This window comes from Bacillus sp. es.036 (genome assembly GCF_002563635.1).
Lineage (GTDB): Bacteria > Bacillota > Bacilli > Bacillales > Guptibacillaceae > Guptibacillus.
The window spans coordinates 1-55,765 of sequence record NZ_PDIZ01000003.1 but is presented as its reverse complement, the minus strand read 5'-3'; the positions used below and the strand labels follow the sequence as shown (position 1 = coordinate 55,765).

Sequence of the window (55,765 nt, the reverse complement as noted above, 5' to 3'; positions counted from 1 at the left end):
TGTACATAGTTAAGAAACTTTTCGCATATGAATGGGACAAAGGGGGTGCATCATGAAGTTTTTTTGGATTTGGAATGGAATTAGAATTAAACAAGGCCTTATTATTGTAGCGGCTGCTTTCTTTGCTGCCATTATTCTTTTTGTCGAAAGTGGAGACCTCGCTGTGTTTACAAATAATGATGTTCCGCTCGCCGTGGATCAGGTAAAGAGCGATGATAAACGCCTTGCCTTAACCTTTGACATTAGTTGGGGTGAAACAAAAGCAATCCCGATACTTGAAGAATTAAAACAACACAATGTTAAAGCTTCTTTTTTTATTTCTGGTGCTTGGGCGGAGCGTCATCCTGAAGTAGTCGAACAAATAGCAAAAGACGGCCACGAAATTGGTAACCTTGGTTATCGGTACGAAAACTACACAAACATGAAAGATGAGGAGATCAAGAAGGATATCATTCGTTCGAGCGAAGCTATAAAAAAAGTAACCGATGAAGAACCACAATTGCTAAGACCACCTAACGGAAACTTTGATAAGCGTGTTCTCACGATTTCAAACAAATTTAACTATACCCTTATTCACTGGAGTCTTGATTCTGAAGATTGGAAAAACCCAGGGGTAGAGAACATTGTGAAAAATGTAACGAAAGAGATCGACCCAGGTGACATTATTCTTATGCATGCATCCGATTCAGCAAAACAGACGGCAGAAGCTCTTCCAGAAGTGATTGCTGCTTTAAAGAAGAAAGGCTATTCTTTCGCAACGGTGAGTGAACTTGTCTCTAACGCCAACATCAATAGTAAAGAAGTAAAATAAGCCGCTTTCCAATTGGAAAGCGGCTTTCGTTTATACGTCTTTTTGAATTAAACGATGAAGTGTTAGCAATTGCCATACATTACTTACTAAGAGAGGGATCAAAATAAGCCAGAGCCACTTTGGATCATTGCTTTGTAGTCCTGGAATCCATTCGAGGATGGTAACAACGACAATAAAGAAAAGAGCTGGAATAAACGCCTGCTTATTCGTTTCTTTTTGCTTCACATATGCCGTAACAAGTCCGACAGCTAAAAGAAATAACGCAATGAGTATGTAGCTAATCACACTTTCTCCCTCTTCTGCAAAGACCTCATAGCGGAAATAGACTAAATCAAATAAAGCTACTGCAATCAACACTACCTGGATTGTATTCCAGAGTTTGACTGATTTGAAAATACCAAGACCAAATCGGTGAATCGTTAAATACGCAAAAAACCCCATCTGACTAATCAAACTAAAGATGCTCGATACTCCTAATAACCAAAGTATGACGATTAGGAACGATAATATTTCTCCATTTTTTAGATCTGCCCAGTACTGTGACCAGTCTAAAACAAGACCTGTAAGCATACCAGCTGTTGATCCAATCAGAAGGGTTGTAAAAAATAAATAAACAAGATTTCTTGTTTTCAAAATCAAACCCCCGTGAACGTTAATGGTGCTTCTATGTTGAATTGTACCAATGCCACTTTTAAATTGCCACCCTTCCTTTATTCACCGGGTATAAATTCACAGTTTCGCCTAATATTAAGAATAAGATTTTGAGAAAGGAGCGCATCTATATGTATCAGCGTTTCAAACTACTCACACTATGCTTCGTTATTCTTCTGATTGCAGGATGTGCCACAGGTTCTGCTGAAGGATCTCAAGCCAATTATGAAGAAACGAAAAAAATGCTTGTCGACCTTCTGAAGTCGGACGAAGGCAAGAAAGCCATTCAAGAAGTACTGTCAGATGCAGAAATAAAGAAACAACTTGTTATGGAACAACCATTTGTGAAAGAAACCATACAAAAGGTGCTTACAACTGAAGAAGGAAAAGCATACTGGCAAGAAATGTTGAAAGACCCTACTTTCGTTGAAAACTTTGCTAAAAACATTCAGGAAGAGAATAAGGAATTGTTCAAATCCCTAATGGATGATCCTGACTTTCAGGAAAAGATGATGGATCTGTTGCAAGATCCAGTCATGGAAAAGCACTATTTACAACTCCTTGAAAGCAACCAGTCTCGCCAACAAATCAAAGACTTGATTTCCGAAACTTTTGAAAGCCCATTATTCCAAGCAAAGATTCAGGAGATGCTTACAGGAATTACGTCAGAGCAACTGAAATCTTCCGGTGGTGGTAAGGAAGAAGGCAATGGTAATTCTGATTCAAAGAATGGAGAAAGCTCAAATTCTGGACAGGAATAGCCAAACGAAAGGAAAGGACATGCCCCAAGGCACGTCCTTTCCTTTTATTCTGCAGTTCTTTTGATAATCTCATTAGCAATTTGGAGGTACTGCATGCCAATCGGATGTTCTTCTTGGTAAACAGAAGGAGCAAATTCAGCTTCATCGAAGTCTGGTTGCCCGAGAGGAAGTCTGCCAAGAATATCAGTAGATAATTCTGAAGCTAACTTATCTCCGCCACCCTGACCAAATACATACTCTCTCTCACCAGTGACTTTACTTTCAAAATAAGACATGTTTTCCACGACGCCAAGGACTTCATGTTTCGTCTTAAGCGCCATTGCACCCGCTCGAGCTGCAACGAAAGCAGCCGTTGCATGCGGTGTCGTTACAATGATCTCTTTTGAAGCAGGAAGCATCGTATGAACATCCAGCGCCACATCACCTGTTCCTGGTGGTAAATCAAGTAGAAGGTAATCTAATTCTCCCCAATCAACTTCACTAAAGAAGTTATTTAGCATTTTCCCAAGCATCGGCCCGCGCCAGATAACAGGAGCATTATCTTCTACAAAGAAGGCCATCGACATGACTTTAACGCCAAAACGCTCAACGGGATAGATTTTTTCATTTTCTACTTTTGGTCTCGTTTCAATCCCCATCATATCTGGAACGCTAAATCCGTAAATATCCGCATCAATAATACCAACTTTTTTTCCGAGACGGGCAAGTGACGTTGCAAGGTTTACTGTAACCGTTGATTTCCCAACTCCACCTTTACCACTTGCTACCGCGATAAATTGTGTTTTACTTTCCGGGGAAAGCAGTGGAGGAAGATCTGGATTAGCTGATGTTCCCTCAGGAAGTTCTTCGTCTGCTAATTGTTCAAATCGTAACCCAACAGATTCCGCTCCAGCATCCTTTAACGTGTTCACAATCTCTTGCTGTACCTTCATTTGCTCAGCCGATTCTGTTTGAGCTAGGGCTACCTTTACACTGACATAGCCTTCCTTCGTTTTCACATCACGAATCGTGATACTTTTATGTAAAATAGGATCTTGCACCTTTTGTAGTAATTCAACGACCTGATCTTTCGTTAACATGGAGGCACCACCTTCTCTGAATTCGATTACATTGCTAGTATAACATATCATTCAGAGAGTTTTGACTACGGTGCTTCACGTGAAATTCATGGACTTTAAATACTAAAACGAGTCAGTGCTTATTCTTCTGGCACTGACTCGTTTGTCGCATAGCGAATAATCCCTTGATAAATTGAAGCGGCTACTTTGTTCTGGTAGGTATCCGTATTCAATAGTTCTCTCTCCGAGGGATTTGAAAGGAATCCTACCTCAACAAGAGATCCTGGAATTTCAGCCTCCCGGAGCAAATAGACACTGTCCATATTCTTCGCTAGTCTATTTGTATTTTCTAAATTCCGCTTAATTTCATCTTGAATAAAACGAGATAATGCCTCGCTTTCTTCATTTACAGGATTATAAAAAGTCTGCGCACCACTCCATTGAGACGATGGAATCGCATTTAAATGAATACTAACAAAAAGATGATGACTTCCTTCGTTAATAAGTTCAACACGTTTTCTTAAATCTTCAGCTTTTCGATTGCTTAGCCCTTTCGTTCCTTCAGATGCTAAATCGGTATCCGTCTCTCTTGTCATAATAACAAGTGCTCCTGCTTCCTGAAGATAATCCCTTAGCTTTAGAGATATTTTAAGTGCAATGTCTTTTTCAACAACATTATCACCTACCGCTCCTCCATCAGCGCCCCCGTGACCTGGATCAATCACAATAACCTGACCTGATAAAGGTAGATGCCAGGCATCCCATGAAGAATCAATCGCAAATTTGTAATTAATAATAAATAGCAGCACGATGATACCAGTGGCAACGCCAAATCGCTTATACCACTTCTTCATTCTTTTCCAACACCGCCCCTTATTTTGTCCTACATTATCTATATGGGACAGGTGAAAGAATTAGTCTTCAAACTTTATGGATTATTGCAAGCGAAGACGACGTCTCATCATTCCTTTTTCACAACCCGCTTTCCACCAATTCGAAACAAATACATCACACGTAATTTGTAAGGACTCTTCATAAACAGCTGACGTTTTCCAAAAAAGCCAATAATCAAAGAGAGCCTCTATAAGCGCTTTCTCCAATTTAAAACAACGCTTATGCACCACTGACATCGGTTCTCCATAATACGAAAATTTACTATACTCTGCGCCAAGTAAATAGGCTTCGATCGCGATATCCATACAAACATTTTCGACATCCCCTTTGTAGAGAATAGCCTCAGAGAAAAATGGAGAAAACATATCTCTAATGTTATCAGATAACTCTTTCAGAGATATTTCGATTAAAACCCTCCGTTCGAATTCAAGGCGCTTATGACGCTGACGTTCTTTAAATACGGTAATCACATTGTCCATCTCACCCATCCTCTCGACTCGTTTTGTTTTTAGTTTCACTCAAGCGTCATGGAGTATGCGATATGTGAACTGGTAATTCCTTCAGTCTTAGGGATGTCGCCAATCTCAATGTATAAAGCAGAACATAAAAAAACCTCTGGCTAGAAGCCAGAGGTTTTGAATAAAACAAATTAACGTTTTGAGAACTGAGGTGCACGACGTGCTGCTTTAAGACCGTATTTTTTACGTTCTTTCATACGAGCATCACGAGTTAGGAAGCCAGCGCTCTTAAGTGTTGCGCGTGATTCCGGATCAGCTTGAAGAAGTGCACGAGCGATACCGTGACGGATCGCGCCTGCTTGTCCAGTGAATCCACCACCGCTAACATTTACGAAAATATCGTAAGTGCCTTCAGTGCCAGTTTCAACTAGTGGTTGCTTAGAGATAAGCTTTAGTGTTTCAAGATCGAAATAGTCGTCGATCTCACGGTTGTTAATAACCATACGTCCGTTACCAGGAAGTAAACGTACGCGTGCTACAGAGTGTTTACGTCGGCCAGTGCCGTTGTATTGTACTTGTGCCAAGTTGATTCCCTCCTTTTAATTAACCTCTTAGTTCGTATTTTTCAGGCTGTTGTGCCTGGTGATTGTGCTCGCTACCAGCGAATACATGAAGCTTTTTAATCATTTGGCGACCAAGGCTGTTCTTTGGAAGCATACCTTTGATTGCAAGTTCAAGCATTTGCTCTGAACGGTTAGTACGCATTTCTAGAGCATTTCTTGATTTTAAACCACCTGGGTGTCCACTATGACGGTAATACATCTTGTCATTAAGTTTGTTACCAGTTAGTTCAATTTTCTCAGCGTTAAGGATGATCACATGATCACCAGTGTCAACGTGAGGTGTGAAAGTTACTTTATTTTTACCGCGTAGGATCGCTGCTACTTCACTAGCAAGACGGCCAAGTGTTTGACCTTCAGCATCAACGATGTACCATTTGCGCTCGACTTCGTGGCCTTTAGCCATAAATGTTGTACGCATGAGTTTCCCTCCTAAAATCAATCCAATTTATTTTAAAAACTACCACAGAATATTCATTGTCAGTTGTCAGTCAGATTTCTAAATCCGGGGCAAGTGGATGTAGAAATACCAAAGAATATCTTATAATATTGGGAGACAAATGTCAAGTGTTTGAGAACTTTCTTTCGTTTTTTAAGAATACGAGACTTTCCATAAATAGAGTCCATGTGGAGGAGCCGTTTTTCCTGCCTTGTTTCGATCCTTTGCTTCTAGGATTATCGGAATGTCATCAGCTGAACGGCGCCCTTTTCCAACCTCAAACAACGTGCCCATTAGTATGCGGACCATATTATATAGAAAGCCGCTCCCTTCGAACGTAAAAACAAGTTCATCTTGCACTTGCTCAATCTCAATTCGATAGATAGTCCTTACTTTATTCTTCACATCTGTCTTACTGGCACAAAAAGATGTGAAGTCATGCTCACCACTAAGATAAGTAGCTGCACGCTTCATTTCCATGATATCAAGCGTCTGTGGCTCATGCACAGCATAGTTTCTTCTAAAAACGTCAACCGCTGCACGATTGTGCACCCGATACTGGTAGGTTTTTCGAACAACGTCATATCTAGCATGAAAATCACTTGATACAGCTTCTGAATGTAAAACCCTCACGTCATCAGGAAGCTGCGCATTTAACGCTTTCGTCCAATTTTCAAGAGGAATCGATAGTGTTGTATCAAAATGGATCACCTGACCAAATGCATGCACCCGTGCGTCTGTTCTTCCAGACCCCGTAACCTGGACAGCTTCACCTTTGTGCATTTGCTTTAAGGCACGCTGCAGTTCCTCCTGCACTGTGCGTCCATTTGGTTGCACCTGATAACCATTAAAAGCCGTCCCATCGTAAGTGAGCGTCATTTTTATACGTTGCATCACACATTCTCCCCTAACTTCTTAGCAGTAGTAAACTAATACAGAGCAGGAGAAGAATCACAAATAGGGTAGTATCTTTTCCAGACCATTTTAGTAAACGTATGCTCGTTCTACCTTCTCCGCCGCGGTAACCTCTCGCTTCCATCGCCATAGCAAGATCTTCTGCTCGTTTAAACGCACTAACAAAGAGTGGTACAAGAAGTGGCACGATGCTTTTCAAACGTTCTTTAATCGGACCGCTTGAGAATTGGGCACCACGGGCAGATTGAGCTTTCATGATTTTCTCTGTCTCTTCCAGAAGGGTAGGTATAAACCTAAGGGCGATCGACATCATCAGCGCAAATTCATGAACTGGTAAGCCCACTTTTTTCATTGGGCCAAGCAACGTTTCAATCCCTACCGTAATATCAATTGGTGTCGTAGTTAGCGTTAAGAGAGAAGTAATCATAATTAAAAACAATAAACGAAGCGAGATAAAAACCCCCTGCTTCACTCCACCTTCATATACTTCAAGAAATCCCCAATCAAACAGCAAGGGCCCTTCCTTCGTTAAAAATACATGTAGGAGAAACGTGAGGATGATAACGAGCAAAATGGGCTTAAGACCATTATAAATATAGCGAAGAGGTAGTCGAGAGACAAAAATCGCCAGTAAGGTAAAAGCACCAAGCAAAGCATAGGTAATCCAATTGTTCGCTAAAAAGACGATAATGACAAAAAGAAACGCAGTTAAAAGCTTAGCTCTCGGATCAAGTTTATGAATAAAGGATTGTCCCGGAACGTATTGTCCAATAATGATATTTTGCATTAGGAATCCTCCTCTCCCTTCTGCAAAATCGATAACGCTGCATCTACCGCTGCATCAAGTGTAAAAACACTGTGAGGAAGATTTTTAGTAAAGCGCTCTTCCAGGCGATGAATGAACTGTACCGTTTCTGGGACATCAAGGCTTAGTTTTTTTAAAGCTTCAGGATTTGAAAAAATTTTCTCTGGCCCACCTTGCAGGGCGATGCCACCCTTTTCCATAATTAAAATGTCATCCGAAAAACGCGCTGCATCTTCCATGCTATGAGTGACAAGAATCGTCGTTAATCCCTCTTCTTCATGTAGACGATAAAAAAGATCCATAATTTCACGTCTACCGCGAGGATCAAGGCCAGCGGTTGGCTCATCCAATATAAGAATGGATGGCTTCATGGCTAGTACCCCAGCGATAGCAACCCGTCTCATTTGCCCCCCACTTAAATCAAAGGGAGAGCGACTAAGATAAGATTCATCAAGTCCCACTTGATGAATTAGTCTTGTTGCACGCTTCTTTGCTTCTTCTTCTGAAACACCAAAGTTAAGCGGCCCAAAAATAATGTCTTTTTCAATGGTTTCTTCAAATAGCTGATGCTCTGGATATTGAAAAACTATCCCTACATGTTTTCTCAGTGCTTTTAACCGTTTCTCTTTTACACCAGCTTGTATGAAAAACTCACCAATTTGAATACTTCCTCGCGTTGGTTTTAGAAGTCCATTTAAATGCTGAATTAACGTCGACTTTCCCGAACCAGTGTGACCAATAATCGTTTGAAACGTGCCTGATGGAATCGATAAATTAATATTTGAAAGAGCTTTTCGTTCAAATGGTGTTCCTTTACTGTACGAATGCTCTAATTCTTTGATTGTAATGTCCATAGCTCGTTCACCAGTTCCTCCTGAGATAAAGTAAGCCTTGAGAAATCGTATCCTTTCTCACTAAGTGCTCGCTGCACCTGTAGTGGAAACGGTAGATCTAAACCGATTTGCTCGAGCATGTCCCCTTTTTTAAAAACTTCCACAGGAAGTCCCTCGTCAATAACTTCACCTGCATTCATTACTACAAGGCGATCGGCCTGTGCCGCTTCTTCAAGATCATGGGTAATTGAGATAACAGTCATGCCTTCTTCTTCTTTCAACTTACGCATCGTCTGCAACACTTCTTTACGTCCAGCTGGATCAAGCATTGATGTTGCCTCATCTAAAATAACAATCGAAGGCCTTAGTGCAATAATGCCAGCAATGGCTACACGCTGTTTTTGTCCACCAGAAAGACGATGTGGCTCCTGGTCAAGGTAATCTTCCATTCGGACCTTCTGAACGCTCTCACTGATGCGCTCTAACATTAGTTCTCTAGCTATCCCACTATTCTCAAGTCCAAATGCAACATCATCCCGAACGGAAGTTCCGACAAACTGATTATCTGGATTCTGAAAAACGATCCCTACTCTTCTTCTAATCTCCCAAATGCTTTCCTCATCTCGGCTATTGTACCCTTCAACGAGAACATCACCTTGCTCAGGAAGTTGCAAACCATTTAAAAGTTTGGCAAGTGTAGACTTCCCTGACCCATTGTGTCCTACAATGGCTAACCATTCACCCTTATAAACGGAGAGAGACACGTTACGCAACACGTGGGGTTGATCTTCGTGATATCGAAAGGATACACCTTGAACGGTGATAAGTTCTTCCATACTCGTTCCTCCTACCTCTGCTAAATTCAAGCGGTCATCGCCTCAGATACATGATACTGGTGCGAAAAAAAGGCGGGCAGCAAAACCGCCACTTTTTCCTATCAGCATATCGATCGTGGCAACGCCTCTAGAAATGCTTAATCCTATAAAAAAAGCCCGGCATCTGCCAGGCTTTCTTTAATGGCTAGCAGCATGCAACCACTTGAAGATGTGCGTTTAAACAAAAAAACGCACGAAAAAAGGGCATAGAATCAGTATCCAATGTCGAGATCCTGTCCCGCCCTTTTAATCAAGTGCGTCTTATACTAGCTCGATGATAACCATTTCAGCACCGTCACCGCGGCGTGGTCCAAGTTTACGGATACGAGAGTAACCGCCTTGACGCTCTGCATAACGAGGAGCGATATCGCTGAATAGCTTTTGAACTGCATCTTGACCGCTTTCTTGATCCGCTACTTCGTTACGGATGAAAGAAGCTGCTTGACGACGTGCGTGAAGATCCCCGCGTTTACCAAGCGTAATCATTTTGTCGATGAAAGAACGAAGCTCTTTCGCCTTCGATTCTGTCGTTTCAATACGTTCATTGATGATCAAATCTGTAACAAGGTCACGGAATAGCGCTTTACGCGTATCACTCGTACGACCTAACTTTTGGTATGCCATGAAGTATTCCCTCCTTTGTTGTTTATAAAATCAACAACTTAAATATCTATTCTTCGTTACGAAGTCCAAGTCCAAGCTCTTCAAGCTTCTCTTGTACCTCTTCAAGTGATTTACGTCCAAGGTTACGAACTTTCATCATGTCTTCTTCAGACTTCTGAGTTAGTTCTTGAACAGTATTAATGCCAGCACGCTTCAGGCAGTTATATGAACGAACTGAGAGATCGAGCTCTTCGATAGTCATCTCAAGCACTTTCTCTTTTTGATCCTCTTCTTTTTCGACCATGATTTCAGCATTTTGTGCCTGATCTGTTAAGCCCACAAAGATGTTTAAATGCTCATTTAAAATCTTTGCACCTAGCGAAACAGCTTCTTCAGGACGAATGCTTCCATCTGTCCAAACATCAAGGGTTAGTTTGTCATAATTAGTTACCTGGCCAACGCGAGTGTTTTCAACCTGGTAGTTAACACGAGAAACAGGAGTGAAGATCGAGTCAACCGGAATCACACCGATTGGCTGTTCATCATTTTTGTTTCCTTCCGCTTGTACATAGCCTCTTCCGCGAATTGCAGTAACTCGCATTTGGAAACGTGCATTTGCAGAAAGGGTAGCAATATGAAGGTCAGGGTTTAAGATCTCCACGTCGCTGTCATGAGTAATATCTCCAGCTGTTACCGTACCTGGGCCTTGCACATCAACTACTAATGTTTTCTCTTCTTCAGAGTAAACTTTCATAGCCAATTTCTTAAGATTAAGAATGACAGTTGTTACATCTTCATGTACGCCTTCAATCGTAGAGAACTCGTGGAGTACTCCTTCAATTTGTACAGATGTAACAGCAGCACCAGGTAGTGAAGATAACAGGATACGACGAAGGGAATTACCCAGGGTAGTTCCATAACCACGCTCTAATGGTTCTACAACAAACTTTCCGTATTTAGCATCCTCGTTGATAGCTACCGCTTCAATTTTTGGCTTTTCGATTTCGATCATCCAACAAACCCTCCTTCAAAACGTCGAACTTCGGTTAGACATGCTGTCTAACCGAATAATCCCCTTAGGCGGTCAAAATACCAACAACCTAATTATGATTCGTCAACCGTCAACAATTTATACATTATCATTATTGACATGTTCATCAATTGTATACCGATAGATTGAATCTTTCCATAAGAGATTGTTCAAAACCAGGCATTCTCCCGAAGGGGAATATCTACGTTTTTGAACTCTCTACTACCTTAGACTCTACGACGTTTTGGTGGACGGCAGCCGTTATGAGGTACTGGAGTTACGTCACGGATCGCAGTAACTTCTAGACCTACAGCTTGAAGTGCACGGATAGCAGCTTCACGACCAGCTCCAGGGCCTTTAACAGAAACTTCTACAGTTTTCATGCCATGCTCCTGTGCAGTTTTACCTGCAGTTTCAGCAGCCATTTGAGCAGCGAATGGAGTTGACTTACGAGAACCTTTGAAGCCCATGTTACCGGAAGTTGCCCAAGAAATCGCATTTCCGTGAGTGTCAGTAATCGTAATAATAGTGTTGTTAAAAGTAGAACGGATATGAGCTACTCCACTCTCAACATTCTTTTTCACGCGCTTTTTGCGCGTATTTGCTTTACGTTGTTTAGCCATTTGTTAATTACCTCCCTTACTTCTTCTTGTTAGCTACTGTACGGCGAGGGCCTTTACGAGTACGAGAGTTGTTCTTCGTATGTTGACCTCGGACAGGAAGACCACGACGGTGGCGGATACCACGATAAGAACCGATTTCGATTAGACGTTTAATGTTAAGTGAGATTTCACGACGAAGATCACCCTCAACTTTAATTTTGTCTACTACTTCACGGATTTTTCCGAGCTCTTCTTCAGTTAAGTCGCGTACACGAGTGTCTTCAGAAACACCAGCGTCAACTAGAACTTGTTTCGCAGTTGTTTTACCGATTCCATAAACGTAAGTTAACGCGATTACGATGCGCTTTTCGCGTGGAACATCAATACCAGCAATACGTGCCATTACGTTGCACCTCCTTATATATTAGCCTTGTTTTTGCTTATGCTTTGGATTTTCACAGATAACCATAACTTTACCTTTACGGCGAATAACTTTACATTTTTCACACATTGGTTTTACTGACGGTCTTACTTTCATTATTTTAACCCTCCTTGTATTCGGAGATTAATTTCTTATTTATAACGATACGTGATACGTCCACGTGATAGGTCGTATGGAGAAAGCTCAACAGTTACTTTGTCACCTGGTAAAATACGAATGTAATGCATGCGTATCTTTCCGGATACGTGAGCAAGAATCTTATGACCGTTTTCGAGTTCTACTCGAAACATTGCATTCGGTAGAGGTTCGATAACCGTGCCTTCCATTTCAATTACTTCTTCTTTAGCCATCTACTTGCTCTCCCTCCTTTAAATCAATGACGTGTTCACTCAAATACTTTGAGATCGCGAAACGTAGCTTGCCATTTGTGACACGGCCCGTTTCTTCAAGACTTCGCTTTACCTCAGGAGATATATACTCTACCAGCTCAAGGTGTGCGAGGTTCTTCCGCTTAGGACGATCAAACTTTCGTTTATCCCCGTCCGCTAAGAAAACATAACGTTCATCTACAATCCCTACAATCACGCTATATTGATCAGCGTCTCTTCCCCGTTTATTCCGAGCGATCTGACCGATCTCGGGAACGGTATCCGACTCTTTCACGAACCATCACCTTCACTTAGGCCTTTGTTAGTATTTCATATCCTTCTTCCGTAACGGCAATCGTGTGCTCGAAATGAGCGCAGTTCTTACCGTCAGTTGTTACTACAGTCCAATTATCCGAAAGTGTTCGAACGTAGCGAGAGCCCATATTCACCATTGGCTCTACCGCAAGGACCATCCCCTGCTTAAGCCGCGGCCCTTTTCCTGGAGGACCGTAATGGGGAATTTGAGGATCTTCATGAAGGTCCTGACCTACACCATGACCAACATATTCTCGTACAATCGAAAAACCCTCAGCTTCGGCATATGCTTGGATCGCATGAGAGATATCTGAAAGCCTCCTACCAGCTTTCGCCTCATCCAACCCTTTATATAACGATTCCTCGGTAACTTTTAACAACCGTTCGTCTTGTTCTGAGATAGTGCCAACAGGATAGGTCCATGCTGAATCTCCATGATAACCGTTATACTTAGCACCAATATCAATGCTAATTATATCTCCTTCCGCCAACACGCGATCCCCTGGAATACCATGTACTAGCTCTTCATTAACTGAAGCGCATATACTTCCAGTAAATCCATTGTAACCCTTAAAGGAAGGAATTGCATCAAGCTGACGAATAAACCGATCGGCAATCGTATCCAGCTCTTTTGTCGTAACTCCAGGCTTGATGTGCTTCTGTAGTTCTTGATGTGTTAACGCGACAATTCTGCCTGCCTCTCGCATAATATCAAGTTCACGAGGAGTCTTGCAAATAATCATTACGACAACCCTTTGAGAAGTTGATCGACATCTTCAAAAACTTCGTTGATGTCTCTATTGCCATCAATCGTTTTAAGATAGCCTTTGCCTTCATAAAAGGTCAACAATGGCTGCTGTTGCTGCTTGTTGACTTCGAGGCGAGTGCGTACAGTTTCTTCTTTATCATCATCACGTTGATAAAGTTCTCCACCGCACTTATCACAAACTCCTTCTTCCTTAGGAGGATTGAATACTGCGTGATAGGTTGCTCCACAATTTCGGCAAACGCGACGTCCAGTCAAACGCTGCATGAGCTGATCTTCCTCAACTGAAATGTTAATAACATAGTTAAGTTTCTTTCCGAGATCGGATAAGATCGTTTCAAGTGCATCAGCCTGTGCGACAGTTCTTGGAAATCCATCGAGTAGAAAACCTTTTTCGCAATCATCTTTTCCTAAACGCTCCCGTACTATACCGATTGTTACTTCGTCAGGTACGAGGTTTCCAGAATCCATGTACTCTTTCGCTTTTAGACCAAGAGGCGTTCCTTCTTTGATCGCTGCTCGGAACATATCTCCAGTAGAGATATGAGGGATGCCATACTTTTCGACAATCTTTTCTGCCTGGGTTCCTTTTCCGACACCCGGAAGCCCCATTAATACTAGATTCATCTAATCCCTCCGCACGTCACCCAATCGAGGATGAAGGAGGGGAAGAAAGTTCTTCCCAATTTATCCTCAAGATTTAATAAAGCCTTTATAATGACGTTTAATTAATTGACTTTCAATTTGCTTCATCGTATCAAGCGCTACCCCAACAACGATCAGCAAGCTTGTTCCGCCGATTTGCAGCGTCTGCGGCAGTCCTGCTACGGTTGTGAAAAATACCGGAATAATCGATATAACAGCAAGGAAAAGTGCTCCTACAAACGTTAAACGGTAGAGAATACGAGTAATGTACGTTTCCGTTGCATTACCCGGACGAATACCAGGAATGTATCCACCCTGTTTCTTCAGATTCTCAGCCATCTTCTCCGGATTAACCTGGACGAACGTATAGAAATACGTAAATCCAATGATGAGTAACGCATACACGACCATACCAATAGGTTGTGTATAGTCAAACACCCTAATGATCCATTCCGTTACCGTATTATCTCCGAACAACCTGGCGATCGTTGGTGGAGTAATGATCAGTGATATCGCAAAGATAACTGGAATAACACCTGCTGCATTAACTTTAATCGGTAAGTGAGTGGATTCACCACCTACTTGTCTGCGGTTAACAGTTCGTTTTGCATATTGAATTGGAATTTTGCGAAGACCTTGTTGAACAAAGATAACAGCGACAACAATTGCAAGTGCTGCAAGTGCAATAATCGCAAGAGTGACGATGTTAATGAACAACTCATCCTGAGAACCCTCAAACATCTGAGCGTAAAGCTGATTAAGCCCTGGAGGAATTGCAGCTACAATCCCAGCAAAGATTATTATTGAGATTCCATTTCCAACACCTTTTGCTGTGATCTGTTCGCCTAACCACATCAAAAAAGCCGTTCCGGCTGTTAAAACTAGAGAAATATTTAGATACGTTAGTACACCGGGATTACTAATCAACTGACCACCAACAATATTGTTAAACCCGATGGAAAGACCAATACCCTGGACAAGTCCAAGCGCAATCGTTCCATAACGAGTAACTTGTGTTAGCTTTTTACGTCCGGCTTCCCCTTGTTTAGACCATTCGGTAAACTTCGGAACAACGTCCATTTGTAAAAGCTGCACAATGATAGAAGCAGTGATATAAGGCATAATTCCCATGGCAAAGATGGAGAAGTTTTGCAACGCTCCACCGCCAAAGGTGTTGAGAACTCCGAAGAGACTCATTTGATCTTGGAATTGTAATACATCTCTGTTCACACCAGGAACCGGTATGAATGTTCCGATTCGGAACACGACAAGCATGAGTAGGGTGAAGATAATCTTGTTTCTAATATCACCTACGCGCATAATGTTGGAGATTGCTTGGAACATTAGATCACCTCAGTATTTCCGCCTGCCGCTTCAATCGCCTCTTTTGCAGAAGCAGAGAACTTGTGGGCTTTCACGGTAAGCTTTTTCTCAAGCTTACCATTACCTAGAATCTTAATTCCAGCTTTTTCTTTGCTAACTACGCCAGATTCTAAAAGAAGTTCTGGAGAAACTTCAGTTCCATCTTCAAAACGGTTCAACGAATCAAGATTAACAATCGCGAACTCTTTACGGTTCATGTTTGTAAATCCACGTTTCGGTAGACGTTTGAAGATTGGAAGTTGTCCTCCTTCGAAACCGACGCGTACACCGCCGCCAGAACGAGCTTTTTGACCTTTTTGACCACGGCCAGATGTCTTACCGTTACCAGTAGCAATACCGCGACCAAGTCTGTTGCGTTCTTTACGAGAACCTTCAGATGGTTTTAGTTCGTGTAGTTTCATTGTGGGCACCTCCTCAATGTATAGATTTTTTATGCATCAATTTCGTTAACAGTTACAAGGTGAGATACCTTGTTGATCATACCGCGAATCGCAGGATTGTCGTTATGAACAACCGTGTGATGCATTTTCTTAAGTCCAAGTGTTTTTACCGTCACGCGTTGGTCTTGAGGGCGACCAATCACACTACGTGTGAGGGTGATTTCTAATTGCTTAGCCATCTAATTTCCCTCCCTTAACCTAGTAGCTCTTCTACAGATTTTCCACGAAGCTTCGCAACGTCTTCAGCGCGCTTAAGGTTTTCAAGGCCATTAAGAGTTGCACGCACCATGTTAATCGGATTGTTAGATCCAAGAGACTTCGATAGAATGTCACCTACACCAGCAAGTTCAAGTACCGCACGAACGGGTCCGCCAGCGATAACTCCAGTACCTTCAGAAGCAGGCTTCAATAGTACGTTACCAGCTCCGAAATGACCTGTGATTTGGTGAGGGATTGTAGTTCCTACAACAGGAACAGTAATTAAGTTCTTTTTCGCATCTTCAATAGCTTTGCGAATAGCTTCAGGAACTTCCTGTGCTTTACCAGTTCCGAATCCAACGTGACCGTTTTTATCTCCGACAACTACGATAGCTGCGAAGCGGAAACGACGTCCACCTTTAACAACTTTCGCTACGCGGTTAACGGTAACTACGCGTTCTTCAAGTTCTAGTTTGTTAGCATCAATGCTAGGCATGAGTTAACCTCCTTTTTATTAAAATTTCAGTCCTGCTTCACGCGCTGCGTCTGCAAGAGCTTTTACACGTCCGTGATAGAGGTATCCTCCGCGGTCGAAAACCACTTCTGAATAACCTGCTTCAACAGCACGCTTTGCGATAGCTTCTCCGACTGTCACAGCTGCTTCTGTGTTACCGCCGTGTTCAACGTCAATTCCTTGTTCCATACTTGAAGCTCCAACGATTGTAACACCTTTAGTGTCATCGATAAGCTGAGCATAGATGTTCTTGTTAGAACGGAATACGTTTAGACGCGGACGTTCAGTAGTGCCGGTAACTGTGCGGCGTACGCGAGCGTGTCTTTTTTGACGCGCTTTGTTTTTATCGGCCTTAGTGATCATTAAACGTCACTCCTTTCCGCTAGGTTTTTACCTATTTACCTGTTTTACCTTCTTTACGACGTACATATTCGCCTTCGTAACGAATTCCTTTACCTTTGTAAGGTTCTGGAGTACGTACTGAACGGATGTTTGCTGCAACAGCTCCAACGCGTTCTTTATCGATACCTTTAACAACAACTTTTGTGTTAGAAGGTACTTCAATTTCAATGCCTTCTTCAGGTACCATCTCAACTGGGTGAGAGTACCCTACGTTAAGGATTAATTTTTGACCAGATTTACTTGCACGGTAACCAACACCGATGATTTCAAGACCTTTTTCAAAGCCTTTAGTCACACCTTCAACCATGTTAGCGATCAGGCTGCGAGTTGTTCCGTGAAGTGCACGGTGCTCTTTATGATCAGAAGGACGAGCTACTGTTAGCACGTTCTCTTCAATGTTTACTTTGATATCTGGGCTGAATGTACGAGAAAGTTCCCCTTTAGGTCCTTTGATCGTTACAACGTCTCCTTTGATATCGATTGTTACATCACTTGGGATTTCAATCGGTTTAAGTCCGACACGTGACATATTGACACCTCCATTCTGCTTTAAGAATTACCAAACGTACGCTAGAACTTCTCCGCCTACTTGCTGTTGACGAGCTTCTTTGTCCGTCATAATTCCTTTAGAAGTAGAAACAAGAGCGATTCCTAAGCCGCCAAGTACGCGAGGTACTTCGTCTGCTTTAGCGTATACGCGAAGTCCAGGTTTACTGATTCGCTTTAATCCAGTGATAACGCGTTCGTTATTTGAACCGTACTTTAAGAAGATACGGATGATTCCTTGTTTGTTGTCTTCGATCATTTCAACATCACGTACAAAACCTTCACGTTTGAGGATTTCAGCGATGTTTCTTTTCGAATTCGATGCAGGCAACTCTAGTTTTTCGTGGCGAACTGTGTTCGCATTACGAATTCTTGTAAGCATATCTGCAATTGGATCAGTCATGACCATTAGTAATTACCTCCTTCCCTATTTCGGGTTTACCAGCTAGCCTTTTTAACGCCTGGGATTTGACCTTTGTGTGCAAGTTCCCGGAAACAAATACGGCATAGTTTAAATTTACGAATAACTGAATGAGGACGTCCGCAACGTTCACAACGAGTATATTCTTGAACTTTAAACTTAGCTTGACGCTGTTGTTTCGCGATCATTGATTTTTTCGCCACAATTTTCCCTCCTTACTTACTTTTGAAATGGCATACCTAGGTTAGTCAACATTTCACGGCTCTCTTCGTCCGTATTAGCTGTTGTTACGATAACGATGTCCATTCCGCGTACTTTATTTACTTTATCGTAATCAATTTCAGGGAAAATCAACTGTTCTTTAATACCAAGTGTGTAGTTACCACGACCGTCGAATGATTTCTTAGACACACCTCTGAAGTCACGTACACGTGGAAGTGAAACAGAAATTAGTTTGTCTAGGAATTCAAACATACGAGTACCGCGCAAAGTAACTTTTGCACCGATTGGCATATCTTCACGAAGCTTAAAGCCTGCGATAGACTTCTTAGCACGTGTGATTAGTGGTTTTTGACCTGAGATTAACTCAAGTTCCTCAACAGCTGTATCAAGAGCTTTCGGGTTCTGTACAGCGTCACCAACACCCATGTTGATTACGATTTTATCAAGTTTTGGAACTTCCATAACAGAGGAATAATTAAATTTCTCCATCAATGCAGGTTTAGTTTCATTTTGATACTTTTCTTGGAAACGATTCATCGGATTGACCTCCTTTCGCTACGAACTACTTATCGAGTACTTCACCGGATTTTTTTGAGATACGAACTTTTTTCCCGTTGTCTACTTTGTAACCAACGCGAGTAGGTTCACCAGACTTCGGATCAAGCGCCATTACGTTAGAAACGTGAATCGCTGCTTCCTGCTCAATAATTCCACCTTGAGGATTAGCCTGGGATGGTTTTGAGTGTTTCTTAACAAGGTTTACACCTTCAACGATAACTCTATCTTTTTTCGGGTAAGCTTCAAGGATCACACCTTGTTTACCTTTATCCTTACCAGAAATAACTTTTACTTTATCTCCCTTTTTTACGTGCATAAGGTCGCGCACCTCCTTACAAGGCATCTATTTTCAAATGATTAAAGAACTTCTGGAGCTAGAGAAACGATTTTCATAAACTGGTTGTCGCGTAGTTCGCGTGCAACTGGTCCGAAAATACGTGTTCCGCGCGGTCCTTTGTCATCACGGATAACAACCGCTGCGTTTTCGTCAAATTTGATGTATGAACCATCTTGACGACGAACGCCAGATTTACTGCGTACAATAACAGCTCTTACGACTTCACCCTTCTTAACAACGCCACCAGGTGTTGCTTGTTTCACCGAACATACAATTACGTCACCAATGTTAGCTGTTTTGCGACCAGAGCCACCAAGTACTTTAATACAAAGCAATTCACGAGCACCAGAGTTGTCAGCTGATTTCAAACGAGATTCCTGTTGAATCATCTAGAAAGACCTCCCTTCGGACATTATTCAATGATCCGAGTTCATTTAGATAATAACTGCTTCTACAACAACTTCCATAAGACGGAAACGCTTATCTTTAGAAAGTGGACGAGTTTCCATAATAGTTACCACGTCGTTGATTTTTGCAGTGTTGTTTTCGTCATGTGCTTTTAGCTTTTTAGAATACTTAACACGTTTACCGTATAAAGGGTGCATTTTGTAAGTCTCAACTAAAACAGTAATTGTCTTATCCATTTTGTCAGAGACAACACGCCCAGTGTATTCTTTGCGATTATTGCGTTCGCTCATTTCGCAAACCTCCCCTCATATTAACCGTTTGTGATTCCTAACTCTCTTTCACGCAAAACAGTGTTTGCGCGAGCGATTGATTTACGGACTTCACGAATGCGGGCTGGGTTTTCCAGTTGACCTGTAGCAAGTTGAAAGCGAAGATTAAAAAGTTCTTCTTTAAAAGATTTCGCTTTCTGCTCGATTTCGGCAGTGGTCAAGTTACGAATTTCCTCAGCTTTCATTTGTGTCACCACCCACTTCTTCGCGTTTTACGAACTTAGTTTTAATAGGCAATTTGTGAGAAGCAAGGCGAAGTGCTTCGCGCGCTACTTCTTCAGATACGCCTGCAATTTCAAAACAGATTTTCCCTGGCTTTACTACAGCTACCCAGCCTTCAGGAGCACCTTTACCGGAACCCATTCGTACTTCAAGTGGTTTAGCAGTGTAAGGCTTTGATGGGAAAATTTTAATCCAAACTTTACCGCCACGTTTCATGTAACGAGTCATAGCAATACGAGCTGCCTCGATTTGACGGTTAGTGATCCAGCTAGCTTCAAGAGCTTGTAGACCGTATTCGCCGAATGCTACTTCAGTGCCACCTTTAGCACGTCCGCGCATTTTTCCGCGATGTTCTCTGCGGTATTTAACACGTTTAGGTAACAACATGATTTATTTTCCCCCTTCCTCTTTTTGCGTTCCTTTCGTTGGAAGGACTTCACCACGATAGATCCAAATCTTCACACCAAGCTTACCGTAAGTAGTATCTGCTTCTGCAGTACCATAATCGATGTCAGCACGAAGTGTGTGAAGAGGTACAGTACCTTCACTGTATGATTCAGAACGAGCAATATCAGCACCGTTTAGACGGCCAGATACTTGCGTTTTAATACCTTTAGCTCCAGATCTCATAGCGCGTTGAATTGTTTGCTTCATAGCGCGACGGAATGAAACTCGGTTTTCAAGTTGACGAGCGATGTTATCAGCAACTAGAGTTGCGTCGATGTCAGCTTGTTTGATTTCGAAAATGTTAACGTGAACTTTCTTACCTGTTAGTTCCGCGAGAGACTTACGAAGAGACTCAACTTCAGAACCACCTTTACCGATTACCATACCAGGCTTAGCAGTTTTCACTGTTACATTCACTCGGTTTGCTGCACGTTCGATTTCAACAGCTGAAACAGATGCATCCTTCAAACGTTTTTCAATATATTCACGAATTTTAATATCTTCGTGTAAAAGGTTAGCGTAATCTTTGTCTGCGTACCATTTAGACTCCCAATCACGAATGACACCAATTCGAAGTCCTACCGGATTAATTTTCTGACCCACTCGTTATCCCTCCTTCTTTTCTGATACCACGACTGTGATGTGGCTAGTGCGCTTGTTGATGCGGCTAGCTCTACCCATAGCACGTGGGCGGAAACGTTTCATTGTTACTCCTTCGTCCACAAACACTTGAGAAACCGTAAGATTGTTCGGCTCTAGCTCAAGATTGTGCTCTGCATTAGCGATCGCAGAGTTAAGCACTTTCTCAACTACTGGAGAAGCAGCTTTGTTTGTGTTGCGCAAAATCGCAATAGCTTCACCGACTTGCTTTCCTCGAATGAGATCTACGACTAAGCGTGCTTTACGAGGAGCAATACGCACGTGTTTTGCAACAGCTTTAGCTTGCATTCGTTGTACCTCCCCTCAAATTAACGTCTAGTTTTTTTGTCATCTGCAGCGTGCCCGCGATATGTGCGAGTTGGAGCAAATTCACCAAGCTTATGGCCGACCATGTCTTCTGTAACATAAACCGGTACGTGCTTGCGTCCATCATATACTGCAAAAGTGTGTCCAATAAATTCTGGGAATACTGTCGAACGACGAGACCAAGTTTTGATAACTTTTTTGTCGCTCTTTTCATTTAAGTCTTCGACCTTTTTCATTAAATGATCGTCGACAAAAGGTCCTTTTTTCAAACTACGACCCATTTGTGAACCTCCCTTTTGAGATTATGCTACGGCTCCGCGGAACCGTAGGTAAATCCCGTTATTTTTTGCGACGGCGTACGATGTACTTGTCGGATTCTTTATTTTTCTTACGAGTCTTAAATCCAAGGGTTGGTTTGCCCCAAGGTGACATTGGTGATTTACGTCCGATAGGTGCACGACCTTCACCACCACCGTGTGGGTGATCAACAGGGTTCATTACAGAACCACGAACTGTAGGACGAATGCCCAACCAGCGAGAACGACCAGCTTTACCAATATTGATAAGCTCATGTTCAAGGTTTCCAACCTGACCGATTGTAGCGCGGCAAGTAGAAAGAATCATACGAGTTTCTCCAGAACGAAGACGTACTAGTACGTATCTACCTTCTTTACCAAGAAGCTGAGCTTCTGCACCAGCAGAACGAACAAGCTGTCCGCCACGGCCTGGCTTAAGTTCAATATTATGAATTGTTGTACCAACTGGAATGTTGATTAGTGGAAGAGTGTTTCCTACTTTAATGTCAGCTTCTACGCCAGACATAATTTCAGTTCCTACTTTAATTCCTTTTGGAGCAAGAATGTAACGCTTCTCTCCATCAGCATAGTTGATAAGAGCGATGTTTGCAGAACGGTTCGGATCGTATTCGATCGTAGCAACGCGGCCTGGTATTCCATCTTTATCTCGTTTAAAGTCGATAATACGATATTTACGCTTATGGCCGCCACCTTGGTGACGAACTGTCAAGCGACCCTGGTTGTTACGACCGCCTTTTCTATGAATCGGTGCAAGCAACGATTTTTCAGGCTGGTCTGTTGTGATTTCAGCAAAGTCAGATACTGACATACCACGACGACCGTTTGTGGTCGGTTTATACTTTTTAATCGCCATTCTTATTTCCCTCCTTCTCTATTATTTTTAGACGCCTTCAAAGAAGTCCAATTCTTTGCTTTCTGGTGTAAGCGTCACGATAGCTTTTTTGCGACGTGGTGTAAATCCGCTGTGGCGGCCAACACGTTTCTTTTTACCCATATAGTTCTGAGTATTTACTCCAGCAACTTTAACTCCGAAAATTTCTTCAAGAGCACTCTTGATTTGAGTTTTGTTAGCACGAGTATCTACTTCGAAAGTATACTTTTTGTCTGCCATTACGTCTGTAGTAGCTTCAGTAATAACGGGGCGCTTGATGATATCACGAGCGTTCATTACGCTAGCACCTCCTCTACTTTTTCCACAGCGTCTTTTGTCATAACTAGTTTGTCAGCTTTAAGGACATCAAGGATGTTAAGTCCAGCTGTAGTTACAACAGTAACACCAGGAATATTGCGTGCAGATAATGCAACTGCTTCGTTATAGTCTCCTGTAACGATAAGCGCCTTTTTCTCTGCAGATAGGCTTGATAATACTGATTTCATTTCCTTTGTTTTTGGAGCATCAAAAGAAATGCTGTCCACGATGACCATATCCTCTGTTTGTACTTTAGAAGACAAAGCAGAACGGATTGCCAAACGGCGAACTTTTTTAGGTAGCTTGTAAGAATAGCTTCTTGGTGTCGGACCAAATACTACTCCACCGCCAACCCATTGTGGTGAACGGATTGAGCCCTGACGAGCACGACCTGTTCCTTTTTGGCGCCATGGTTTAGCTCCACCACCGCGTACTTCTGAACGATTTTTCACGTCATGGTTACCTTGACGCAAAGATGCTTGCTGCATGATAACCGCATCATACATAACACTTTCGTTTGGTTCGATCCCGAAGATTGCTTCAGCGAGTTCGATGTCGCCGACTTGTGCTCCGGTTTGGTTGAACATTGTTACTTTAGGCACTTGGATATCCTCCCTTCTTACTTAGCTTCTTTTGCTTTAACCGCGCTTTGGATAGTTACGTAGCTCTTCTTAGCTCCAGGTACGTTACCTTTTACTAGAATTACGTTACGTTCTAAATCAACTTTAACGATCTCAAGGTTTTGTACAGTTACACGTTCGCCACCCATGCGACCAGGTAGAAGTTTACCTTTCATAACACGCATTGGATCGATAGGTCCCATTGAACCTGGACGACGGTGATAACGAGAACCGTGAGTCATTGGTCCGCGAGATTGGTTGTGGCGCTTGATTGCACCCTGGAAACCTTTCCCTTTAGACGTACCAGTTACATCAACTACGTCACCTTCGTTAAAGATATCAACCTTGACTTCCTGACCAATTTCGTAACTACCTTCTGCGTTACGAATTTCTTTCACGAAGCGCTTAGGTGTTGTGCTAGCTTTTGTAGCATGGCCTTCCTCAGGCTTGTTGAAGCGAGACTTCTTCTTATCAGCAAAACCAACTTGGATTGCTTCATAGCCGTCTGTATCAACAACTTTCTTTTGAAGGACAACGTTTGGTTCTGCTTCAATTACAGTTACCGGGATAATATCTCCGTTGTCAGCAAAGACTTGTGTCATGCCTACTTTTCTTCCTAAGATTCCTTTGGTCATTCGTCACACCTCCTAATTGTTTTTAAATAATTTATTTAGCGTTATATTAAAGTTTAATTTCAATGTCAACGCCAGACGGTAGGTCCAAACGCATTAACGAGTCAACCGTTTGTGGTGTAGGCTCGATGATGTCAATTAGACGCTTATGCGTACGCATTTCAAACTGCTCACGAGAATCTTTGTACTTGTGTACAGCACGTAGAATTGTGTAAACAGATTTTTCCGTCGGCAACGGGATCGGTCCGGATACTTGTGCACCTGAACGTTTTGCTGTTTCTACGATTTTCTCAGCAGACTGATCTAGAATACGGTGATCATATGCTTTTAAACGAATACGAATCTTTTGCTTTGCCATTATTTCCCCTCCTTTATCGCCCATATTGTTATAGACAGTTCTCCGTGAAAATAAACCCAACACACTCGCCATGGCAAAGGGGCCGGGTGTGTCAGCAACCTTCCACATCATCGCTGTTTATGACCAACATTCTTATTATACTAAACCTAAAGCCTAATTGCAAGGCTTAGTCCAACTAAAAAGTATGTCAATCGCACACTTTTAATAGTATAACGGCCTGAGCCATAAAATGCAAGGCCTAAAAGCAATTTCAGACTATTTGAACATCCTTAAGAAGTTTCGATCGAACTGAATCGAACCCATTTGTCTAATTTAACATAACTTCCAAATAAAAAACACCCGGAAAAATCCGGGTGTTTTGGATAATCATAGAGATTACTCAGTGATTGTTGCTACAACGCCTGCGCCTACAGTACGTCCACCTTCACGGATAGAGAACTTAGTTCCATCTTCGATAGCGATTGGAGCGATAAGTTCAACTGTCATTTCGATGTTGTCTCCAGGCATAACCATTTCAACGCCTTCAGGAAGTGCAATTGTACCAGTTACATCAGTTGTACGGAAGTAGAACTGAGGACGGTAGTTAGCGAAGAATGGAGTGTGACGTCCACCCTCTTCTTTAGAAAGAACGTAAACTTCAGCTTGGAACTTAGTGTGAGCTTTTACAGTTCCTGGCTTAACAAGAACTTGTCCACGCTGAATGTCATCGCGGGATACACCACGAAGAAGTGCACCAATGTTGTCACCAGCTTCAGCATAATCAAGAAGCTTACGGAACATTTCAACACCAGTAACTGTTGTCTTCTTGTTCTCTTCAGCAAGACCAAGAATTTCAACTTCGTCACCAACTTTGATTTGTCCACGCTCAACACGGCCTGTTGCTACAGTACCACGACCAGTGATTGAGAATACGTCCTCAACTGGCATCATGAATGGCTTGTCAGTGTCACGTGTTGGAGTTGGGATATACTCATCAACTGCATCCATAAGTTCGAAGATTTTCGCTTCGTAGTCAGCGTCGCCTTCTAGAGCTTTAAGTGCAGAACCTTTAATTACTGGAACATCGTCGCCATCGAAGTCGTATTCAGAAAGAAGATCACGTACTTCCATTTCAACTAGTTCTAGTAGTTCTTCGTCGTCAACCATGTCACACTTGTTCAAGAATACAACAAGAGTAGGTACACCAACTTGACGAGAAAGAAGGATGTGCTCACGAGTTTGTGGCATTGGGCCATCAGCAGCAGAAACTACTAGGATTCCTCCGTCCATTTGTGCAGCACCAGTGATCATGTTTTTAACATAGTCAGCGTGACCTGGGCAGTCAACGTGTGCATAGTGACGGTTTTCAGTTTCGTACTCAACGTGTGCAGTTGAGATTGTGATTCCACGTTCGCGCTCTTCAGGAGCACCATCGATTTGGTCGTAAGCCATAGCAGTACCACTACCAGAACGCTTGTGAAGCACTGAAGTGATCGCAGCTGTTAGAGTAGTTTTACCATGGTCAACGTGTCCAACTGTACCAATGTTAACGTGGGGCTTGGAGCGGTCGAATTTTTCTTTAGACATTAGTGTTTCCTCCTTTGATTACCAAGAAATTATCTATGCCAAGATAGGCGTATGAATAAATCAATCTCGCCTATCTTAGATTACAACAAAAGTTGGTTTGCTACAATTATTCACCTGTAGCTTTTTTAATGATTTCTTCAGAAATTGATTTAGGCACTTGCTCGTAATGATCGAAAGTCATCGTGTAAGTACCACGACCTTGCGTACGAGAACGAAGTGTTGTTGCATAACCAAACATTTCTGATAGTGGAACGAATGCGTTGATAACTTGAGCGTTTCCGCGTGCAGTCATACCCTCAACACGTCCACGACGGCTAGTTACGTCGCCCATGATGTCTCCCATATATTCTTCTGGCACTACAACTTCAACTTTCATCATAGGCTCAAGAAGAGCTGGGTCACAGACAGTTTTAGCTTTTTTCAAAGCCATAGATGCTGCGATCTTAAATGCCATTTCGTTGGAGTCAACGTCATGGTAAGATCCATCAACAAGACGAGCTTTTACGTCGATTAGTGGATAGCCTGCAAGGAGACCATTAGCCATTGAATCGCGAAGACCCGCTTCAACTGCAGGGATGTATTCACGAGGAACAACACCACCGACAATTTTGTTTTCGAACTCAAATCCTGCGCCTTCTTCGTTAGGTTCAAATTCAACCCATACGTGTCCGAATTGTCCACGACCACCGGATTGACGTACGAATTTACCTTCAACCTTACCAGCTTTACGGATTGATTCGCGGTATGCAACCTGAGGTGCACCAACTGTTGCTTCAACTTTAAACTCACGACGTAAACGGTCAACGATGATATCAAGGTGAAGTTCACCCATTCCAGAAATAATCGTTTGTCCAGTTTCTTCGTTTGTTTCAGTTTTGAAAGTTGGATCCTCTTCAGCAAGCTTAGCTAAAGCTACAGACATTTTATCCTGGTCACTCTTAGTCTTCGGCTCGATTGCTACTGAAATAACCGGATCTGGGAAGTCCATAGATTCAAGGATAACTGTATCCTTTTCATCACATAGAGTATCACCAGTAGAAGTATCTTTCAAACCAACTGCCGCTGCAATATCCCCTGCATATACAGTAGAGATTTCTTCACGAGAGTTAGCGTGCATCTGAAGGATACGACCAACACGTTCACGCTTGTCTTTTGTCGAGTTCTTAACATAAGAACCAGAAGAAAGCGTTCCTGAGTAAACACGGAAGAATGTAAGCTTACCAACGTAAGGGTCAGTCATTACTTTAAATGCAAGTGCAGAGAAAGGACCATTATCGTCAGCAGTACGGATTACTTCTTCTTCAGAGTCTTTTAGATGACCTTTAATTGCTGGTACATCAAGTGGTGAAGGTAGGAAGTCAAGTACAGCATCAAGAACAAGCTGAACGCCTTTGTTCTTAAATGCAGAACCACAAAGTACAGGATAGAATTCAACGTTACAAGTTCCTTTACGGATTGCAGCTTTGATTTCTTCAACTGTTAGTTCTTCACCTTCAAGATATTTCATCATAAGATCTTCATCAAGCTCAGCGACAGCCTCGATAAGCTTCGTACGGTACTCTTCAGCTTGTTCCTTGTATTCAGCAGGAATTTCGCGTGATTCAGTACGTGAACCAAGATCATCAAGATAATAGAAAGCTTCCATTGTGATAAGATCAATGATTCCTTCGAATTCATCTTCAGCACCGATTGGGAGCTGAACAGGGTGCGCGTTAGCTTGTAGACGCTCAGTTAGTGTACCTGTAGAGTAAAGGAAGTCTGCTCCTAGTTTATCCATTTTGTTAATGAATACAATACGAGGTACGCCGTAGTTAGTAGCTTGACGCCAAACAGTTTCTGTTTGTGGTTCAACACCAGATTGTGCATCAAGTACTGCAACTGCTCCATCCAATACACGCAATGAACGTTCAACTTCTACTGTGAAGTCTACGTGACCAGGCGTGTCAATGATGTTAACACGGTGATCTTTCCACTGGGCAGTGGTAGCAGCAGAAGTGATCGTGATTCCACGTTCTTGCTCCTGCTCCATCCAGTCCATCTGTGATCCACCTTCGTGAGTTTCACCAATTTTGTGGATTCGCCCTGAGTAGAAAAGAATACGCTCAGTAGTTGTTGTTTTACCAGCATCGATGTGAGCCATGATACCGATATTACGTGTATCTCTTAAGGAGAATTCTCTTGCCATTAGTATTTCTCCTTCCTTTTATAAAGGGATTTGGGTTGTGTGCTGATTACCAGCGATAGTGAGCAAACGCTTTGTTTGCTTCAGCCATTTTGTGCTGTTCTTCACGCTTCTTAACAGAAGCACCTGTGTTGTTAGCTGCATCCATAATTTCGTTAGCAAGTCTTTCTACCATAGTCTTTTCACCGCGAAGACGGGAATAGTTCACAAGGTAACGAAGACCTAGCGTTGTACGGCGTTCTGGACGAACTTCAACCGGCACCTGGTAGTTTGCACCACCAACACGACGAGCGCGTACTTCAAGTACTGGCATAACGTTTTTCAACGCCTGGTCAAATACTTCCATAGCCTCTGTGTTTGTGCGTTCTTGGATAAGATCGAATGCTTTGTATAGCACCTGCTGAGCTTTACCTTTCTGACCGTCTACCATAAGGCGGTTGATCAGGCGAGTAACTAGCTTGGATTTGTAAATTGGATCTGGTAATACGTCACGACGTTCTACTGGACCTTTACGTGGCATGGGTTAACCCCCTTTCATTATTTAATAATATGATAGCTATTATTTCTTAGCTTCTTTCGGTCTCTTAGTACCGTATTTAGAACGACCTTGTCTACGATCGTTAACACCTGCAGTGTCAAGCGCACCACGAACGATGTGGTAACGTACACCCGGTAAATCCTTAACACGTCCTCCACGGATAAGCACGACACTGTGCTCCTGAAGGTTGTGCCCGATACCAGGGATATAAGCTGTTACTTCAATTCCGTTAGTAAGACGAACACGAGCGTATTTACGCAATGCGGAGTTCGGCTTCTTAGGAGTCATCGTACCTACACGAGTACATACACCACGTTTTTGTGGAGATGAAAGGTCTGTATGAGACTTTTTGAAGCTGTTATACCCTTTGTTCAATGCTGGAGAATCGGATTTCTTTGTTTTAGAAACGCGACCTTTACGAACAAGTTGGTTAATAGTTGGCATTTTGTTTTCCTCCCTTCTTTTGTTAATAGCAAGCCCACACATCCAGGTGGTTCATGTATAGATAAAAGGAAAGTTTTTGCCTGGCAGGGCATGCCTCGCCCGGCAAAAACGGTTATGCTTTTATCGTAACTGTTGCAGCGCCGACTTCGATCCCGCATGCCTTACCAAGTTTCTTCATAGAATCAACTCGATGAACAGGTATGCTTTTCTCTTCGGCGAGTGCAACAACTTTAGAAGTTACCCTGCGATCAGCGTCGTCAGCAATGAAAACTTCCTTCGCTTCTCCAATCTGGAGGGCCTTTAGAGTTTGTTTCGTCCCAATAATTAATTCATCTGCCTGCGATACTTTTTCATAAGACACGAACATATCCTCCAAAGCAACAGGATTATCGGGAGCACCTTGGATATAATATCACCCTGCACTCCCGATGTCAACACTTCCCCTGTTTATTCTTGACTAACTAATGCAGTTTCTTCTTGTTCTAAAAGCTGTTCAGCCTCTTGAGCTTCGCCTGCTACGTTGATTCTACGGTAACGTTGCATACCAGTACCTGCCGGAACAAGTTTACCGATAATAACATTTTCCTTAAGACCAAGTAGCTCATCGCGCTTACCTTTTATAGCAGCATCAGTTAGGACACGAGTCGTTTCCTGGAAGGATGCAGCGGATAAGAATGATTCGGTTTCAAGAGATGCTTTAGTAATACCAAGAAGAACCGGTCGACCCGTTGCAGGTAAACCGCCTTGTCTAAGAACTTTACGGTTAACACCTTTAAACTGGTGAATGTCGATAAGGGATCCTGGCAACACTTCAGTATCGCCCGCATCAATAACGCGAATCTTACGCATCATCTGACGAACCATTACTTCAACGTGCTTATCACCAATTTCAACACCCTGCATACGGTATACCTTTTGTACCTCAGCTAGAAGATACTCTTGCACTCCATCAATACCGCTAATTGTTAAGAGTTGTTTAGGGTCAATCGAACCTTCTGTAAGAGGTTGACCAGCCTTTACTTCATCTCCGACAACAATTTTCAGACGTGCGCCATATGGTACAGGGTAGTTTCTTGTTTCAGTTTCACCTTGAACGACAATCTCTTTCTTCTCTTTAACCTCAGCTAAATCAATCACTTTTCCGTCTAGCTCAGACACCACGGCCTGACCTTTCGGATTACGTGCTTCAAATAGCTCTTGGATACGTGGAAGACCTTGAGTGATATCGTCTCCGGCAACCCCACCTGTGTGGAATGTACGCATCGTCAACTGTGTACCTGGTTCACCAATTGATTGAGCAGCGATGATTCCGACTGCCTCACCAACTTCAACTCGAGTACCTGTTGCAAGGTTACGTCCATAACACTTCTTACATACGCCATGACTTGTGCTACATGTGAAGGCAGAGCGGATATAAACATTTTCAATACCTGCTTCAACGATTTCAGTAGCAATGTCTTCTGTAATTAGGTTATTTTTCTCAACAAGTACTTCATTTGTCTCAGGATGTCTAACTTTCTTAAAGGCAACACGGCCAACAAGTCGGTCATATAATCCCTCGATTAATTCATTGCCATTTTTAATGGCACTAACTTCAAGGCCACGATCCGTACCACAATCGTCTTCACGCACGATGACATCTTGTGCCACGTCAACAAGACGACGAGTAAGGTAACCTGAGTCAGCTGTTTTAAGTGCAGTATCGGCAAGACCTTTACGCGCACCGTGTGTTGAAATAAAGTACTCAAGTACCGTTAGACCTTCACGGAAGCTGGATTTGATTGGAAGTTCAATGATCTGTCCAGATGGGTTAGCCATCAATCCACGCATACCTGCGAGCTGAGTAAAGTTAGATGCGTTACCACGAGCACCAGAATCACTCATCATAAAGATTGGGTTATCTTTTTCAAGACGATTCATTAGTTTTTCCTGGATACGATCTTTTGCGCTACTCCAGATCGCAATAACACGATCATAACGCTCATCGTCGGTAATAAGACCACGACGGAATTGCTTAAGAACTTTTTCAACTTTTTCTTCTGCTTCTTGAACAATTTCTTGCTTCTCAGCAAGTACCACTACGTCAGCTACACCAACGGTAATACCGGCTTTAGTTGAAAACTTGAAGCCAAGATCTTTCATGCGGTCAAGCATGCGAGACGTTTCTGTCACTTTAAAACGCTTGAACACCTCGGCGATGATCTTACCAAGAATACCCTTCTTAAATGGTGCGATCAGTTCGCGCTGAGCAATTTCTTCTTTTACGTTCACTCCGTGAGGAAGGAAGTAATGCTCTGGTGTCGCAATTTCAAGGTTATTCGTCGTCGGTTCATTAATATATGGGAATGACTCCGGAAGAATTTCGTTGAAAATCAACTTACCTACCGTTGTCACAAGCAATTGCTTGTTCTGCTCTTCAGTAAAAGCAGATTTATTTAATGATGCAGCAGGGATCGCTACGCGAGAATGAAGATGTGCAAATCCATTCTGGTAAGCAATCAACGCTTCGTTAGTATCTTTATAAACAGAGCCTTCACCAATTGCTCCTTCACGTTCCATCGTTAGGTAGTAGTTACCTAGAACCATATCCTGTGATGGTGTAACAACTGGTTTACCATCTTTCGGGTTAAGGATGTTTTGCGCAGCAAGCATTAAGATGCGTGCTTCAGCTTGTGCTTCAGCAGAAAGCGGCACGTGAACGGCCATTTGGTCACCATCAAAGTCAGCGTTATAAGCTGTACATACGAGTGGGTGAAGACGAATCGCGCGTCCTTCTACAAGAATTGGTTCAAACGCCTGAATACCAAGTCTGTGAAGCGTCGGTGCACGGTTTAAAAGAACTGGATGTTCTTTAATAACGTTTTCCAATACGTCCCAAACTTCAGGGTGAACTTTTTCTACTTTGCGTTTCGCACTCTTAATATTGTGTGCAAGACCTTTTGATACAAGCTCTTTCATTACGAAAGGTTTGAATAGTTCAAGTGCCATTTCTTTCGGAAGTCCACACTGATACATTTTCAAGTGAGGTCCAACGACGATAACGGAACGACCTGAATAGTCAACACGCTTACCTAGTAGGTTCTGACGGAAACGACCTTGCTTCCCTTTCAACATGTGTGAAAGAGATTTCAACGGACGGTTACCAGGACCCGTTACAGGACGACCGCGACGGCCGTTATCAATAAGGGCATCGACCGCTTCTTGAAGCATACGCTTCTCATTCTGAACGATAATGCTAGGTGCTCCAAGATCCAACAAACGCTTCAAACGATTATTACGGTTAATAACGCGACGATACAGATCATTTAGGTCTGAAGTTGCAAAGCGTCCACCGTCTAGTTGTACCATCGGACGAAGCTCTGGTGGAATAACCGGAAGAACATCTAAGATCATCCATGAAGGGTTATTTCCTGAGCCACGGAAAGCCTCAAGTACTTCTAGGCGCTTGATTGCACGCGTTCTACGTTGACCTTGTGCTGTTTTAAGCTCTTCTTTAAGAATATCTACCTCTTTGTCAAGATCGATATCAAATAGAAGTCTGCGGATTGCTTCCGCACCCATTTCTGCAGAGAATGTTTTGCCATACTTTTCACGGTATGCGCGGTATTCTTTCTCAGAAAGAAGTTGTTTCTTCTCAAGCGGTGTATCACCAGCTTCAGTTACAACGTAAGAAGCAAAGTAAATGACTTCTTCAAGTGCACGTGGCGACATGTCGAGAACAAGTCCCATACGACTTGGAATGCCTTTAAAGTACCAGATGTGAGAGACAGGAGCAGCTAGCTCAATGTGCCCCATTCTCTCACGACGGACTTTCGCACGTGTTACTTCAACTCCGCAACGGTCACAAACGACGCCTTTATAACGGATACGCTTGTACTTCCCACAATGACATTCCCAGTCTTTTGTGGGTCCGAAGATACGCTCACAGAAAAGTCCATCTTTCTCTGGCTTCAAGGTACGGTAGTTAATGGTTTCTGGCTTCTTAACTTCTCCTCTTGACCAAGAGCGGATTTTATCCGGTGACGCCAGACCGATTTTCATATACTCAAATTTATTGACATCTATCAAGGGGCCTACCTCCCTTTAGAATTCAGGTTTAACCCTTACTCACTCGCCTGATTTGACCCAACATTCAAGTTTAATTTCTCACTGGATTGGTCTTCTTCATCGTCTAACTCTTTCATCTCAATCTCTTGCTCATCACTTGCTAGCATTTTGACATCCATACCAAGTGATTGCAGTTCTTTGATTAGAACTTTAAACGATTCTGGAATACCAGGCTCAGGAACATTTTCGCCTTTTACGATTGCTTCGTAAGTTTTAACACGTCCAACAACATCATCCGACTTTACAGTCAAAATCTCTTGAAGGGTGTATGCAGCACCATATGCTTCGAGTGCCCATACTTCCATCTCACCGAAACGCTGTCCACCGAATTGTGCTTTACCACCAAGCGGTTGCTGTGTAACAAGTGAATATGGTCCAGTAGAACGTGCGTGAAGCTTGTCATCGACCATGTGAGCAAGTTTGATCATATACATGACACCGACAGAAATACGGTTGTCAAATGGTTCACCTGTACGACCATCGTAGAGAACAGTCTTACCATCACGTGGCATACCTGCTTCTTCTAACGTTTCCCATACATCTTCCTCACGTGCTCCATCAAATACTGGTGTTGCTACGTGAATACCGAGTGCACGTGCTGCCATACCGATATGCAACTCTAGTACCTGTCCAATGTTCATACGTGAAGGAACACCTAGTGGGTTCAACATGATATCGATTGGTGTGCCGTCTGGTAGGTAAGGCATATCTTCTTCTGGAAGAATCCTTGAAATAACACCTTTGTTACCATGGCGACCCGCCATTTTATCTCCTTCATGAATCTTACGCTTCTGTACAATATAAACACGAACAAGTTGATTTACTCCCGGTGGAAGCTCATCGCCATCTTCACGGTTAAAGATCTTCACGTCAAGTACAATTCCATCTCCACCATGCGGTACACGGAGAGATGTATCACGAACTTCACGAGCTTTTTCACCAAAGATAGCATGAAGGAGACGCTCTTCCGCTGTTAGCTCAGTTACACCTTTTGGCGTCACTTTACCGACAAGGATATCTCCGTCTTTAACTTCAGCACCCATGCGAATAATTCCGCGTTCATCAAGGTTACGCAGCGCGTCTTCCCCAACGTTCGGAATGTCACGAGTGATCTCTTCAGGTCCAAGCTTTGTATCGCGAGCTTCTGATTCATACTCTTCGATATGGATTGACGTATAAACGTCATCTTTTACGAGACGTTCGCTCATAATAATAGCATCCTCGTAGTTGTAACCTTCCCAAGTCATGAAACCGACTAGAACGTTACGTCCAAGGGCCATTTCACCTTTTTCCATTGAAGGGCCGTCGCCAAGGATTTCACCTTTAACTACGCGATCGCCTTCTGAAACAATTGGCTTTTGGTTATAGCACGTTCCCTGGTTGGAACGAATAAATTTAAGCAATTTGTAGCGGTCAAGATCACCTTTAACTTCCTGGCCATCAATGACAGAAATACGACGGACATGAATTTCTGCAGCAGATGCAAACTCGACTAAACCGTCATGTTTACAAATAACAGCAGCACCGGAATCTTTTCCGTTAACATGCTCCATACCTGTTCCGACAATTGGTGCTTCAGGAACCATCAATGGTACAGCTTGACGCTGCATGTTCGCACCCATAAGCGCACGGTTGGAGTCATCGTTCTCAAGGAACGGAATACAAGCCGTTGCGGCCGAAACTACCTGCTTCGGTGATACGTCCATGTAATCAATCTTTTCACGGGCGATGATAATGTTCTCGTCACGGAAACGAGCAACGATATCTTCGTCCTGGAATGAACCATCCTCGTGCAGCTTTGCGTTAGCCTGTGCCACAACGTAGTTATCCTGTTCATCGGCAGTTAGGTAGTCAATATACTCCGTCACTTTACCTGTTTCAGGGTCTACTCTGCGATAAGGCGTCTCAATAAAGCCAAATTTATTAACTCTTGCATAAGAAGACAACGAGTTAATAAGTCCAATGTTTGGTCCTTCCGGCGTTTCGATCGGACACATTCTACCATAGTGGGAATAGTGTACGTCACGAACTTCGAACCCTGCACGCTCACGCGTTAAACCACCTGGTCCAAGAGCAGATAAACGACGCTTGTGAGTTAGCTCAGCTAGCGGGTTAGTCTGGTCCATGAACTGGGATAGCTGTGAGCTACCAAAGAATTCTTTAATCGATGCAATAACAGGACGAATGTTAATTAGCGCCTGTGGCGTGATAACGTTCGTATCCTGAATTGACATACGTTCACGAACAACACGTTCCATACGGGATAAACCGATTCGGAATTGGTTCTGAAGAAGTTCACCAACAGAACGCAGACGACGGTTACCAAGATGGTCAATGTCATCTGTGTTTCCTACTTGATGTAGAAGGTTAAAGAAGTAGTTAATAGAAGAAATGATATCGCCAGGTGTGATGTTTTTCACGCCTGTTTCAACTCCACCATTCCCGATTACATTAATAACTCTTTCTCCTTCAGGATCATCAGGAGCATAAACTTTAATTGATTGCAGACCGATTGACTCATCTTCAATCACGCCACCATGAGGCTCAACATCTTTAAAACCGACGTTTGTCTCAAGGGCAGGAAGAATTCTGTCAAGTAAGCGACGATCAAGAATCGCACCTTCTTCTGCAATCACTTCGCCTGTTTCAGGATCAACAAGTGTCTCTGCAAGACGTTGATTGAATAGACGATTTTTAATGTGAAGCTTCTTGTTAATCTTGTAACGTCCTACGTTTGCAAGATCATAGCGCTTTGGATCAAAAAAGCGGGAATCAAGTAAGCTTTTGGCGTTGTCGACAGTCGGAGGCTCGCCAGGACGTAAGCGTTCGTAGATTTCTAGAAGCGCTTTTTCTGTGCCGTCCGTGTTGTCTTTTTCCAGGGTATTGCGAAGATACTCATCTTCACCTAGGAGATCTATGATTTCTTGATCAGACCCAAACCCTAACGCTCTGAGCAGCACCGTAATTGGTAGCTTTCTAGTACGATCAATTCGCACATAGACAATATCTTTGGCATCAGTTTCAAATTCCAGCCATGCTCCTCGGTTTGGAATGACAGTAGCTGTATATCCTTTTTTGCCGTTCTTATCGATCTTTTCACTATAGTAGACACTTGGAGAACGCACGAGCTGAGATACGATTACGCGTTCTGCCCCATTAATTATAAACGTACCTGTTTCAGTCATTAATGGGAAGTCACCCATGAACACTTCCTGTTCCTTTACTTCGCCTGTTTCTTTGTTGATCAAGCGTACTTTAACTCGTAAAGGTGCAGAATAGGTTACATCTCGCTCTTTGGTTTCTTCCACGGGATACTTAGGTTCACCGAGGCTGTAATCAATAAATTCCAGCACAAGATTACCTGTGAAATCTTCGATTGGAGAAATATCCTGGAACATTTCTCGTAAACCCTCATCAAGAAACCATTGATAAGAAGCCGTTTGAATCTCAATTAGATTTGGCAAATCCAACACTTCTTTGATTCGCGCGTAGCTTCTTCTTTGGCGGTGGCGTCCATACTGAACTAGTTGGCCTGTCAAATGATTCACCCCTCAAATCCAGCGTATTTATTTTCTTAGCCCAATTAGATTCTGTTAAATCGAATCTATCGTTGGACAAAAAAAGAAAAAGGGCATTGATAAAAAATTCCCCTTAACTATAAACGATTATATTAGTTTTTCCAGACGACGGCATTTTATACCTCTTTGCACACGAATGCGAAAAAGGCCTGGAAAATCCATCATTGGCATTATATTATATTAGCATAGGCCGTCCATGAAGTCAAAGGATAATTTCATAATTTACTTGACTGCTTTAAGAATATAGTATCCTTTCTTTTTCACGACAGTTTCAACTTGTTGGAACATTTCTTCTAGCTTAGTGATTGCTGAGGGAGCACCCTGTTTCTTTTGAATAACAACCCAAAGCGTACCATGTTCTTTTAATACTTCATAAGCATCTTCAAGTATGCCATGAACTATATCTTTCCCTGCTCGTATAGGTGGATTTGTAAGGACGGAAGCGAACACACTCCCCTTCACCGCACTTAACTGATCACTCTCCATAACTATTACATTATGAACCCGATTTTTAATTGCGTTGTTCGTCGCAAGCTCAGTGGCCCGCTCATTTACGTCCAGCATATAAAAACGGCGATTCGGAAATTCAAAAGCAAGTGAAATGCCAATTGGCCCATAGCCACATCCAGCATCTACAATATCCCCTTCAACTTCAGGTTCTTCAAATGATTCGATTAGAAGCTTACTCCCAAAATCGATCTCTTTTTTTGAAAAAACACCGGAATCGGTCGTGAACTGGAACTGTTTCCCTCGCAAATCCGCTGCGATTTTGTTCGGGTTGCTTTTCACGCCAGGGTTTTTCGTATAATAATGTTCACTCATCATTCTCCCTCTTTCTATCGCCATTTCTATCAGCTTACCCATCCTTACTAGCATCTTAATCAATAGCGCCAAATAACAAAAAGCTCGCTTTTAAAAGCGAGCTTTTGTTTCAGACAAATGACTACTTAACTTCTACTACTGCGCCAACTTCTTCAAGCTTGCCTTTAAGCTCTTCAGCTTCTTCTTTAGCAACGCCTTCTTTAATAGAGCTTGGTGCGCCGTCAACTAGTTCTTTAGCTTCTTTCAAGCCAAGACCAGTGATTTCGCGAACTACTTTGATAACCTTGATCTTGCTGCTTCCAGCACTTTCAAGAACTACATCAAATTCTGTTTGCTCTTCAGCAGCACCTTCTGCTGCGCCACCTGCTGCTGCTACTGGAGCTGCTGCAGTTACACCAAATTCTTCTTCGATTGCTTTAACTAGGTCGTTAAGCTCAAGAACTGTCATTTCTTTGATTGCTTCAATGATTTGCTCGTTACCCATGAGTAAATCCTCCTTAATTTTTGTTTTATTTATACCAATTGATAGACGGTAATGTTACGCGCCTTGTTCTTCCTTTTGATCAGCCACAGCTTTTGTAGCAAGTGCCATATTGCGCATCGGTGCTTGTAGCACAGATAGCAACATAGAAAGTAGCCCTTCGCGGTTTGGTAGGTCCGCAAGTTCTTTGATCTTTTCTACTGATACAACGCCACCTTCGATTACACCAGTCTTGATTTCAAGAGCTTCGTGATTCTTAGCGAAGTTGTTCAAAATTTTAGCAGGAGCAACAACATCTTCATTGCTGAACGCGATTGCCGTAGGACCGACAAGGTGTTCATTCAAATCAGTAAGTTCAAGCTCTTCTGCAGCGCGACGAGTCATTGTGTTCTTGTAAACACGGAACTCAACGTTTGCATCACGCAATTGCTTACGAAGCTCAGTTACTTCAGAAACATCAAGTCCGCGATAATCAACAAAAATTGTTGATTGGCTATCACGAAGTTTGTCTGCGATTTCCGTAACTAGTTGCTTCTTCTGTTCAACTATACTGCTCATAGTTCCACCTCCTAAAGAAATGTATCTATACCGCCCTGGAATATGAGGTCATATAAAAAGCCTTCACATCCGAAGACATGAAGGCTTTACGATTACATACGTATCGAATCACTTCACACCTCGGCAGGATATTAAGTGCGATCGCACCCCTGCTGTCTACGGTACAGAAAGTATTAATTTATCAAACAACATTTACAAGTATATTTAATAGCTACGCAAATGTCAATAGCTAATTTTATTAGCGGTAAGTTGATGCGTTAACTTTAACACCAGGTCCCATAGTAGATGTAACCGAAATGTTTTTAAGGTACGTACCTTTTGCTGCTGCAGGCTTAACTTTCACAAGTGTTTCTACAAGTGTGTTTAAGTTTTCTACAAGCTTGTCAGCTTCAAATGATACTTTACCGATCGGTGCATGGACGTTACCAGCACGGTCAACACGGTACTCTACTTTACCAGCTTTGATTTCGTTAACTGCCTTTTCAACATCGAACGTTACCGTTCCAGTTTTCGGGTTTGGCATTAAGCCTTTTGGTCCAAGAACACGACCAAGCTTACCAACTTCGCCCATCATATCTGGAGTTGCAACGATTACGTCAAACTCAAACCAACCTTCGTTGATTTTAGCGATGTAATCAGCTTCTCCAACATAGTCAGCGCCAGCTGCTTCAGCCGCTTTCGCTTTTTCGCCTTTTGCGAAAACAAGAACGCGTTGAGTTTTACCAGTTCCGTTTGGAAGTACAACCGCGCCACGAACCTGCTGGTCGTTTTTCTTAGGGTCTACTCCAAGACGAACTGCTGCTTCAACTGTTCCATCAAAGTTTCCTACAGAAGTCTTTTTAACAAGTTCAACTGCTTCTTGAGGCTCATAGAAAGTTGTACGTTCAACTAGCTTGGCAGCCTCCTGGTATTTCTTACCTCTTTTTGCCATTTTGTGTTCCTCCTTGAATGTGGTTTAGCGGATTAACCTCCCACTATTTATGATGTCAAAATGTGACATCATAATAAAAGTTGCGAACCTGTATAACACAGGCAGGAATCCCTTTTAATCGCAACGGCTTGTGTAACATTAATCTTCGATCGTAATTCCCATGCTACGTGCAGTACCTTCAACCATACGCATTGCAGAATCTACATTCGCTGCGTTAAGGTCTGGCATTTTTGTTTCAGCGATTTCACGCACTTTATCACGCTTCACAGTCGCAACTTTGTTGCGGTTTGGTTCACCAGAACCTGACTCGATCCCTGCTGCTTTCTTAAGAAGAACTGCAGCTGGTGGAGTTTTAGTGATAAATGTAAATGAACGGTCTTCAAAAACCGTAATTTCTACTGGAATGATCATACCAGCCTGGTCAGAAGTACGAGCATTAAACTCTTTACAGAATCCCATAATGTTAACTCCAGCTTGACCTAGTGCAGGTCCTACTGGTGGTGCAGGATTCGCCTTCCCAGCCGGGATTTGCAATTTAACAACCTTGATTACCTTTTTAGCCACGCGACACACCTCCTTAAGTCCGTGATGTGGTATTTGGGTGTTTACACCCTCCCACCTTATATATCAATTGAATGTCTCGATTAGTATGAGACTCATGAAACATTAAAATTCTATCATTAATCGAAAAGTTAAGCAAGGACTTTTCGATTAGAACTTTTCAACTTGCCCGAAATTAAGTTCTACAGGGGTTTCTCTGCCGAACATATTTACGTGAACTTTCACTTTGCCTTTATCCATGTCGATCCCTTCAACAGAACCTACGAAATCAGCAAACGGACCTTCTTTAACTTTGACTTTCTCTTTAAGTTCAAAGTCTACATCAGCTTTCGGCTGCTCCATTCCCATTTGCTTAAGAAGGGATTCTACTTCTTCCGGTAGCAAAGCAGTCGGTTTAGATCCAGCGCCACTTGATCCTACGAATCCAGTAACACCAGGCGTGTTTCGGACAACATACCATGAATCATCCGTCATGACCATTTCTGTAATAACATAGCCAGGAAAGACCTTTTTCATAACAGTCTTTTTCTTACCATTTTTCTCTTCTGTCTCTTCTTCTACAGGGACGAGAACACGAAAGATCTTATCCGTCATGCCCATTGTCTCAACCCTTTTTTCGAGGTTGGTCTTTACTTTGTTTTCATACCCAGAATACGTATGAACAACATACCATCTTTTTTCCATATATGCAGGACTGTGTCCTTCCCTCCCCAACTCATTTACTCTCTCATTCTAACCTTGAGAATGAATTTTTATAACGATCTATCCTAAAATGAGGCGGATTATTGAGGAAATACCCTGGTCAATCAACGCAAAGAATACAGCTATAAAAATAACTGTTGTAACAGTTACAATTGTATAGCGAGTTAATTCCTTACGCGTTGGCCAGCTTACCCGCTTCATTTCACTTGCGACATTACGAAAGAACTTACCAGAACGTTGAACAATACTTGCCATTACTTGTTACCCCCAATTAATCTGGCGGAAAACTCCCCCGAGAATCTATTTTGTCGTTTGCCTCAAAAAGCAAACACCCTGCGAGGCATTACTTTGTTTCACGATGCACAGTATGAGCATCGCAGTATTTGCAATACTTCTTAACTTCGATGCGGGCCGGGCTTGTCTGTGAGTTTTTCATAGTTGTATAGTTTCGGCTATTGCATTGAACACATGCTAGTACTGCCTTTTTACGCATAATGACACCTTCCTAAGCCGCGCAGTAGTGAAGTTTGTATTTATATTAGCTTTCTTATATCAAAAAAAAGAGCAAAATAAAAAAACGTTCAGCTACCCTGTGACGTTCTTACAAACCTAACAAAAAATTGACATTCTTACTTTTATCACTTTATCATAGCCCGTTTCGGCATGTCAATAAAGGCCAAGAGAGGCTAACATAGAAAGAGAGTAGGGACGTCGCCCTACTCTCTCCCAATATTTCTAATAGGTTTGTCCATATTAAAGGCTGACTTCCCGCAGTTCTAGATAACGCTCTAACTTACGTTTCACCCGCTGTAGAGCGTTATCAATTGACTTAACGTGTCGATTTAAATCAACCGATATTTCTTGATAAGAACGTCCATCGAGATAAAGCATAAGCACTTTTCTCTCTAAATCGCTTAAAATTTCAGACATTTTAAGTTCGATGTCATCAAATTCTTCCTGATTAATAATCAATTCTTCAGGATCTGTCACTTTGGTTCCGCATATGACGTCTAGCAATGTCCGATCTGACTCTTCATCATAGATTGGCTTATCAAGTGATACGTAAGAATTCAGCGGAATATGCTTTTGTCTTGTAGCGGTTTTAATAGCTGTAATCATCTGCCGGGTGATGCACAATTCGGCAAACGCTTTAAAAGATGAGAACTTGTCCCCTCTAAAATCACGAATGGCTTTGTACAGACCGATCATTCCTTCTTGAATGATGTCTTCGCGATCTGCTCCAATGAGAAAATATGACCTCGCTTTAGCGCGTACGAAATTTTTGTACTTCGTAATCAAATGTTCCAACGCTCTACTGTGACCTTCATGAACCATGATGACGAGCAGTTCATCATCAAGTTGATCGAATGCTACGTGTTCCAGGTGTCTTGGGTCTACTGACTGTTGTTCTTGATTTACCGTGCTTTCTTTGAGGTCTACTGTACTCAATATGCGTTCCCCCCGACCAGTACGCTATATAGAAATATTATACAGTACGTGTCGAAAAATCGTCAACCGCTTATTTACCACCTCTTCGCCATTTTTCAAATATTTCGCTAATTTCTTCTGATAAATGCAGGCCTGGTGAACGGTTTCTCCGATTTTCAGTGTGGACACTTTTTTCGATCCCTTTTTCAATTCCCTGCATTTCATTGTAAAGCTCACGGGCTGATTTCCTTAAGGCTCCCTGTCCAAAAATGGCCCATTGCTCGGTATAATCTGACGTTGCAACATGAATTTGCGTGCGTATTCCTTTGAGTTCTCTTGCCATCTTCTCAATCCGCTCATCTGCTGTCTCATTTTCCCTTGTATAGATGACTTCGACTCGATACTGACTATGACGTTTTTCAATACCGTGGGAGAGGTGAGCGTCAAAAACGACGATCACCCGATATCCGGTATAAGCTTGATACTCGGCCATTTTCTCGATCAATAGCTCACGAGCCTTACTAAAGTCACTTTCTTTCAACGATCTTAATTCCGGCCACGCCCCGATTATGTTGTATCCATCAACTAACAGCACGTCCATGTTTTACTCCCCCAGAGGATGACGTTGTCGATAAACCTCATACATCATTAATCCTGCGGCAACCGAAGCATTGAGCGAGGTTACTTTTCCAGCCATTGGAAGGCTAACTAGGAAGTCGCATTTGTCTTTAATCAGACGACCCATTCCCTTTCCTTCACTTCCAATAACAAGTCCAATTCCCATGTCATAATCTGCCTGACGATAATCTTGTCCACCTTGCGCGTCTGTCCCCACAAACCAGATCCCCCGCTCCTTCAAATCATCCATCGTTCTAGCAAGGTTCGTTACGCGTGCAACAGGAATATACTCTATAGCTCCCGTTGAGGATTTAGCCACTGTAGATGTTAAGCCAACCGCTCTCCTTTTCGGAATAATAACGCCATGCGCTCCTGCTGAATCAGCTGTTCTTAAAATAGAACCGAGGTTATGAGGATCTTCAATCTCATCTAACAATAGGAAAAAAGGTGCTTCTCCTGACTCTTCAGCTTTTTTGAATAAATCGTCCAGGTCAGCGTATTCATAAGCAGCGATAGAAGCGACTACGCCCTGATGGTTACTTTCCCCAGATAATTGTTCAAGCTTTCGCTTAGGTACAAACTGAACGAGCACATTTTGCTCTTTGGCTTTTTGTATCAAATTTTGAAGGGGGCCTTTTTGGGACCCTTCATTAATCCAAATCTTGTTGATTTCATGTCCTGATCGCAGCGCTTCAAGAACCGAGTTCCGTCCTACAATAAATTCTTTCTCCATCTCACTTCACTTCTTTCTTTGGTTGTTCTACAAATTCAAAAAGCTTCTCCAAAAGTTCATCGACTCTTCGTTCATTTCCCTGTAGGTAGTGGTAACCAAACAACGCTTCAAGAGCAGTCGAATATTTGTACGTACTTACACTCGTATTCTTAGGTACCGTTCCTGATTTTGCATTCCGTCCTCTGCGGACAACACCAGCTTCCTCTTCCGATAGCCACTCTTGCTTCAGTACGTAGTGAAGAAAAGCAGCCTGCGCTTTAGCAGAAACGTACGTTGTTGCTGTGCGGTGCAGCTGATTCGGGCGAATGTGCCCAAGAGATAACAACCGCTTCCGCACATTAATCTCAATGACAGAGTCACCCATATACGCAAGTGCAAGAGAATTTAGTTGCTTTACATCAATTTCCTTCATAAGCTACATCCTTTTCCAGCGAACGCCCTGAGGAGTATCCTCAAGAAGTATTCCCTGCTCTTTCAATTCATCGCGAATTTCGTCTGCTCTACTGAAATTACGCTGTTTTCTAGCTTCATTTCGTTCTTCAATCAGCTGGTCAACATCTTCATCTAGAAGTGCCTTTTCCTGTTTAAAGGTAATACCAAGAACTGAACCAAAATCAGCAAAACGTTCCATAAACTGTTCAAGTACTTCTTTGGAAGAATTCGTTCCTTGCAGGTATAGATTTGCTTCTTTTGAGAGTTCAAATAAAATGGAAATCGCATTAGCTGTATTAAAATCATCGTCCATCTCAGTTACAAAGCGCTTCCGATAGTCCTCAATTTTCTCTTTCCAGTCCTGAATATCTTCAGCAAGATCTGCGCTATTTAACAGGCGGTGCTCTAAGTTCTCCACTGTATCCTTAATGCGATCCAACCCTGTTTTTGCACTTTCTAAAAGTTCATGATCGAAGTTAATGGGATTGCGATAATGAACAGACAACATAAAGAATCGAATGGCTTCAGGATCATGTTGTTTTATCAAATCATGAACGAGCACAAAATTACCGAGTGATTTGGACATTTTCTCGTTATTAATATTGATATACCCATTATGCAGCCAGTAATTCGCAAAAGGATGACCCGTTAAGGCTTCTGTTTGCGCTACCTCATTCTCATGGTGTGGGAATGCAAGGTCTTTTCCGCCGGCATGAATATCAATCGTATCTCCTAAATATTTCTTCGCCATTGCAGAGCATTCAATATGCCAGCCTGGTCGTCCCTCTCCCCACGGACTTGCCCAGGAGATCTCGCCTTCTTTAGCTGCTTTCCACAAAGTAAAATCAAGCGGATCTTCTTTCTTTTCACCAACTACAATACGAGACCCCAGCTTAAGTTCATCAATGGATTGATGGGATAACTTTCCATACCCTTCGAATTGACGTGTTCTAAAATACACATCACCTTCAGATTCGTAGGCGTAATTCTTTTCAATAAGAGCCGTGATAAAATCGATAATTTCTTGCATGTTTTCCGTTACCCTTGGATGTTCATCCGCTTTTTTAACACCTAGTGCTCCCGTATCCTCATGATAAGCTGCGATAAAACGCTCAGCGACACTTGGCACGTCGTCACCTAATTCTTTAGCTGCGCGGATTAACTTATCATCGACATCCGTAAAGTTGGAAACATACTGGACATCATATTCTCGATACTCAAGATAACGACGAACAACATCAAAGACGATAGCAGGTCGGGCGTTACCAATGTGTATATAGTTATAAACAGTAGGACCGCACACATACATCCTTACTTTTCCTTCTTCAATGGGTTGAAATGTTTCTTTCTTCTGCGTCAATGTGTTATATAGCTTAATCGCCATCGTTTTCACTCCTCTTTCGTAACGTTCGAACTTCTTCTTGTAAGTCACGCATTTCTTGTTCCATTTGTTTAAATTTATCAGCTACAGGATCAGGCATTTTGTGATGATCTAAATGATGAGGTACCTTAACACCATTTTGGATAACGACTCTTCCAGGAATACCAACAACCGTAGAATTGACTGGAACATCCTGAAGTACAACCGATCCAGCTCCTACTTTTGAATTTTCTCCAATCGTTATGGATCCAAGTACTTTTGCTCCAGTGGCAACGAGCGTATTGTCTTCAAGGGTAGGATGACGTTTACCTTTTTCTTTTCCAGTACCGCCGAGGGTAACTCCTTGAAACAGCGTTACATTATTTCCAATTTCACACGTTTCTCCTATTACAACGCCCATCCCGTGGTCGATAAAACAACGTTCCCCAATTGTTGCTCCTGGATGAATTTCAATACCCGTGAAAAAGCGGCTTATTTGCGAAACAGCTCTTGCAAGGAAGAAGAATTTCTTTTTCCAAAACCAGTGTGCAACGCGATGAGACCAGATCGCATGAAGCCCAGCATAAGTTAAAATAACTTCAAAATAACTTCTCGCTGCAGGATCTTGATCAAATACGACATCAATATCCTGCTTCAACGTCTTCCACATGTGTTCACCCCTCTCCTCATACTCCCATAAGGTTAAATTGAAATTTCCACCGTCAAGGTGCGTAAGTCAGTGGACTAAAAAAAGACGTCTCTGTGTGATGTTGTCATCACACAGAGACGCCATTCGCGTGGTTCCACTCTGCTTCGAACATTTCCAAGAAATGCTCCTATCACCGATAACGGGGGCACCGCTCCTAACTAATCACCATGCTGGCTTTCGAAAGAAGACTCAGAGGGGCATTTCAATGAGTGAATTCTTAAGCTGCTTTCAGCCGCAGACAGCTCTCTCTATAAAGAATTACACTGATTTACTTTTCCTCTTCAACGTTAGTAAACATCTATATCGTTTATGCTTTACTCATCGCAAGAACTTGATTCAAACGGGCATTAACTGCATCTCTTCCAAGCAAGGCAATCGCCTGTGGAAGTTCAGGACCGTGCGTTTCACCTGTCGTAGCAACACGGATCGGCATAAATAGTTTTTTGCCTTTATGACCAGTTGCCTTTTGAGTAGCCTTGATCGCTGATTTAATAGCCGCCGGCTCGAATTCTTCAACTTCCTTCAGTTGATCTAAAAAGCCTTGCATCACTTCAGGAATTTGTTCTTCATTCAACACTGTCATTGCTTCTTCATTATACTGAATTTCTTGCTTAAAGAACAACTCAGTAAGCTCAACAATTTCTCTGCCGTAATGAAGCTGCTCTTGATAAAGAGCAATCAATTCTTTAGCCCATTCTTTTTGCTCATCTGTCATTTCAAGCGGGAATCTTCCTGCTTCCACAAGGTGTGGAAGCGCAAGTTCCACTACTCGCTCAAGACTCGACTGTTTAATATATTGATTATTCATCCAGTAAAGTTTTTGTGAATCAAAAACCGCTGGAGAAGTAGATAAGCGTTCTGGATCAAAGATCTCAACCAGCTGTTCTTTTGTAAATAGTTCCTCTTCTCCTTTAGGAGACCAACCAAGAAGAGTGACAAAGTTAAATAACGCTTCTGGAAGAAAACCTAAGTCATGATACTGTTCAATGTATTGCACGATTGACTTATCTCGCTTACTAAGTTTTTTCTTTTGATCATTAACGATCAAGGTCATATGGCCAAATTTAGGTGGTTCAAAGCCAAATGCTTCGTAAATCATCAGCTGTTTCGGTGTGTTTGAAATGTGATCATCTCCACGTAAAACGTGAGAAATTTTCATATGATAATCATCTAGCGCCACCGCATAGTTGTAAGTAGGAATACCATTTTTCTTAACAATAACAAAGTCGCCAATTCCATTAGATTCAAAAGATACGCGATCTTTTACAATATCATCAAATGCATATTCTTTGTCGCGCGGAACAGCAAAACGGATGCTCGGCTCTCTACCTTCTGCTTCTAGTTTCTCACGCTGATCTTGAGTTAGGTGTCGGCATTTCCCGGAGTATCGAGGCATTTCTCCACGTGCGCGCTGTGCTTCACGCTCCGCTTCCAGCTCATCTTCTGTACAATAACATTTATATGCGAGATCTTTTTCCAATAGCTCTTTCGTGTGCTCAGTATAAATGTCAAGACGCTCCATTTGAGTATATGGACCGTACTCGCCCTCTTTATCAATACTTTCATCCCAATCCATGCCAAGCCACTTTAAGTAATCAAGCTGATTCTCAACGCCATCTTCTACATTACGAGATTGATCCGTATCTTCAATGCGAATAATAAACTTACCGCCTTGATTTCTAGCAAATAAATAATTAAATAACGCCGTTCTGGCATTCCCAATATGTAAATAACCCGTTGGGCTCGGGGCATAACGTACACGTACTTCATTTCCCATACTATCCACCACCATTAGTTATTATCTTCAACTGTCTTATTATTTTACCATTAGAGTCAAATTATCGGTCAAGCTTTTTGAAGCAACACGACTACTTCAGCCGCAATTCCTTCTCCTCTACCCGTAAAGCCTAGGTTCTCAGAAGTTGTTGCCTTCACATTCACCTGACTTATGTCTGCCTCAAGTAATTCAGCAATCACTTCACGCATCGCTGAAATGTGAGGCGCCATTTTCGGAAGCTGGGCGATAATCGTACCATCGACGTTTCCTAGTACAAATCCCTTTTCTTTTACAATGCCATACACATGACGAAGGAGTTCCTTGGAATCAGCATCTTTAAATGCCTCATCTGTATCCGGAAAATGCTTCCCTATATCGCCTTCTCCAATTGCACCCAGACAAGCATCTGCAACGGAATGAAGAAGAACGTCGGCATCGGAATGTCCTAGTAAACCCTTTTCAAACGGAATTGTCACCCCTCCAATAATACATGGACGTCCTTCTACTAATTTATGTACATCAAAACCATGCCCTACTCGCATCAAATGCCACTCTCCTTCTTCTCTCGCAATATCGCTCTAGCAAAGATTAAGTCTTCAGGTGTTGTTAATTTAACGTTCCAATAGTCACCCTCAATAACATGCACCGCTTGTCCATTCATTTCTACTAAACTTGCATCATCGGTTCCAATCACGTCATTCGCTTCCGCCCATTGATGGACATCCTTAATCACAGATAGACGAAAAGCCTGTGGCGTTTGAACAGCCCACAAGCTTGAGCGATCAATTGTTCTCTTTACTTGTAATTGCTCTACCTGCTTCACTGTATCTTTAACCGGAACAGCGACAATAGCTCCGTCATAATTCGCTGCTGCCAGCGCCACTTTGTTTGCAACTTCATGTGAAAAAAACGGTCGCGCTCCGTCGTGAATTAACACGATCTTTTCTCCCTGCAAGGCTTTTAGACCTTCATAAACACTTTGTTGCCTTTCACGCCCACCTGTTACTACATGATTTACTTTCGTTAACCCATACTCTTCGATAAGTGCCCGGAAGTCGTCGTGCTCCCGCTCATTAATAGCAAGCACAATTTCTTCACACTGTGGATCACTTTGAAAAACCGACATCGTATGAACGATAATCGGTTTTCCTTCAAGCATAATAAATTGTTTGTTTTTTCCCGCGTTCATCCGTTTACCTTGACCGGCTGCAGGAATGACTACTGAATACTTCAAAGCTAGAACCCCCGTTGTCTATCGCTTAAAGTGCTTTCTCAAGTAGCTTGGGCTTCGCAAATATCATTCGCCCTGCTGATGTTTGCAACACGCTCGTTACAAGAACATCAATCGTTTTGCCTATATAGTTTCTACCTTCTTCTACGACAATCATTGTACCATCATCTAGATACGCAACGCCCTGATTGTATTCTTTCCCGTCTTTTATCACTTGCACATTAAGCTCTTCCCCAGGAAGCACTACCGGCTTAACCGCATTGGCTAAATCATTGATATTCAAAACTTGAACTTTTTGCAGTTCGCATACTTTGTTTAAGTTAAAATCGTTTGTAACAACCATGCCATTGACAAGCTTGGCGAGCTTCACAAGTTTACTATCTACTTCTTGAATTTCTTCAAAATCACCTTCATAGATTTCAACGTTTATTTCAAGCTCTTTTTGTATTTTGTTCAAGATATCAAGGCCACGACGCCCGCGATTACGTTTTAAAACGTCTGACGAGTCAGCAATATGTTGGAGTTCCTCAAGGACAAATTGGGGAATGACTAACGTGCCTTCAAGAAACCCAGTCTGACATATGTCCGCGATTCTTCCATCAATAATGACACTTGTATCAAGGATCTTTAATTTAGATGATCCAGAATCAATCTCATCCTCATCCGAATCTTTTTTCTTTTCCTTGCCTTTGGTGTTGGAGAAAAGGTTAATAAGCTCATCGCGCTTTTTAAACCCAACCTGGAATCCAAAATACCCTAAAAGGATCGTAATGAAAATCGGCAGAATGTTACTAACAACCGGAAAGTTAATCTCAGCCAGAGGTACAGTTAGTAAAAATGCAATTATAAGTCCAATAATCAGTCCAATTGCCCCAAATAGTACGTCTCCAACAGGTGCTTTAACTACCTTTTCTTCAATAATTCGAATAAAATCCACAATATAATCTGTTATCCAAAATGTTGCTAGAAAGAACAGTACCGCTCCAATGACAGCACCTGCATAAGAGTTGCTAAAAACTGATGGAAGATCCCCTATATTGAGTAATTGTATTAAATCTGGTAAGTATACTAATCCCAGTGCTCCGCCTAAAATGATAAAAAACAACTGTACAATCCACTTTATCATTGACGTTCTCACCTCCTTTTAACATTATAAACAATTTCTCAAAATTGAAACGTCATTCCTTGAAGTTTGTGAATTTTATAGTATGATTATAGGTTGGCTTGCATGACTATAAATTAATTATAGAGTAGCACACCCCCTATGGAATGTCTATTTCACAGCCCTATATATGGCGATCCACAAAGAGTTGTTCTTGAATTCGCTTTAGTCCATCTTTTATTTTCTTAGCTCGAATAGCTCCGATTCCATCGACATGATCCAATTCCTCGATCGAAGCTTTCGAAATCGCATTTAAGTTATCAAAACTATCGACCAAATTTTCAATAATGTTAGATGGTAACCTTGGAATTTTATGCAGAATCCGGTAACCTCGTGGAGTAACATTCTCATTCTGATCCTGGTAACCAAGAATCTTCATTATCGCGTTTTCTTCTAGCAAATCATCACTTGAGAGCCTCTTCAAACGTTTCATTACATCAGCAGGAGATTCATCAACGTCCTTCACATAATCTCCAATCAGCCACTTTGCCTCTGACTCAAGATTAGATACAAGCTCTTCCATCTGCATGCTAATTAATCGTCCTTCTGTCCCTAGCTCGTTAATGTAATTAAGAATCTCTTTCTTAATACGTAACACCATTTCAATCCGGTGAATCACCTGTGCTACTTCTTGAAGCGTGACAAGTTCTTCAAACTCAAGCGCACCGAGGTCTGTAATCCCCTGATCTAGAACTGATTTGTATTTCTCTAACGTTTGCATCGCTTGATTGGCTTTTGTCAGAATAACGCCAATTTCTTTTAATGAATAGCGAATATTTCCCTGATAAAGCGTAATGACATTACGACGCTGTGAGATCGAAATCACTAGATTACCTGTTTGCTTGGCAACCCGCTCTGCAGTTCGATGACGAATTCCGGTCTCCGTTGATGGAATAGAGGTTTCTGGAATTAATTGTGTATTTGCATATAATATTTTGGAGGCTTCTTTGTTTAATATAATGGCCCCGTCCATTTTTGCTAATTCATACAAATAAGCAGGGGTGAAGCGACACTCAATTGAGAAGCCTCCATCGACAATTTCTTGCAACTTACCGTCATACCCTACAACAATAAGACCACCGGTATTCGCGCGTAGAATATTATCGATCCCATGCCTTAATTGAGTCCCTGGCGCAACGATTTTTAATATGCCGTTTATAATTTCCTGCTGCTTATCGATCTCCATCTTCTACCCTCCTAGCGCTTCTTTTAATGCTTCGTCTACTGTTTGAACACCGATTACCTGAATGCCTTCGGGGAAAGTCCATCCACCTATGTTCTTCTTTGGAATAATAGCCCGTTCAAAACCAAGTTTAGCGGCTTCAATCACTCGTTGTTCAATACGAGATACTCGTCTAATTTCTCCGGTCAATCCAATTTCACCCACTACTATGTCAGAAGGACGTGTTGGTTTGTCTCTAAAACTTGAAGCAATGGAAACAGCAATAGCAAGGTCAATTGCAGGCTCATCAAGTCTTACACCACCAGCCACATTTAAATAAGCATCCTGGTTTTGCAAAAGCAGACCTACTCTTTTCTCAAGAACCGCCATTAATAACGATACTCGGTTATGATCAATACCTGTTGCCGTTCTACGTGGATTTCCAAAGCTAGTAGGTGATATAAGGGCTTGTATTTCGACAAGCACCGTCCGTGTTCCCTCCATAGATGCCACAACCGTGGACCCTGCAGAACCAGAAGATCGTTCTTCTAGAAAAATCTCAGAAGGATTAAGTACTTCTTCAAGACCCTCTTCCTTCATCTCAAAAACACCTATCTCATTTGTCGATCCAAAACGGTTTTTTACGCCGCGAAGAATTCGAAATGTGTGGTGACGCTCTCCCTCAAAGTAAAGCACCGCATCTACCATATGTTCTAAAAGTCTCGGACCCGCAATTGATCCTTCTTTCGTCACATGTCCGACAATAAAAACTGCAATTCCCTTTGTTTTAGCTATACGCATAAGTTGGGAAGTACATTCACGAACTTGAGAAACACTCCCCGGAGCAGATGTAACTTCTGATCTGAAAATCGTTTGGATTGAGTCGATAATGACAAGTTGCGGGTTTATTTCTTCAATCGCTTTACTAATATACTCAAGATCCGTCTCCGCTAATACAAATAATTTTTCCGCATCAACACCTAAGCGATCTGCACGAAGCTTCGTTTGCTTGACCGACTCCTCACCAGAGATGTACAGAACGGGGTGATCTTGATCAGCTAACTTCGACGACGTTTGTAATAAGAGCGTTGATTTACCAATCCCCGGATCACCCCCAACAAGAACGAGTGAACCTGGAACGACACCACCGCCTAAGACACGATCAAGTTCCTTGATGTGGGTTAGTATTCTAGGCTCCATTTCTTTTTGGATACTTCTAATAGATGTCGGTTTACTCGCTGTTTCATTGCTTGAAGTAACAAAACGTCTACGATCGTTATCCCCTGGAACCATTTCTTCTACCATCGTGTTCCATTGATGACATCCTGGACATTTCCCCATCCATTTTGGAGATTCATAGCCGCAATCCTGACACATAAATTTCGTCTTTTTCTTCGCCATCTAATATCCTCACTTTCAATTAACCGAACAAATTCACTACATTTATTTTATCACATCTTATAAGTTCCTATGAACTCATAACGATTAGCCGTTTACAAAAGTTCCACAGATTCAGTGAATCACTCTTAAACTGAAGAGTATGAACTCCTCAAAAAGGATCAATAAAATTCTAATCACAATACCTTTCCCTTAAGTGAAGCAAACCACTCCTCAAATAGAAAAAAACCGGAAGATAAAACTTCCGGTTAAATTTCTTATGATGAAGTTGCTTCAGATAGCGTTTCGACAACAAAATCGTTCTCTTTGTAATCAATCTTCACTCGCTGACCTTTTTCAATATTTCCTTTTAACAATTCTTCAGAAAGACGATCTTCAATATGGCGCTGCAGAGCTCTTCTAAGCGGTCGAGCCCCATATTCTGGATCATAGCCTTCTTCAGAAATTTTATCAAGAGCAGGGTCAGTTAATTCAAAATCAATCCCATGATCAGATAGCCGAGCCTTAAGTTGGTTGGCCATCAGGACTATGATTTCTTTCAGGTGTTTCTTTTCAAGAGAATGGAATACGATCGTCTCATCAATACGGTTCAAGAACTCCGGACGGAAAGTCTTCTTGAGATCATCCATCACTTTACCTTTCATATCACTATATTCTTGACCTTCAGATCCTGTTGAGAACCCAACATATTTATTGCGCTTAAGCGTGCTAGCTCCAACGTTTGACGTCATAATGACTACTGTATTGCGGAAATCAACTACGCGCCCTTTAGAATCAGTCAATCGTCCATCTTCTAGCACTTGTAATAGAATATTAAACACGTCTGGATGTGCTTTTTCAATCTCATCTAGCAAGATAACAGAATAAGGTTTGCGTCTTACCTTCTCAGTTAACTGACCGCCTTCTTCATAGCCAACATATCCTGGAGGTGAACCAACCAGGCGTGACGTTGAGTGTTTCTCCATGTACTCAGACATATCAATACGGATTACAGAATCTTCTTCACCGAATAGCGTTTCAGCAACTGCACGAGCGAGTTCTGTCTTACCTACACCAGTTGGTCCAAGGAAGATGAATGAACCAATTGGGCGTTTAGGATCCTTAAGACCAGCACGAGCACGTCGAACTGCTTTTGAAATTGATTTAACAGCTTCTTCTTGACCGATCAGACGATTATGAAGAATTTCTTCCATCTTCAATAGTCGCTCTGTTTCCTGCTCTTCTAGTTTGGAAACCGGAATTCCGGTCCAATTGGCAACGACAATCGCAATATCTTCTGGTGTAACTTCTTGATTCTCTTTGCCTTGCTTTTCTTTCCACTCTTTCTTCGTTTGCTCAAGCTGCTCACGTAAGCGTTGCTCAGAGTCGCGAAGAGAAGCGGCTTTCTCAAATTCTTGACTTTGAACAGCAGCATCTTTTTCTTTTCGAACTTCTTCCAGCTTCTTATCAAGCTCTTTCAAATTCGGTGGTGCTGTATAAGAACGTAGACGAACTTTCGAAGCAGCTTCGTCAATTAAGTCAATCGCTTTATCTGGTAGAAAACGATCTGAAATATATCGATCTGAAAGCTTTACAGCGGCTTCAATAGCATCATCTGTAATTGTAACGCGGTGATGTGCTTCATAACGATCACGCAGACCTTTTAAGATAAGCGCCGATTCATCACTTGTCGGTTCATTTACCTGTATTGGTTGGAAACGTCTTTCAAGTGCCGCATCCTTCTCAATATATTTACGATACTCGTCAAGTGTTGTCGCACCAATACATTGAAGCTCCCCTCTTGCTAGTGCCGGCTTGAGGATGTTCGATGCATCAATTGCACCTTCTGCCCCACCAGCTCCTATTAGCGTATGAAGTTCATCAATGAATAAAATGATATTACCTGCCTGACGAATTTCATCCATTACTTTCTTTAAACGATCTTCGAATTCACCACGGTATTTCGTTCCGGCTACTACAGTACCCATATCAAGCGTCATGACACGCTTATCACGGAGAGTCTCAGGTACTTCATTATTAATAATTTGTTGCGCAAGGCCTTCAGCAATTGCTGTCTTACCTACACCGGGCTCACCAATAAGAACCGGATTGTTTTTCGTCCGTCGGCTAAGCACTTCAATCACTCGCTCAATTTCTTTGCTTCGGCCAATAACAGGGTCTAAACCATTATCTCGTGCTATGACAGTAAGGTCTCTTGCTAGGCTGTCAAGCGTTGGCGTATTGGCACTTGCTCCACCACCCTGATGACTAGAAGAAGAACTTTCATTGCTTCCAAGCAACTGAAGAACCTGTTGACGTGCTTTATTCAAGCTGACACCAAGGTTGTTAAGAACACGAGCTGCAACACCTTCTCCTTCACGAATAAGACCAAGTAAGATATGCTCAGTTCCAACATAGGAATGGCTTAGCTTACGTGCTTCATCCATTGATAGCTCGATAACTTTCTTAGCTCTTGGTGTATAGTGAATAGATTGAACTGAATCCTGTCCACGCCCAATCAACTTCTCTACTTCTTTTTGAATCTTTTCTGAGCCCAGCCCAAGAGCTGTTAAAGCTTTAGCAGCAATGCCTTCCCCTTCGCGAATCAAGCCAAGTAGGATATGTTCAGTTCCAACGTTATTATGACCAAGTCGGATTGCCTCTTCTTGTGCTAATGCAAGTACTTTCTGGGCACGTTCTGTAAATCGTCCAAACATCATTGTTCATCACCCTCCACATTCTTCGTTAGTTGATCTTCAAGTTCAAGTCGTTCTCTAATTAAAGTAGCACGTTTAATGTCTCGCTCTGTAGGGGTTAGACTCGCCCCAGCATATTGTTGTAAGAAGCCTGGTTGAGTAAGGATAAGCAATTCATTCAAGATCGATTTAGATAATCCTTTAACAAGA

At 42.3% G+C, this 55,765-nt stretch carries 71 protein-coding genes, 1 pseudogene and 2 other annotated features; of the genes and pseudogenes, 2 read left to right on the top strand and 70 right to left on the bottom strand.

The features are described 5' to 3' along the window. The first annotated feature begins 52 nt into the window (after window positions 1–52). Window positions 53–811 carry a polysaccharide deacetylase family sporulation protein PdaB gene (gene pdaB, locus ATG70_RS18970; RefSeq protein ID WP_098446006.1) on the top strand — a complete coding sequence of 253 codons (759 nt, stop codon included), beginning with the start codon at window positions 53–55 and terminating at the stop codon, window positions 809–811. 30 nt (window positions 812–841) lie between these two features. Here pdaB and ATG70_RS18965 read toward each other — a convergent pair whose 3' ends face one another. After that, complete coding sequence (locus ATG70_RS18965; protein ID WP_098446005.1) at window positions 842–1,444, bottom strand: KinB-signaling pathway activation protein; 603 nt, start codon at window positions 1,442–1,444, stop codon at window positions 842–844. A 149-nt stretch (window positions 1,445–1,593) separates the two neighbouring features. Here ATG70_RS18965 and gerD point away from each other — a divergent pair, with 149 nt between their 5' ends. After that, window positions 1,594–2,223, top strand: a complete 630-nt coding sequence (gerD, locus tag ATG70_RS18960; RefSeq protein WP_098446004.1) for a spore germination lipoprotein GerD — start codon at window positions 1,594–1,596, stop codon at window positions 2,221–2,223. Window positions 2,224–2,267: 44 nt separating this feature from the next. Here the strand turns inward: gerD and ATG70_RS18955 are convergent, their stop codons facing one another. From ATG70_RS18955 to ATG70_RS18615, 69 genes and pseudogenes are all read right to left on the bottom strand, one after another. Further along, window positions 2,268–3,302, bottom strand: coding sequence for a P-loop NTPase (locus tag ATG70_RS18955; RefSeq protein ID WP_098446003.1), 1,035 nt, complete (start codon window positions 3,300–3,302; stop codon window positions 2,268–2,270). 119 nt (window positions 3,303–3,421) lie between these two features. Beyond that, complete coding sequence (gene cwlD, locus ATG70_RS18950; RefSeq protein WP_098446002.1) at window positions 3,422–4,135, bottom strand: N-acetylmuramoyl-L-alanine amidase CwlD; 714 nt, start codon at window positions 4,133–4,135, stop codon at window positions 3,422–3,424. 81 nt (window positions 4,136–4,216) lie between these two features. Beyond that, window positions 4,217–4,654 (bottom strand): DUF2521 family protein, encoded by a 438-nt coding sequence (locus tag ATG70_RS18945; RefSeq protein ID WP_179886345.1) that lies wholly within the window; start codon window positions 4,652–4,654, stop codon window positions 4,217–4,219. A 170-nt stretch (window positions 4,655–4,824) separates the two neighbouring features. Beyond that, a complete protein-coding gene (gene rpsI, locus ATG70_RS18940) occupies window positions 4,825–5,217 on the bottom strand; it encodes a 30S ribosomal protein S9 (protein ID WP_098446000.1) in 393 nt (130 codons plus the stop codon). A 19-nt stretch (window positions 5,218–5,236) separates the two neighbouring features. After that, a complete protein-coding gene (rplM, locus tag ATG70_RS18935; protein WP_048313355.1) occupies window positions 5,237–5,674 on the bottom strand; it encodes a 50S ribosomal protein L13 in 438 nt (145 codons plus the stop codon). A 171-nt stretch (window positions 5,675–5,845) separates the two neighbouring features. Beyond that, window positions 5,846–6,586, bottom strand: a complete 741-nt coding sequence (truA, locus tag ATG70_RS18930) for a tRNA pseudouridine(38-40) synthase TruA (RefSeq protein ID WP_142329617.1) — start codon at window positions 6,584–6,586, stop codon at window positions 5,846–5,848. Between the two features lie 13 nt (window positions 6,587–6,599). Then, the gene (locus ATG70_RS18925; protein ID WP_098445998.1) at window positions 6,600–7,394 is read right to left on the bottom strand and encodes an energy-coupling factor transporter transmembrane component T family protein; all 795 of its coding nucleotides are present in this window, start codon (window positions 7,392–7,394) and stop codon (window positions 6,600–6,602) included. Beyond that, window positions 7,394–8,266, bottom strand: coding sequence for an energy-coupling factor ABC transporter ATP-binding protein (locus ATG70_RS18920; RefSeq protein ID WP_098445997.1), 873 nt, complete (start codon window positions 8,264–8,266; stop codon window positions 7,394–7,396). Before ATG70_RS18920 ends, ATG70_RS18925 begins: the two co-directional genes overlap by 1 nt. Next, window positions 8,242–9,081 (bottom strand): energy-coupling factor ABC transporter ATP-binding protein, encoded by an 840-nt coding sequence (locus ATG70_RS18915; protein ID WP_098445996.1) that lies wholly within the window; start codon window positions 9,079–9,081, stop codon window positions 8,242–8,244. The genes ATG70_RS18920 and ATG70_RS18915 overlap by 25 nt, the downstream gene beginning before the upstream one ends. 300 nt (window positions 9,082–9,381) lie before the next feature. Continuing rightward, window positions 9,382–9,744: a 50S ribosomal protein L17 gene (gene rplQ / locus ATG70_RS18910; RefSeq protein WP_098445995.1), complete on the bottom strand. Its 363-nt coding sequence runs from the start codon at window positions 9,742–9,744 to the stop codon at window positions 9,382–9,384. Window positions 9,745–9,790: 46 nt separating this feature from the next. Then, on the bottom strand, window positions 9,791–10,735 hold the full coding sequence (locus ATG70_RS18905) for a DNA-directed RNA polymerase subunit alpha (RefSeq protein ID WP_098445994.1): 945 nt from the start codon (window positions 10,733–10,735) through the stop codon (window positions 9,791–9,793). A gap of 245 nt (window positions 10,736–10,980) precedes the next feature. Then, window positions 10,981–11,376, bottom strand: coding sequence for a 30S ribosomal protein S11 (gene rpsK / locus ATG70_RS18900; RefSeq protein ID WP_048313348.1), 396 nt, complete (start codon window positions 11,374–11,376; stop codon window positions 10,981–10,983). Window positions 11,377–11,392: 16 nt separating this feature from the next. After that, a complete protein-coding gene (gene rpsM, locus ATG70_RS18895; protein ID WP_048313347.1) occupies window positions 11,393–11,758 on the bottom strand; it encodes a 30S ribosomal protein S13 in 366 nt (121 codons plus the stop codon). A 21-nt stretch (window positions 11,759–11,779) separates the two neighbouring features. Continuing rightward, on the bottom strand, window positions 11,780–11,893 hold the full coding sequence (gene rpmJ, locus ATG70_RS18890) for a 50S ribosomal protein L36 (protein ID WP_003720928.1): 114 nt from the start codon (window positions 11,891–11,893) through the stop codon (window positions 11,780–11,782). A gap of 35 nt (window positions 11,894–11,928) precedes the next feature. Further along, on the bottom strand, window positions 11,929–12,147 hold the full coding sequence (infA, locus tag ATG70_RS18885) for a translation initiation factor IF-1 (RefSeq protein ID WP_098445993.1): 219 nt from the start codon (window positions 12,145–12,147) through the stop codon (window positions 11,929–11,931). Beyond that, window positions 12,140–12,460, bottom strand: a complete 321-nt coding sequence (locus ATG70_RS18880) for a KOW domain-containing RNA-binding protein (RefSeq protein WP_098445992.1) — start codon at window positions 12,458–12,460, stop codon at window positions 12,140–12,142. Before ATG70_RS18880 ends, infA begins: the two co-directional genes overlap by 8 nt. 16 nt (window positions 12,461–12,476) lie before the next feature. Continuing rightward, complete coding sequence (gene map, locus ATG70_RS18875) at window positions 12,477–13,223, bottom strand: type I methionyl aminopeptidase (protein ID WP_098445991.1); 747 nt, start codon at window positions 13,221–13,223, stop codon at window positions 12,477–12,479. Further along, window positions 13,223–13,873 (bottom strand): adenylate kinase, encoded by a 651-nt coding sequence (locus ATG70_RS18870; protein WP_098445990.1) that lies wholly within the window; start codon window positions 13,871–13,873, stop codon window positions 13,223–13,225. Before ATG70_RS18870 ends, map begins: the two co-directional genes overlap by 1 nt. A gap of 66 nt (window positions 13,874–13,939) precedes the next feature. After that, complete coding sequence (gene secY, locus ATG70_RS18865; protein ID WP_098445989.1) at window positions 13,940–15,235, bottom strand: preprotein translocase subunit SecY; 1,296 nt, start codon at window positions 15,233–15,235, stop codon at window positions 13,940–13,942. Then, window positions 15,235–15,675, bottom strand: coding sequence for a 50S ribosomal protein L15 (gene rplO / locus ATG70_RS18860; RefSeq protein ID WP_098445988.1), 441 nt, complete (start codon window positions 15,673–15,675; stop codon window positions 15,235–15,237). The genes secY and rplO overlap by 1 nt, the downstream gene beginning before the upstream one ends. Before the next feature lie 29 nt (window positions 15,676–15,704). Further along, window positions 15,705–15,893 (bottom strand): 50S ribosomal protein L30, encoded by a 189-nt coding sequence (gene rpmD, locus ATG70_RS18855; protein ID WP_098445987.1) that lies wholly within the window; start codon window positions 15,891–15,893, stop codon window positions 15,705–15,707. 14 nt (window positions 15,894–15,907) lie between these two features. After that, window positions 15,908–16,408, bottom strand: coding sequence for a 30S ribosomal protein S5 (rpsE, locus tag ATG70_RS18850; protein ID WP_098445986.1), 501 nt, complete (start codon window positions 16,406–16,408; stop codon window positions 15,908–15,910). Between the two features lie 18 nt (window positions 16,409–16,426). Continuing rightward, window positions 16,427–16,789, bottom strand: a complete 363-nt coding sequence (gene rplR, locus ATG70_RS18845) for a 50S ribosomal protein L18 (RefSeq protein WP_098445985.1) — start codon at window positions 16,787–16,789, stop codon at window positions 16,427–16,429. A 31-nt stretch (window positions 16,790–16,820) separates the two neighbouring features. Then, entirely contained in the window at window positions 16,821–17,357 is a 537-nt protein-coding gene (gene rplF, locus ATG70_RS18840) for a 50S ribosomal protein L6 (RefSeq protein WP_098445984.1), read from the bottom strand. Window positions 17,358–17,384: 27 nt separating this feature from the next. Then, window positions 17,385–17,783, bottom strand: coding sequence for a 30S ribosomal protein S8 (gene rpsH / locus ATG70_RS18835; RefSeq protein ID WP_098445983.1), 399 nt, complete (start codon window positions 17,781–17,783; stop codon window positions 17,385–17,387). Between the two features lie 29 nt (window positions 17,784–17,812). Then, window positions 17,813–17,998 carry a 30S ribosomal protein S14 gene (gene rpsN, locus ATG70_RS18830; protein ID WP_098445982.1) on the bottom strand — a complete coding sequence of 62 codons (186 nt, stop codon included), beginning with the start codon at window positions 17,996–17,998 and terminating at the stop codon, window positions 17,813–17,815. 16 nt (window positions 17,999–18,014) lie between these two features. Beyond that, complete coding sequence (rplE, locus tag ATG70_RS18825; protein ID WP_098445981.1) at window positions 18,015–18,554, bottom strand: 50S ribosomal protein L5; 540 nt, start codon at window positions 18,552–18,554, stop codon at window positions 18,015–18,017. A 25-nt stretch (window positions 18,555–18,579) separates the two neighbouring features. After that, complete coding sequence (gene rplX / locus ATG70_RS18820; protein ID WP_048313333.1) at window positions 18,580–18,891, bottom strand: 50S ribosomal protein L24; 312 nt, start codon at window positions 18,889–18,891, stop codon at window positions 18,580–18,582. Window positions 18,892–18,932: 41 nt separating this feature from the next. After that, window positions 18,933–19,301, bottom strand: a complete 369-nt coding sequence (gene rplN, locus ATG70_RS18815) for a 50S ribosomal protein L14 (protein ID WP_098445980.1) — start codon at window positions 19,299–19,301, stop codon at window positions 18,933–18,935. A gap of 45 nt (window positions 19,302–19,346) precedes the next feature. Continuing rightward, complete coding sequence (rpsQ, locus tag ATG70_RS18810; RefSeq protein WP_098445979.1) at window positions 19,347–19,610, bottom strand: 30S ribosomal protein S17; 264 nt, start codon at window positions 19,608–19,610, stop codon at window positions 19,347–19,349. Window positions 19,611–19,630: 20 nt separating this feature from the next. Beyond that, window positions 19,631–19,834: a 50S ribosomal protein L29 gene (rpmC, locus tag ATG70_RS18805; protein WP_048313330.1), complete on the bottom strand. Its 204-nt coding sequence runs from the start codon at window positions 19,832–19,834 to the stop codon at window positions 19,631–19,633. Continuing rightward, window positions 19,824–20,258, bottom strand: a complete 435-nt coding sequence (rplP, locus tag ATG70_RS18800; RefSeq protein ID WP_048313329.1) for a 50S ribosomal protein L16 — start codon at window positions 20,256–20,258, stop codon at window positions 19,824–19,826. Before rplP ends, rpmC begins: the two co-directional genes overlap by 11 nt. 3 nt (window positions 20,259–20,261) lie before the next feature. Further along, window positions 20,262–20,921 carry a 30S ribosomal protein S3 gene (rpsC, locus tag ATG70_RS18795; protein WP_098445978.1) on the bottom strand — a complete coding sequence of 220 codons (660 nt, stop codon included), beginning with the start codon at window positions 20,919–20,921 and terminating at the stop codon, window positions 20,262–20,264. Window positions 20,922–20,924: 3 nt separating this feature from the next. Further along, window positions 20,925–21,266 (bottom strand): 50S ribosomal protein L22, encoded by a 342-nt coding sequence (gene rplV, locus ATG70_RS18790; RefSeq protein WP_048313327.1) that lies wholly within the window; start codon window positions 21,264–21,266, stop codon window positions 20,925–20,927. A gap of 20 nt (window positions 21,267–21,286) precedes the next feature. Continuing rightward, on the bottom strand, window positions 21,287–21,565 hold the full coding sequence (rpsS, locus tag ATG70_RS18785) for a 30S ribosomal protein S19 (RefSeq protein WP_048313326.1): 279 nt from the start codon (window positions 21,563–21,565) through the stop codon (window positions 21,287–21,289). Between the two features lie 58 nt (window positions 21,566–21,623). Then, window positions 21,624–22,454, bottom strand: a complete 831-nt coding sequence (gene rplB, locus ATG70_RS18780; RefSeq protein WP_098445977.1) for a 50S ribosomal protein L2 — start codon at window positions 22,452–22,454, stop codon at window positions 21,624–21,626. 27 nt (window positions 22,455–22,481) lie between these two features. Next, window positions 22,482–22,769: a 50S ribosomal protein L23 gene (rplW, locus tag ATG70_RS18775; protein WP_098445976.1), complete on the bottom strand. Its 288-nt coding sequence runs from the start codon at window positions 22,767–22,769 to the stop codon at window positions 22,482–22,484. After that, complete coding sequence (gene rplD / locus ATG70_RS18770) at window positions 22,769–23,392, bottom strand: 50S ribosomal protein L4 (protein WP_098445975.1); 624 nt, start codon at window positions 23,390–23,392, stop codon at window positions 22,769–22,771. Before rplD ends, rplW begins: the two co-directional genes overlap by 1 nt. Window positions 23,393–23,409: 17 nt before the next feature. Then, window positions 23,410–24,045, bottom strand: a complete 636-nt coding sequence (gene rplC, locus ATG70_RS18765) for a 50S ribosomal protein L3 (RefSeq protein WP_098445974.1) — start codon at window positions 24,043–24,045, stop codon at window positions 23,410–23,412. 46 nt (window positions 24,046–24,091) lie between these two features. Beyond that, window positions 24,092–24,400, bottom strand: coding sequence for a 30S ribosomal protein S10 (gene rpsJ / locus ATG70_RS18760; protein WP_098445973.1), 309 nt, complete (start codon window positions 24,398–24,400; stop codon window positions 24,092–24,094). 375 nt (window positions 24,401–24,775) lie between these two features. Then, on the bottom strand, window positions 24,776–25,966 hold the full coding sequence (tuf, locus tag ATG70_RS18755; protein ID WP_098445972.1) for an elongation factor Tu: 1,191 nt from the start codon (window positions 25,964–25,966) through the stop codon (window positions 24,776–24,778). A 106-nt stretch (window positions 25,967–26,072) separates the two neighbouring features. Then, entirely contained in the window at window positions 26,073–28,151 is a 2,079-nt protein-coding gene (fusA, locus tag ATG70_RS18750) for an elongation factor G (protein WP_098445971.1), read from the bottom strand. Window positions 28,152–28,197: 46 nt separating this feature from the next. Further along, entirely contained in the window at window positions 28,198–28,668 is a 471-nt protein-coding gene (rpsG, locus tag ATG70_RS18745) for a 30S ribosomal protein S7 (protein ID WP_098445970.1), read from the bottom strand. A gap of 39 nt (window positions 28,669–28,707) precedes the next feature. Continuing rightward, window positions 28,708–29,130 carry a 30S ribosomal protein S12 gene (rpsL, locus tag ATG70_RS18740; protein WP_048313317.1) on the bottom strand — a complete coding sequence of 141 codons (423 nt, stop codon included), beginning with the start codon at window positions 29,128–29,130 and terminating at the stop codon, window positions 28,708–28,710. Window positions 29,131–29,242: 112 nt separating this feature from the next. Further along, window positions 29,243–29,491: a 50S ribosomal protein L7ae-like protein gene (locus ATG70_RS18735; protein ID WP_098445969.1), complete on the bottom strand. Its 249-nt coding sequence runs from the start codon at window positions 29,489–29,491 to the stop codon at window positions 29,243–29,245. A gap of 86 nt (window positions 29,492–29,577) precedes the next feature. Then, entirely contained in the window at window positions 29,578–33,198 is a 3,621-nt protein-coding gene (gene rpoC / locus ATG70_RS18730; RefSeq protein WP_098445968.1) for a DNA-directed RNA polymerase subunit beta', read from the bottom strand. Between the two features lie 35 nt (window positions 33,199–33,233). Beyond that, window positions 33,234–36,776: a DNA-directed RNA polymerase subunit beta gene (gene rpoB, locus ATG70_RS18725; RefSeq protein WP_098445967.1), complete on the bottom strand. Its 3,543-nt coding sequence runs from the start codon at window positions 36,774–36,776 to the stop codon at window positions 33,234–33,236. Window positions 36,777–37,037: 261 nt separating this feature from the next. Next, window positions 37,038–37,637 (bottom strand): class I SAM-dependent methyltransferase, encoded by a 600-nt coding sequence (locus ATG70_RS18720; RefSeq protein WP_098445966.1) that lies wholly within the window; start codon window positions 37,635–37,637, stop codon window positions 37,038–37,040. Window positions 37,638–37,758: 121 nt separating this feature from the next. Continuing rightward, on the bottom strand, window positions 37,759–38,121 hold the full coding sequence (gene rplL / locus ATG70_RS18715) for a 50S ribosomal protein L7/L12 (RefSeq protein ID WP_098445965.1): 363 nt from the start codon (window positions 38,119–38,121) through the stop codon (window positions 37,759–37,761). 54 nt (window positions 38,122–38,175) lie between these two features. Further along, complete coding sequence (gene rplJ, locus ATG70_RS18710; RefSeq protein WP_048313311.1) at window positions 38,176–38,676, bottom strand: 50S ribosomal protein L10; 501 nt, start codon at window positions 38,674–38,676, stop codon at window positions 38,176–38,178. A gap of 44 nt (window positions 38,677–38,720) precedes the next feature. Continuing rightward, window positions 38,721–38,856: a sequence feature (ribosomal protein L10 leader region), on the bottom strand. A gap of 58 nt (window positions 38,857–38,914) precedes the next feature. Continuing rightward, a complete protein-coding gene (gene rplA / locus ATG70_RS18705) occupies window positions 38,915–39,607 on the bottom strand; it encodes a 50S ribosomal protein L1 (RefSeq protein ID WP_098445964.1) in 693 nt (230 codons plus the stop codon). 138 nt (window positions 39,608–39,745) lie between these two features. Further along, window positions 39,746–40,171: a 50S ribosomal protein L11 gene (rplK, locus tag ATG70_RS18700; protein WP_048313309.1), complete on the bottom strand. Its 426-nt coding sequence runs from the start codon at window positions 40,169–40,171 to the stop codon at window positions 39,746–39,748. 147 nt (window positions 40,172–40,318) lie between these two features. Further along, window positions 40,319–40,852, bottom strand: coding sequence for a transcription termination/antitermination protein NusG (gene nusG / locus ATG70_RS18695; RefSeq protein WP_098445962.1), 534 nt, complete (start codon window positions 40,850–40,852; stop codon window positions 40,319–40,321). 78 nt (window positions 40,853–40,930) lie between these two features. Next, on the bottom strand, window positions 40,931–41,125 hold the full coding sequence (gene secE / locus ATG70_RS18690; RefSeq protein ID WP_098445961.1) for a preprotein translocase subunit SecE: 195 nt from the start codon (window positions 41,123–41,125) through the stop codon (window positions 40,931–40,933). An 88-nt stretch (window positions 41,126–41,213) separates the two neighbouring features. Beyond that, a complete protein-coding gene (gene rpmG, locus ATG70_RS18685; RefSeq protein WP_098445960.1) occupies window positions 41,214–41,363 on the bottom strand; it encodes a 50S ribosomal protein L33 in 150 nt (49 codons plus the stop codon). Between the two features lie 260 nt (window positions 41,364–41,623). Next, window positions 41,624–42,253 carry an RNA polymerase sporulation sigma factor SigH gene (gene sigH, locus ATG70_RS18680; RefSeq protein WP_098446597.1) on the bottom strand — a complete coding sequence of 210 codons (630 nt, stop codon included), beginning with the start codon at window positions 42,251–42,253 and terminating at the stop codon, window positions 41,624–41,626. 136 nt (window positions 42,254–42,389) lie between these two features. Next, on the bottom strand, window positions 42,390–42,899 hold the full coding sequence (locus tag ATG70_RS18675; RefSeq protein WP_098445959.1) for an NYN domain-containing protein: 510 nt from the start codon (window positions 42,897–42,899) through the stop codon (window positions 42,390–42,392). 3 nt (window positions 42,900–42,902) lie between these two features. Beyond that, window positions 42,903–43,649: a 23S rRNA (guanosine(2251)-2'-O)-methyltransferase RlmB gene (gene rlmB, locus ATG70_RS18670; protein ID WP_098445958.1), complete on the bottom strand. Its 747-nt coding sequence runs from the start codon at window positions 43,647–43,649 to the stop codon at window positions 42,903–42,905. A 1-nt stretch (window position 43,650) separates the two neighbouring features. After that, window positions 43,651–44,061 (bottom strand): Mini-ribonuclease 3, encoded by a 411-nt coding sequence (locus ATG70_RS18665; RefSeq protein WP_098445957.1) that lies wholly within the window; start codon window positions 44,059–44,061, stop codon window positions 43,651–43,653. A 3-nt stretch (window positions 44,062–44,064) separates the two neighbouring features. Then, entirely contained in the window at window positions 44,065–45,465 is a 1,401-nt protein-coding gene (gene cysS, locus ATG70_RS18660) for a cysteine--tRNA ligase (protein ID WP_098445956.1), read from the bottom strand. Beyond that, the gene (gene cysE, locus ATG70_RS18655) at window positions 45,455–46,111 is read right to left on the bottom strand and encodes a serine O-acetyltransferase (RefSeq protein WP_098445955.1); all 657 of its coding nucleotides are present in this window, start codon (window positions 46,109–46,111) and stop codon (window positions 45,455–45,457) included. Before cysE ends, cysS begins: the two co-directional genes overlap by 11 nt. A gap of 109 nt (window positions 46,112–46,220) precedes the next feature. Beyond that, window positions 46,221–46,444, bottom strand: a binding site (T-box leader). Between the two features lie 13 nt (window positions 46,445–46,457). Beyond that, window positions 46,458–47,927 (bottom strand): glutamate--tRNA ligase, encoded by a 1,470-nt coding sequence (gltX, locus tag ATG70_RS18650; RefSeq protein ID WP_098445954.1) that lies wholly within the window; start codon window positions 47,925–47,927, stop codon window positions 46,458–46,460. 68 nt (window positions 47,928–47,995) lie between these two features. Then, window positions 47,996–48,472 (bottom strand): 2-C-methyl-D-erythritol 2,4-cyclodiphosphate synthase, encoded by a 477-nt coding sequence (ispF, locus tag ATG70_RS18645; RefSeq protein WP_179886344.1) that lies wholly within the window; start codon window positions 48,470–48,472, stop codon window positions 47,996–47,998. Beyond that, the gene (gene ispD, locus ATG70_RS18640) at window positions 48,469–49,161 is read right to left on the bottom strand and encodes a 2-C-methyl-D-erythritol 4-phosphate cytidylyltransferase (protein WP_098445952.1); all 693 of its coding nucleotides are present in this window, start codon (window positions 49,159–49,161) and stop codon (window positions 48,469–48,471) included. Before ispD ends, ispF begins: the two co-directional genes overlap by 4 nt. Before the next feature lie 25 nt (window positions 49,162–49,186). Then, window positions 49,187–50,284 carry a PIN/TRAM domain-containing protein gene (locus ATG70_RS18635; protein ID WP_098445951.1) on the bottom strand — a complete coding sequence of 366 codons (1,098 nt, stop codon included), beginning with the start codon at window positions 50,282–50,284 and terminating at the stop codon, window positions 49,187–49,189. A gap of 160 nt (window positions 50,285–50,444) precedes the next feature. After that, window positions 50,445–51,506, bottom strand: coding sequence for a DNA integrity scanning diadenylate cyclase DisA (gene disA, locus ATG70_RS18630; RefSeq protein WP_098445950.1), 1,062 nt, complete (start codon window positions 51,504–51,506; stop codon window positions 50,445–50,447). A gap of 3 nt (window positions 51,507–51,509) precedes the next feature. Next, window positions 51,510–52,883: a DNA repair protein RadA gene (gene radA / locus ATG70_RS18625; RefSeq protein ID WP_098445949.1), complete on the bottom strand. Its 1,374-nt coding sequence runs from the start codon at window positions 52,881–52,883 to the stop codon at window positions 51,510–51,512. Between the two features lie 254 nt (window positions 52,884–53,137). After that, window positions 53,138–55,579, bottom strand: a complete 2,442-nt coding sequence (clpC, locus tag ATG70_RS18620; protein WP_098445948.1) for an ATP-dependent protease ATP-binding subunit ClpC — start codon at window positions 55,577–55,579, stop codon at window positions 53,138–53,140. After that, window positions 55,576–55,765: pseudogene (locus ATG70_RS18615) on the bottom strand (ATP--guanido phosphotransferase); the annotation flags it as partial. The pseudogene ATG70_RS18615 and the gene clpC, both read right to left, overlap by 4 nt.

Coding starts and splice junctions, on each gene's coding strand:
- pdaB (WP_098446006.1), top strand. CDS start 53: ATGAAGTTTTTTTGGATTTGGAATGGAATTAGAATTAAACAAGGCCTT.
- gerD (WP_098446004.1), top strand. CDS start 1,594: ATGTATCAGCGTTTCAAACTACTCACACTATGCTTCGTTATTCTTCTG.
- ATG70_RS18955 (WP_098446003.1), bottom strand. CDS start 3,302: ATGTTAACGAAAGATCAGGTCGTTGAATTACTACAAAAGGTGCAAGAT.
- cwlD (WP_098446002.1), bottom strand. CDS start 4,135: ATGAAGAAGTGGTATAAGCGATTTGGCGTTGCCACTGGTATCATCGTG.
- ATG70_RS18945 (WP_179886345.1), bottom strand. CDS start 4,654: ATGGACAATGTGATTACCGTATTTAAAGAACGTCAGCGTCATAAGCGC.
- rplM (WP_048313355.1), bottom strand. CDS start 5,674: ATGCGTACAACATTTATGGCTAAAGGCCACGAAGTCGAGCGCAAATGG.
- truA (WP_142329617.1), bottom strand. CDS start 6,586: ATGCAACGTATAAAAATGACGCTCACTTACGATGGGACGGCTTTTAAT.
- ATG70_RS18925 (WP_098445998.1), bottom strand. CDS start 7,394: ATGCAAAATATCATTATTGGACAATACGTTCCGGGACAATCCTTTATT.
- ATG70_RS18920 (WP_098445997.1), bottom strand. CDS start 8,266: ATGGACATTACAATCAAAGAATTAGAGCATTCGTACAGTAAAGGAACA.
- ATG70_RS18915 (WP_098445996.1), bottom strand. CDS start 9,081: ATGGAAGAACTTATCACCGTTCAAGGTGTATCCTTTCGATATCACGAA.
- rplQ (WP_098445995.1), bottom strand. CDS start 9,744: ATGGCATACCAAAAGTTAGGTCGTACGAGTGATACGCGTAAAGCGCTA.
- ATG70_RS18905 (WP_098445994.1), bottom strand. CDS start 10,735: ATGATCGAAATCGAAAAGCCAAAAATTGAAGCGGTAGCTATCAACGAG.
- rpsK (WP_048313348.1), bottom strand. CDS start 11,376: ATGGCTAAACAACGTAAAGCAAATACGCGCAAAAAGCGCGTGAAAAAG.
- rpsM (WP_048313347.1), bottom strand. CDS start 11,758: ATGGCACGTATTGCTGGTATTGATGTTCCACGCGAAAAGCGCATCGTA.
- rpmJ (WP_003720928.1), bottom strand. CDS start 11,893: ATGAAAGTAAGACCGTCAGTAAAACCAATGTGTGAAAAATGTAAAGTT.
- infA (WP_098445993.1), bottom strand. CDS start 12,147: ATGGCTAAAGAAGAAGTAATTGAAATGGAAGGCACGGTTATCGAACCT.
- map (WP_098445991.1), bottom strand. CDS start 13,223: ATGATTATTTGCAAGACTCCTCGTGAACTTGATATTATGCGAGAGGCA.
- ATG70_RS18870 (WP_098445990.1), bottom strand. CDS start 13,873: ATGAATCTAGTATTAATGGGGCTTCCGGGTGTCGGAAAAGGAACCCAG.
- secY (WP_098445989.1), bottom strand. CDS start 15,235: ATGTTCCAAGCAATCTCCAACATTATGCGCGTAGGTGATATTAGAAAC.
- rplO (WP_098445988.1), bottom strand. CDS start 15,675: ATGAAACTACACGAACTAAAACCATCTGAAGGTTCTCGTAAAGAACGC.
- rpmD (WP_098445987.1), bottom strand. CDS start 15,893: ATGGCTAAGCAATTAGAAATCACCCTCACACGTAGTGTGATTGGTCGC.
- rpsE (WP_098445986.1), bottom strand. CDS start 16,408: ATGCCTAGCATTGATGCTAACAAACTAGAACTTGAAGAACGCGTAGTT.
- rplR (WP_098445985.1), bottom strand. CDS start 16,789: ATGATCACTAAGGCCGATAAAAACAAAGCGCGTCAAAAAAGACACGCT.
- rplF (WP_098445984.1), bottom strand. CDS start 17,357: ATGTCACGTGTCGGACTTAAACCGATTGAAATCCCAAGTGATGTAACA.
- rpsH (WP_098445983.1), bottom strand. CDS start 17,783: ATGGTCATGACTGATCCAATTGCAGATATGCTTACAAGAATTCGTAAT.
- rplE (WP_098445981.1), bottom strand. CDS start 18,554: ATGAATCGTTTCCAAGAAAAGTATCAAAATGAAACTAAACCTGCATTG.
- rplX (WP_048313333.1), bottom strand. CDS start 18,891: ATGCACGTAAAAAAGGGAGATAAAGTAAAAGTTATTTCTGGTAAGGAT.
- rplN (WP_098445980.1), bottom strand. CDS start 19,301: ATGATTCAACAGGAATCTCGTTTGAAATCAGCTGACAACTCTGGTGCT.
- rpsQ (WP_098445979.1), bottom strand. CDS start 19,610: ATGAGCGAACGCAATAATCGCAAAGAATACACTGGGCGTGTTGTCTCT.
- rpmC (WP_048313330.1), bottom strand. CDS start 19,834: ATGAAAGCTGAGGAAATTCGTAACTTGACCACTGCCGAAATCGAGCAG.
- rplP (WP_048313329.1), bottom strand. CDS start 20,258: ATGTTGTTACCTAAACGTGTTAAATACCGCAGAGAACATCGCGGAAAA.
- rplV (WP_048313327.1), bottom strand. CDS start 21,266: ATGCAAGCTAAAGCTGTTGCAAAACACGTGCGTATTGCTCCTCGTAAA.
- rpsS (WP_048313326.1), bottom strand. CDS start 21,565: ATGGGTCGTAGTTTGAAAAAAGGACCTTTTGTCGACGATCATTTAATG.
- rplB (WP_098445977.1), bottom strand. CDS start 22,454: ATGGCGATTAAAAAGTATAAACCGACCACAAACGGTCGTCGTGGTATG.
- rplW (WP_098445976.1), bottom strand. CDS start 22,769: ATGAACGCTCGTGATATCATCAAGCGCCCCGTTATTACTGAAGCTACT.
- rplC (WP_098445974.1), bottom strand. CDS start 24,045: ATGACCAAAGGAATCTTAGGAAGAAAAGTAGGCATGACACAAGTCTTT.
- rpsJ (WP_098445973.1), bottom strand. CDS start 24,400: ATGGCAAAGCAAAAGATTCGTATTCGTTTAAAAGCATATGATCACCGT.
- tuf (WP_098445972.1), bottom strand. CDS start 25,966: ATGTCTAAAGAAAAATTCGACCGCTCCAAGCCCCACGTTAACATTGGT.
- fusA (WP_098445971.1), bottom strand. CDS start 28,151: ATGGCAAGAGAATTCTCCTTAAGAGATACACGTAATATCGGTATCATG.
- rpsG (WP_098445970.1), bottom strand. CDS start 28,668: ATGCCACGTAAAGGTCCAGTAGAACGTCGTGACGTATTACCAGATCCA.
- rpsL (WP_048313317.1), bottom strand. CDS start 29,130: ATGCCAACTATTAACCAACTTGTTCGTAAAGGTCGCGTTTCTAAAACA.
- ATG70_RS18720 (WP_098445966.1), bottom strand. CDS start 37,637: ATGAGTGAACATTATTATACGAAAAACCCTGGCGTGAAAAGCAACCCG.
- rplL (WP_098445965.1), bottom strand. CDS start 38,121: ATGGGTAACGAGCAAATCATTGAAGCAATCAAAGAAATGACAGTTCTT.
- rplJ (WP_048313311.1), bottom strand. CDS start 38,676: ATGAGCAGTATAGTTGAACAGAAGAAGCAACTAGTTACGGAAATCGCA.
- rplA (WP_098445964.1), bottom strand. CDS start 39,607: ATGGCAAAAAGAGGTAAGAAATACCAGGAGGCTGCCAAGCTAGTTGAA.
- nusG (WP_098445962.1), bottom strand. CDS start 40,852: ATGGAAAAAAGATGGTATGTTGTTCATACGTATTCTGGGTATGAAAAC.
- secE (WP_098445961.1), bottom strand. CDS start 41,125: ATGGCAAGTATTGTTCAACGTTCTGGTAAGTTCTTTCGTAATGTCGCA.
- rpmG (WP_098445960.1), bottom strand. CDS start 41,363: ATGCGTAAAAAGGCAGTACTAGCATGTGTTCAATGCAATAGCCGAAAC.
- ATG70_RS18675 (WP_098445959.1), bottom strand. CDS start 42,899: ATGGACGTGCTGTTAGTTGATGGATACAACATAATCGGGGCGTGGCCG.
- rlmB (WP_098445958.1), bottom strand. CDS start 43,649: ATGGAGAAAGAATTTATTGTAGGACGGAACTCGGTTCTTGAAGCGCTG.
- ATG70_RS18665 (WP_098445957.1), bottom strand. CDS start 44,061: ATGAAGGAAATTGATGTAAAGCAACTAAATTCTCTTGCACTTGCGTAT.
- cysS (WP_098445956.1), bottom strand. CDS start 45,465: ATGGCGATTAAGCTATATAACACATTGACGCAGAAGAAAGAAACATTT.
- cysE (WP_098445955.1), bottom strand. CDS start 46,111: ATGTGGAAGACGTTGAAGCAGGATATTGATGTCGTATTTGATCAAGAT.
- gltX (WP_098445954.1), bottom strand. CDS start 47,927: ATGGGAAATGAAGTACGTGTACGTTATGCCCCGAGCCCAACGGGTTAT.
- ATG70_RS18635 (WP_098445951.1), bottom strand. CDS start 50,284: ATGATAAAGTGGATTGTACAGTTGTTTTTTATCATTTTAGGCGGAGCA.
- disA (WP_098445950.1), bottom strand. CDS start 51,506: ATGGAGATCGATAAGCAGCAGGAAATTATAAACGGCATATTAAAAATC.
- radA (WP_098445949.1), bottom strand. CDS start 52,883: ATGGCGAAGAAAAAGACGAAATTTATGTGTCAGGATTGCGGCTATGAA.
- clpC (WP_098445948.1), bottom strand. CDS start 55,579: ATGATGTTTGGACGATTTACAGAACGTGCCCAGAAAGTACTTGCATTA.